Below are 56,584 nucleotides of genomic sequence, written 5' to 3'. Positions count from 1 at the left end.
CCGGGGCCAGCAGCAGGGCGACGAGGGTGACCAGCAGTCCGGCGAGGGCCCCCAGGCGGGCGGCCGGGCGACGGTCGGCGACGGCCACGGGGCGGCGGCGTACGGCAGCAGTCATGACCATCATGCTTCCCGAACCGTGCGGTGTCCGGCGACCCGGCCTCATCCGCGTCCCGGCGCCGGCGCCGCGGGCAGCCGGCGCTCCGCCTCCCCGTCCAGCCGCGCGGAGAGCGCCACCCGTACGTCGTCGCACGTCATGCCGGGGTAGTCGGCGGGCGGGCGGGAAAAGTTCCCGGCGTGGGCGGGACCACGCCACGGAATGGGCCGAAGGACCCTGTCCGGCACAGGTAGGCCGCGTAACCTCGTCTGTCGTGATCCCCGTCCCGCGCGACACCTTCGCCGGCCGCCCCGCGGCGGCGGCGCGCGAGGCTGCGCGGGACGCCGCGACCGACTGGGCCCTGGCCGCCCGGGACGGCGATCCGGTCGCCCAGGCCGCCTTCGTCCGGGCCACCCAGGCCGAGGTGTGGCGCTTCGCCGCCGCCCTGGTCGACCCGGACAGCGCGGACGACCTGACCCAGGAGACGTACCTGCGGGCGTTCCGGGCGCTCCCGGGCTTCGAGGGGCGGTCCACCGCCCGGACCTGGCTGCTCGGCATCGCCCGGCGGGCCTGCGCCGACCACCTGCGTACCGTGGTCCGCCGCCGGCGGCTGGACGAGCGGCTCGCCGCGCACGCGGCCACCGACCGGCCGTACCCGGACCCGGCCGGCCAGCTCGGCGCCAGCGACCTGGTCCGCCGGCTCCCCGCCGAACGGCGCTCCGCGTTCGTGCTCACCCAGCTGCTCGGCCTGTCGTACGCCGAGGCCGCCGCGGTGGAGGGGGTGCCGGTGGGCACCATCCGCTCCCGCGTCGCTCGGGCCCGCGACGAGCTGGTCGAGGCCGCCGGCGACGCGATGACCGGCTGACCGTGGAACTTTCCTCGGATCCGAGACGACAAATGACCGTGACCGCACCCCGCACCCGGGCCGCCCGCCGGTCCGCCGTCCGGCCCTGGCTCGGCATCGCGGCCCGCCTCGGCCTGGCCGCCGTCTGGTTGCTCGCCGGCGCCGCGAAGGTCGACGACCTGGCCGCCTCCGGCCGGGCGGTCAACGCCTACCAGGTGATGCCGTACGACCTCGCCACGGTGATCGGCGCCGCGCTGCCCTTCGTCGAGCTGGCGCTCGGCGTGCTCCTGCTCGTCGGGCTCGCCACCCGGCTGGCCGCCGGCGTCTCCGCGGCGCTGCTGGTGGTCTTCGTCACCGGCATCGCCTCGGCCTGGTCCCGCGGTCTGGCCATCGACTGCGGTTGCTTCGGCAGCGGCGGCCAGCTCGCCGCCGGCCAGGCCCCGAGCTACCTCCCGGAGATCCTCCGGGACCTGGGATTCCTGCTACTGGCCGGGTTCCTGCTGATCTGGCCCCGCACCCCGTTCTCGGTGGACGGCTGGCTGGCGGGCGACACCGTGGAGGTCGAGGATGAGTAGTCGCAAGGGGCGGAAGGACGCTGCCCAGGTGGTCCGCGCCCAGCTCGCCCGGGAGAAGCGGCGCACCCGCACGATCTGGACCTCCGTCGCCGCGGTGGCGGTGCTGCTGATCGCCGGGCTGATCGGCTGGTCGGTCTACCGCAGCCAGAAGTCGGAGACCTTCACCACCCCGCCCGGCGCCAATCCGCCCGGCACCGGCATCGTCCTCGGCGACGGGCCGGTCACGATCGACCTCTACGAGGACTACCTCTGCCCGGTCTGCAAGAACTTCCAGGAGACCAGCGGCCCGACCATCAACCAGTTGATCAGCGACGAGAAGGTCCGCGTGATCTTCCACCCGGTGGCCTTCCTCAACCGCTTCTCCACCACGGAATACTCCACCCGTTCCTCGGCCGCCGCCGGCTGCGCCGCCCAGGGCGGCAAGTTCAAGGAGTTCACCGACCAGCTCTTCGCCCGGCAGCCGGCCGAGGGCAGCGCCGGGCTCAGCGACGACGAGCTGATCGACATCGGCGCCGGCGTCGGGCTGAACCGGAATGACTTCGGCTCCTGCGTCAAGGACGGCAAGTACAAGGGGTGGACCGAGCACGTTACCGACGACGCCAGCAAGTCCGGCGTGACCGGCACCCCGACCATCCGGGTCAACGGCCAGAATGTCGAGGACCGCAGCCCGGAGGGGATCAGGGCGGCCGTGGAGGCGGCCGGCAAGTGATCCCCGCACCGCTGCGGCGGGCCGGGCTGGTGCTCACCGCCGCGCTCGCCGCCCTGCTCGCCCTCGCCACCCCGGCCGCCGCGCACGGCGCGGACGCCCCCGACGGCACCGACTACCGGGCCGAGGTCACCGGGGTCGCCCCGGACCGACCCGGGCTCACCGCACGGATGGTCGAGGCCGGCGCGCGGCTGGAGCTGACCAATCGCACCGGCGCCGACGTCGAGGTGCTCGGCTACTCCGGGGAGCCGTACCTGCGGATCGGGCCCGGCGGGGTGTACGAGAACAGCCGCTCCCCCGCCACCTACCTGAACCGCACCCTCGCCGGGGACACCCAGCTCCCGCCGGAGGCCGACCCGGCGGCCGCGCCGGTGTGGCGGCGGATCTCCGACGGGCCGACGGCCCGCTGGCACGACCAGCGCACGCTCTGGCTGGAGTCGGCCCCGCCGGCGCAGGTGGCCGCCGATCCGGGCCGCGAGCAGCGGGTCCGCGGCTGGGTGGTGCCGCTGCGCGCCGGCACCGGAACGGTCGAGGTGCGCGGCACCCTCGACTGGGTGCCGCCGCCGGACGCGTACCCGTGGTGGGTGGCGGCCACCCTCGGTTTCCTGCTGATCGGCGCGGCCGGGCTGGTCCCGGCCGGCACCGCCACCGGCGTCCGCGCGCTGCGCGGGGTGGGCGCGCTGCTCGCCCTGGGCGGGGCGGCGACCGTGGCGTTGACCGTGGGCAAGGCCCTGGACACCGGCGCCGCCGGAGCCGGCGGGGTGCTGCTCGAACTGCTCACCGGGCAGATGTGGACGCTGCTCACCGGGCTCGGCGCGCTCGCCGCCGGCGGGTACGCGCTGGCCCGCCGCCCGGCCGCCGACTTCGCGCTGGCCCTGGCCGGCGCGTGCCTGACCCTGTTCGCCGGCGTGTCGAACCTGGCCGTCCTGTCCCGCTCGGTGGCCCCGGTCGCCGGGCCGCCCATCCTCGCCCGGGTCCTGGTCACGCTGGCCCTCGCCACCGGAGCCGGCGCCGTCGCCGCGGGGCTGCTCCGCCTGCGCACCGCCGCCCACGCCGCCCACGCCGCCCGCCCCACCCCGGCCGCCCCGCGCTCGCCGATCTTGTAGTTGTGGCCCCCGATCCGCGGCTGTCGTCCCGGTCCACGAGGGCCGGAAGTGCAGGATCGCGGGGTCAGGAGCGGCGGGGGGCGAAGCCGTAGGGAAGTTCGAGGCGGTGTCGGGCCAGCAGTGCCTCGTCGGAGAGCAGGTCCAGGGTGGGGGCGTCGGCGGCGATGCGGCCGGCGTCCAGGATCACCGCCCGGTCGCAGAGCTCCACCGCGTACGGCAGGTCGTGGGTGACCATGAGCAGGGTCACCGGGAGGCCCCGCAGGATCTCCGCCAGCTCCCGGCGGGCGGCCGGGTCGAGGTTGGACGACGGCTCGTCCAGCACCAGGATCTCCGGACGCATGGCGAGCACGGTGGCCACCGCCACCCGGCGGCGCTGCCCGAAGGAGAGGTGGTGCGGCGCCCGGTCCCGGTGCTCGCTCATCCCCACCGCGGCGAGCGCCTCGTCCACCCGGGCGGCCAGTTCCGCCCCGCGCAGCCCCAGGTTGGCCGGCCCGAACGCGACGTCCTCGGCGACCGTGGGCAGGAAGAGCTGGTCGTCCGGGTCCTGGAAGACGATGCCCACCCGGCGGCGGATCTCGGCGAGGGTGTCCCGGTCCCGGCTCACCGTCAGGCCGCCCACGCTCACCGTGCCCTCGGTGGGGGTGAGGATGCCGTTGAGGTGCAGCACCAGGGTGGTCTTGCCGGCGCCGTTCGGCCCGAGCAGCGCCACCCGGTCGCCGCGCGGCACGGTCAGGTCCACCCCGTGCAGGGCGACGTGACCGTCCGGGTACGCGTACCGGACGCCGCGGACGTCCAGGGAGGGCGGCTGCTGCACGTACCCGATCATGTCAGCACGAGCGCGACGGCGGCGATGGTGGCCGCGATCGCCGGCACGGTGGCGGCGGCCGCCCACTGGCCGGCGGTGGCCGCGCCCGCGCCCTGCCAGACCGCCGGCATCCGGCCGGTGTAGCCGCGGGAGACCATGGCCAGGTAGACCCGCTCGCCACGCTCGAAGGCGCGCAAAAAGAGCGCGCCGACCCCGGCGGCGAAACCGCGGAGCTGCCAGAGGAAGCGCGGGTCGTCGCCCCGGGACACCCGGGCCACCCGCATCCGCCGGGCCTCCCCCACCAGCACGTCCAGGTAGCGCAGCATGAAAGTGGCGATCTGGGTGAGGACCTGCGGGCAGCGCAGCCGGTCCAGGCCGACGATCAGGTCACGCGTCGTCGTGGTCGCCGCCAGCAGGAGCGACGCGAGTACGCCGAGCGTGCCCTTCGCCAGGATGTTCCACGCGCCGTGCAGCCCGTCGACGGAGAGGCTCAGCCCGGCCACCTCGACCCGCTCCCCCGCGCCGAGGAACGGCAGCGCGACCGCGAACAGCACGAACGGCAACTCGATCAGCGCCCGGGCGAGCAGCCAGCGCGGCCCCACCCGGGCCAGCCCCGCCACGGCGGCGACCAGCAGGGCGTACCCGCCGAAGGCCCAGTAGGCCTCCCGGGGCGTGGCGACCACCGCGAGGGTGAACAGCACCATCGCGGCGATCTTCACCTCCGGGGGGAGGCGATGCACCGGCGAGGACGACTCGCGGTACAGCACGTGCGCGTGGCCGGCGCCCATCCGCGGCTCAGCGGTTTCCGGCGGCGCGCGCCGCGCGCTCGTCGGCGGTCGGGTCACCCGTGGAGCCGGCCGGGCCGGCTGCCCGGTCGGTCGCCGGACCGCGGCGACGGGCCAGCCAGAACAGGCCGCCGCCGAGGGCGAAGGTGAGCAGCACGCCCAGCACGCCGGACAGGCCGGTGGAGAGGAAGCCGTTGCTCACCCCCCGGACGCCGTAGTCGGCGAGCGGGCTGTCGGCCAGCTCGTGGTCCTTCGCCTGCTGGGCCGGGCAGCTGCCGCCGGTGATCTCGTCATCGGCGTTCACCGTGCAGCCCTTGAGCAGCGACGAGTCGAGCCCGTCCGGGTGGGCCGAGGCGTAGTTGCTGACCACGCCGGCCAGCAGCAGGGCGACCAGCAGACCGCCGAGGACGAACGGCCAGGGACGCTTGCTCATCGGGCACCTCCGGCGACCGGGACGGCGGGAGCCGGCACGGCCGGCTTCAGGGCGCGCAGGGCGTACACCAGGTCGGGGCGGACCTTGGCGACGGTGACCACGGTGGTCGCGGTGATCAGGCCCTCGCCGATGCCGATCAGCAGGTGGACGCCGGCCATCGTGCCGGCCAGCCCGGTGAGGTTGCCGCCCAGGTCGGTGGTGCCGCCCAGCCAGTACTGGAGCACGAAGCCCTGGGACGCCACCACGACGCTGACCAGCGCGGACATGAAGGCGGTCACGGCGAGCCCGGTCGGGGTGCGCGGCAGCACCCGCAGCAGCAGCGCGATCAGCAGGTACGCCGCGGCGGTGCCCAGGAGCGCCATGTTGGTGATGTTGAGGCCGAGCATGGCCACCCCGCCGTCGCCGAAGACCAGCGCCTGCACGACCAGCACGACGGCAACGCAGAGCGCGCCGACCCACGGGCCGACCAGCATCGCGGCGAGGGCGCCACCGAGCAGGTGGCCGCTCACCCCGGCCGTGAAGATCGGGAAGTTGAGCATCTGCACGGCGAAGATGAACGCGGCCACCAGGCCGGCCATCGGGGCCAGCCGGTCGTCGAGGTCACGGCGGCCGCGCAGCACGCAGAAGGTGAGCACGGCCAGCGCGAGGGCCGCGAACACCGCCGCGACGGGACCGTCGATGATCCCGTTCGAGATGTGCATCGCCAGGGTTTCCACGGGCCGAGCCTATTTGCGTGAGGCCGTTGTTGCCAATCCCTTGCAACAAGCCATGGTGATCATCACCCGACGGCGCGTCGCCACCCGCGCCGAACCGGACGGCGGCGGTATCGTCAGCGCCATGACCGACCGCCTGAACCCCGGCGACCCCGCCCCCGAATTCACCCTTCCCACCGACACCGGCGGGACCCTGTCCCTGGCCGACCTGCGCGGCCGCAAGGTCATCCTGTACGCGTACCCGGCCGCCATGACGCCCGGCTGCACCAAGCAGGCGTGCGACTTCCGCGACTCGCTCGCCTCGCTCCAGGCCGCCGGCTTCGAGGTGGTCGGCATCTCCCCGGACAAGCCGGAGAAGCTGGCCAAGTTCCGCGACCGGGACGCCATCACCTTCCCGCTGGTGGGCGACACCGACAAGGCCGTGCTGACCGCGTACGGCGCGTTCGGCGAGAAGCAGATGTACGGCCGGACCGTCACCGGGGTGATCCGCTCGACCTTCGTCATCGACGAGGACGGGAAGATCGAACGGGCGCTCTACAACGTCAAGGCCACCGGCCACGTCGCCAAGCTGCGCCGCGACCTCGGCCTCGACTGACCTGTCGTAGGCCGCCGTTACCGTCGGCGCGTGCCTCGCTACAAATACTCGCCGGAGCGGCTGGCGGCAGCGGCGGCGCAGGCGCGCAGCGTCACCGAGGTGATGCGGCTGCTCGGGGTACGGGTGAGCGGCGGGTCGCACGCCCACATCAGCCGGCAGCTCAAGCGCTTCGGCGTCGACACCTCCCACTTCACCCGCACCGCGCACAACAAGGGGCAGCGCGATGTGCGGCGCACCACCTCATCGCAACTGCTGGTGCAACTGCCCGCCGGTTCGCGGCGCACTCCCGGCACCCGGCTGAAGTGGGCCCTTGGCGACATCGGCGTGCCCGAGCAGTGCGAGGAGTGTCGCGTCGGCCCGGTCTGGCGCGACCGGCCGCTGACCCTGCACGTCGACCACGTCAACGGCGACTTCCTCGACAAGCGGCCACCGAACCTGCGGATACTCTGCCCGAACTGCCACAGCCAGACCGACACCTTCGCCGGGCGCAACAAGAGCGGCGCCGGGCTCCCTCCCCCACCTGCACCGGACCCGGCAGCACCGGCTGCGGGGAAACGACTGGCGATGGACCGCTGAAGGGCCTGCTCCGCCAGGCGGAAACGGGAAGCCATCCGGCTGGCATCCGACGGCGGGTGGGCGATCAGCCACGGCACGGTGTCGAACATTTCTGCGGCGGGCCGGAGTGCAGACCGTCTCGGCGGGACGCTCTAGACTCAGCGGGTCGGCGGGAGTGGCGGAACGGCAGACGCGCAGGCCTTAGGAGCCTGTGTCCGAGAGGACGTGGGGGTTCGAAACCCCCCTCCCGCACCAGCAGCAGTGTCACATGGATCACGAACCCGGGCCCATGCCGTGGCGTCTCGCGCAGGATGGCTGGCGTGAACCTGCGCTTCGTCCTGGACCCCGACCTCACTCCTGAGCTGCGCGAGCAGATTATCGCCCTCTGGGTGGACGTGACCAACGCCGGCGGCGCGGTCGGCTTCGTCGCCCCGGTGACCGAGGCCGAGGTGCGACCCATGGCCGTGGCGACCTTCGCCGCGATCAGCGACGGGCCGGACCGGCTGCTGGTCGGCTACGAGGGGGACCGCCTCGTCGGCGTCCTGATCATCGCGGACAACCGGTTCCACCTGAAGACGCACTGGCGGGTGCTGAAGCGGGTCATGGTGCACCCGGACACGCAGGGGCGCGGCTACGGCGCGGCGCTGATGCGCGAGGCCGAGCGGATCGGCCGGGAACTGGGCGTGGCGGCGCTGCACGTGACCGTCCGGGACGGGCTGGGCCTGGGCGGGTTCTACGAGCGCCTCGGGTACCGCGAGGTCGGGCGCCTGCCCGGCGCGCTGCGGCTCGCCCCAGGCGACGACCGGGACGAGGTCTTCATGTGGCTCGACCTGGACCCCGCCACTGACTGACCCCCATCCCGCACGGGCCGCTCAGACTGCGAGCGGTCAGCCGCAGCCGGCGGGGGCCGGGGCGAGGGTGGCCGGCGGGGCGGCGGCCGCGTCCACCACGGCGGGCGTCCCGGGCGGCGCGGTGACCGTCGGCGTGGCCGAGGCGCTCGGCCGGGGGCTGGGCCGGGCGGACGGCGAGCGGCTGGGCGTGGCCGACCGGGCCGCGGTGTCGCCGTACATCCGGACCGTGCTGCGCTGGACCTGGCCGGGGAGCAGCCGGATGCCGGTGGCGGTGGCGCGGTGGCCGTACACGTCGGTGACCCGAATGGTGTACGGCCCGGGGCCGGCGCCGGAGTCGATGAGCCAGTAGTTGTAGTCCTGGCGGGCGGCGGCGCGCCACGATCCGCCCTGCCGCACCTCGACGGCGCGCAGCGGGTTGCCGTGGTCGCCGACCAGGACGGCGAACCACCACTGCGACGCGCCCTCCTTGACGCGGAAGGTGAGCGGGCCGGGTAACGGTGGGTTCACCACCGCCCGGTAGCTGACCTTCACCACCCCCTGCACCGGGTCGGCGATCCGGGCGAAGGCCTCGGCGGAGAGGTCGAGGTGGCCGGGTTCGCACTCCGGGCACCGATCCATGACGAGGACCCGGACGGTGCCCTTGGGGCCGGTGACATCGAGGTGGCCGCCGCAGGACGCGTCGGCCGCGTACTCGTCGGGGCCGAGGGCGACGTAGAGGCGGTTGGCGGGTGCGGTGGGCCGCGAGCAGTTTCCGCCGGCCCCCTTCGAGTCGTAGAAGGTCGCCCTTCCGGTGTGGACGGTGCCGCCGAGCGGCGGTGCGGCGAGCGCCCCGGCGGGCAGGGCGCGGGGCGGCGGGGCGGCGCAGGCGGGTGCGGCGCCGCCGCGTACCGCGAGGGTCACCCCGACCACGGCGGCGAGCGCGGCGAGGCCGCCGGCGGCGAGCCAGCGGCGCGGGCCGGTGGGGGCACGGCGGTGGCCGGCCCGGGTGGGCGTGTGTTCGCCCCCGGCGGGGGTCGGGCGGCTGGGGGCGCTGCCGTCGGTCACGGCGGTCGATGCTGCCGGACCGGCGGGGCACCGGACAAGCCGGCTAAGCGAAAGCTAAGACCGGCTCCCGATCCGGCGGCAGGACCCTCACCAGGCGACGCCGATGCCGTCGCCCGGGTACCAGTGCCGGGCCGGGGTCTCGCGGTAGGCGAGGAACCGGCGGCCGGTTCGTTCGGCGTGCTCGGCGAGGACGTTGGTGGCGGTGACGTTGTCGGTGAGCAGCATGGCGCCGGGGGCGAGCTTCGCCTCGACGGCCTCGAACTCGCTGCGCTCGTGCACCCGGCTGTGGTCGCTGTCGTGCAGGAAGAGGTCGATCGGCCGCTCCAGCGCGCGGATCGAGGCGACCGAGTCGCCGATGACGAGGTCGACCACGTCGGCCCACGGGGTGGCCCGGGCGAGGTAGCCGGCCTCCGGGTTGATGTCGAGGGAGGTGAGCCGGCCGGGGTGGCCCTCGGCGGCGTTCCGCAGCAGGGCGGCGGCCAGGACGCAGCTGCCGAGGCCCTTGTCGACACCGGTCTCCACGACGTGGGCGGGCTTGCGGGCGCGAACGATGGCGTACCAGCCGATGCGGCGGGCGTAGCGGACCTGCCGGTCGGCCAGGCCGCGGCGGGACGCGGCGGCGGTGGCGGTCTCGATGTGCCCGCGCAGCTTGTCGTCGCCCTCGATCTCGGCGAACCAGCGGCGCACCTGCCCGACCGGGACGTCGCAGACCACGCTGACGAACCAGGCCAGGTGGTGCCGGCTGAGCTTGGTCAGCTCGTAGGTGTAGTTGTGGTGCTCCCGGGAGGTGAGCAGCCATCGCGCGGAGGTGCGCAGCACCCGGGCGTCGTGCCGGGCCACCCGGGCCAGGCGCTTGGGGAAGGCGGCGACCGGCGCCAGCCGGGTCCGGGCGATGGCCCGGCGGAGCTTCGTTGCATCCACCTGTGCGGTTGTACCAGGTCGGGGACACCGACGGCGAGAGAAGTTTCGATTCGCCGACCGGGTGGTCGGGGCTGACCGGCCGGACGAGGGTCCCCGCACCGAAAGGTGAGTCAGTAGCATCGCGACCATGTCAGATCGTCACCGGCTCGCCGACCCGCACACCCGCTTCCCCGCGTTCGAAGTGGAGCAGGGCGGAGCGGATGAGAACGTCACACCGCCTCGGCGACGTCGCCGCGGGCGGCGTATCGCCCTGATCGTGCTGCTGGTGGTGGTCGTGCTCGCCGGCGGCGGCATGCTGGCCGGTGGCCTGTACTACCGTTCGGTCAACAACTCCATCGACCGGGTCGACGCCTTCACGGGGGTGCCCGAGGAGTCCAGGCCGCAGGTCGTGGCCAAGGGCGCCATGAACATCATGATCCTGGGCAGCGACTCCCGCGACCCGGAGAACAGCGGGGGTTCCCGGAGCGACACGATCATCCTGGCGCACCTGCCGAAGGACCGCTCGAGCGCGCAGCTCATCTCGATCCCGCGGGACACCTGGACGGCCGTCCCTAAGTCCGCGGAGGGCCGGGGCGGCCGGGACGCCAAGATCAACGCCGCCTACGCCTGGGGCGGCGTGCCGCTGATGGTGCAGACCGTGGAGAAGTTCACCGGCGTGCGCGTCGACCACGTCGCGATGGTCGACTTCGCCGGTTTCAAGGAGATCGTCGACGCCCTGGGTGGTGTCGAGATCAACGTGGAGAAGGGCTTCACCACGAAGTACTCCCTGAGCGGCAGCCGGACGTTCGCCACGGGTCCGCAGACCATGGACGGCGCCGCCGCGCTCGACTACGCGCGCGAGCGGCATGCCTTCGCCGACGGCGACTTCGCCCGGATCCGGCACCAGCAGCAGGTGATCAAGGCGATTCTGGACAAGGCGGCCTCCGGCGGCGTGCTGGCCAACCCCGGCAAGCTGAACTCGTTCGTGCGGGCCACGTCGAGCGCGGTGTCGGTGGACAAGTCGTTGTCCATCCTGGACCTGGCGATGGAGATGCGTGGCCTGCGGAGTGGCAACCTCGGCTTCTTTACCTGCCCGGTCAAGGGGACGGGCCGGGTCGGCACCGAGAGCGTCGTGTTCGCGAACACGGCGAAGGCCAAGACCCTCTTCGACGCGGTCCGCAGCGACTCGGTCCCCGACATCCTGGCTGCCGGAAAGTAGGACGTCGAACTACCGTGCCGGCTCTGGCGGCGCGGGTGACCCGCTCGTATCCTTCGATCGCCTCGGCGTTTCCCATCTGCGCAGGGGGCTTCACGGGGGAAGGAAACGACCATGTCACGCCCAACGGCGTTTGGTCATCCTGCTGCGTCCGCGCCGACACTCAACGGAGCGTCCCAGCAGCCGGTGACAACGCAGGATGACTCGCCGGGCGGTGCGGGGATCACCGTGGTGATCCCACCCGTCCGGTCGGCGAAGGAGCCGCCGGCCGTGGCGGAGACCCGCCCCGGTCTGGACACGACCACGGTGCTGCCGTATGCCGGCTCCCGGACGTCGAGGCGCACGCGCTGGCTCCGGGCCTGGATGATGACGGCACCCATCGACGTCGTCGCACTGCTGGCCCCGCTGCTGCTGACCCATCACTACTGGCGCGGGACCCTGGTCAACGCCGGCCTCACGGTGGTCTTCTTCGCCGCGGGCGGGCTCTACCGGCCCCGCCGGCACATCAGCATCCTGGACGAACTGCCGATCCTCGGCGGGCGACTTCTCGCCTCCGGCGCGGTGGTGGCCATCATCGCGGCCGAGCGCCACGACTCGGTGCCGTACGTCAGTGGGTTCATGCAGGGCGTCGCGCTCTCCGCCGGCCTGGTGATCGTCGGTCGCGCGGTCAACCGCAAGTTCATGCTCGTCGCGCGTAAGCGGCGGTGGGTGGAGCACAACGCGATCATCATCGGTGGCGGTCCGGTCGGCGTCGAGCTCGCCCGGCTGCTCCGCCGCTACCCGCAGTACGGCCTCCGGTTCGTCGGCTGTGTCGATGCCCCGTCCCGGCAGCGCGTCGGGTCGGTTCCGCTGATCGGCACCCTCGACGACATCGAGAAGCTCACCACGATGCTGGAGTGCGAGGTCCTGGTCATCGCCGACCCGGACTGCTCGGAGTCCACCCTGATGGAGACCCTGCTCCAGCCGGCCAGCTCGCGCTGCGACCTCTGGGCGGTGCCCCGCCTCTGGGGCTCCCGGTCCCAGGGCGGATACCCCGACCACATCGGGGCCATCCCGATCGTCAAGATCGGGGATACCACGCTCACCGGTCCACGGTGGAAGATCAAGCGGGCGTCCGACGTGGTCTTCGCCGCGCTGGCGCTGATCGTGCTGAGCCCGGTGCTCCTGCTCTGCGCGATCGCGACGTTCCTCGACGGTGGCCGCGGCATCTTCTTCTACCAGGAGCGGATCGGCCGGTACGGCGAGCCGTTCAAGGTCATCAAGTTCCGCTCGATGCGGCCGGTCGACGAGCACGAGTCGCAGACGAACTGGTCCATCGCGAACGACCGGCGGGTCGGGCCGATCGGGCGGTTCATGCGCCGTACGTCGCTGGACGAACTGCCCCAGCTCTGGAACATCCTGCGCGGTGAGATGAGCGTGGTGGGGCCCCGGCCGGAGCGGCCGTACTTCGTCGAGAAGTTCTCGGTCGAATACCCCGACTACGCGATGCGGCACCGGGTCCCCGTCGGGCTCACCGGGCTCGCGCAGGTCAGCGGCCTGCGGGGCGACACCCCGATCTCCGACCGGGCGCGGTTCGACAACTACTACGTCGAGAACTGGTCGCTCTGGCTCGACATCAAGATCGTGCTGCGTACCGTCGCGGAGGTCTTCCGCGGTGGCGGGCGTTGAGCCCGGCCGGCCGTACATAGCTACCCGACCCCCTGTCGACCGTCCGCCGGTCGGCAGGGGGGTCGCCGCTAGCGGGCCTCGCCGGCCAGGGCCTCGGCCAGGCTCGACCGCCAGTCCGCCAGCGGCTGGAGCTTCGCGGCGGCCCAGCGGTCGTGGGCCAGCACGCTGTAGCTCGGACGGGCCGCCGGTCGGGGGAAACGGTCGCTGGTCGTCGGCCGGATGCGCTCGGGGTCGAGGCCGCGCAGGACGAACACGGCGCGGGCCAGGTGGTACCAGGTGGTCTCGCCCGACGCGGTGCCGTGGTAGACGCCGGGGGCGGCATGGCCGGCCAGCGCCGCGTCGGTCAAGGCGACGAGCCGCTCCGCCAGCCGGTACGACCAGGTGGGTTGCCCCCGCTGGTCGTCCACCACGTCGAGCCGCTCGCGTTCCCCGGCGAGGCGCAGCATGGTCGCCACGAAGTTCGGGCCGTGTGCGCCGTAGAGCCAGGCGGTGCGCACCGTGTAGCCGCTCTCGGGAAGCAGCCGGGCCACGGCCAGTTCCCCGGCGAGCTTGCTGCGCCCGTACGCGTTGACCGGCGAGGTCGGGGCGTCCTCCGGGTACGGCTCGGTGGCGTCGCCGGGGAAGACGTAGTCGGTGGAGACGTGGATCATGCGCGCGCCGCTCGCGGCGCAGGCGCCGGCCAGGTTCGCGACCGCGTCCCCGTTGACGGCGGTGGCCGCCTGCTCGTGGGCCTCGGCGCCGTCCACGTCGGTCCAGGCGGCGGCGTTGATGACCACGTCGTGCCCGGCGACGGCGGCCCGCACCGCCTCCGGATCGGTGATGTCGAGGTCGGCGCGGGTGGTGGCGGTGACCGAGAGGTCCTCCCGGGATTCCAGGACGGCCAGCAGGTCCCGCCCCAGCATGCCGCCGGCGCCGGTGACGAGCAGCCGACTCATGCGGTGGCCGACTTCAGCGGCTCCCACCACGCCCGGTTCTCCCGGTACCACCGCACCGTCTGCGCCAGGCCGCGCTCGAGGTCGATGCTCGGGGCGTACCCCAGCTCGGCGCTGATCTTGCTGATGTCCAGCGAGTAGCGGCGGTCGTGGCCCTTGCGGTCGGTGACCGGCACGACCCGGTCCCATCCGGCGTCGCAGGCCTCCAGCAGCCGGGCGGTGAGCTCCTTGTTGGTCAGCTCGGTGCCGCCGCCGATGTTGTAGACCTCGCCGGCGCGGCCCTTCTCCTGGACCATCGCGATGCCCCGGCAGTGGTCGTGCACGTGCAGCCAGTCGCGGACGTTGCCGCCGTCGCCGTAGAGCGGGACGGTGCCACCGTCGAGCAGGTTGGTGACGAACAGCGGGACGACCTTCTCCGGGAACTGGTACGGCCCGTAGTTGTTGGAGCAGCGGGTGACCACCACGTCCACGCCGTGGGTGCGGTGGTAGGCCAGCGCCAGCAGGTCCGAGCCGGCCTTGGACGCCGAGTACGGGGAGTTCGGCGACAGCGGCCAGGTCTCCGTCCAGGAGCCCTCGTCGATGGAGCCGTACACCTCGTCGGTGGAGACGTGCACGAACCGGTGCGTACCGTGCCGCAGCGCGGCGTCGAGCAGGGTCTGGGTGCCGAGCACGTTCGTGGTGACGAACGGGGCGGCACCGGCGATCGAGCGGTCCACATGAGATTCCGCCGCGAAATGGACGATCACGTCGTGACCGGCCACGACCTCGTCGACGAGCGCCGGGTCGCAGATGTCGCCCGGCACGAAGCGCAGACGCGGGTCCTCTCGTACCGGGGCGAGATTGTTCAGGTTGCCCGAGTAGGTGAGCTTGTCCAGCACGGTCACCGCGGCGGGTTCGACGGCCGGCACGCCGGCAGCGTCGCCGCCGGGCATGCCCAGCAGCATCCGCACGTACTCCGACCCGATGAATCCGGCTCCGCCGGTGACGAGGATCCTCACGGGTCGGGGAGTCTACGCGAATGTGCAGGACAGCCGGGGGGCGGCGACCGGGGCCTCGGGTCTCCCCCCGGTGCAGGTAGCCTGCGCGGGTGCGTGGAATCCTTCTCGCTGGTGGCACCGGCTCCCGGCTCTGGCCGGTCACCCGTGCGGTCTCCAAGCAACTCATGCCGGTGTTCGACAAGCCGATGGTCTACTACCCGCTCTCCACGCTCGTCATGGCCGGCGTGCGGGAGATCCTGATCATCACGACGCCGGAGGACCAGGACCAGTTCCAGCGGCTGCTCGGTGACGGCAGCCAGTGGGGCCTGCGCCTGGCGTACGTCACGCAGCCCCGTCCGGAGGGCATCGCACAGTCGTTCCTGCTGGGCGCGGACTTCATCGGCGACGAGTCGGTCGCGCTGATCCTCGGCGACAACATCTTCCACGGCGTCGGCCTCGGCCGGCAGCTCGCCGGCCACGGCGACCCGGTCGGTGGCCGGGTCTTCGCGTACCCGGTGGCGAACCCGGCGGAGTACGGCGTGGTCGACTTCGACGCGGCCGGGCGGGTGCTGTCGATCGAGGAGAAGCCGGCGCAGCCGAAGTCCCGCTACGCCGTACCCGGCCTCTACTTCTACGACAACCGGGTGGTGGACATCGCCCGCAAGCTCACCCCCAGCGCCCGGGGCGAACTCGAGATCACGGCGGTCAACGAGACCTACCGCGAGTGGGGCGAGCTCTCCGTGACGGTGCTGGACCGGGGCACCGCCTGGCTGGACACCGGCACCTTCACCTCGATGATGCAGGCCGCCGAGTTCGTCCGGGTCATCGAGGAACGCCAGGGCATGAAGATCGGCTGCATCGAGGAGGTCGCTTGGCGGGCCGGCCTCGTCGACGACGAGCAGCTGCGCACGCTGGCCCATCCGCTGACCAAGAGCGGCTATGGCGGCTACCTGCTCGGCCTGCTCGCCGAGCAGGCGCACGGCGGGGACGACCGATGAAGATCCGACCCCTGAGCATCGAAGGGGCCTGGGAGATCACTCCGCAGCAGCACGGCGACCCTCGCGGCCTGTTCATGGAGTGGTACCGCTTCGACCGGCTCGCCGAGGCGGTCGGTCACCCGCTGCGGCTCGCCCAGGGCAACCTCTCGGTCTCCGCGCGGGGGGTGGTCCGCGGCATCCACTTCGCCGACGTCCCGCCCGGCCAGGCCAAGTACGTGACCTGCGTACGCGGAGCCGTGCTCGACATGATCGTGGACATCCGGGTCGGCTCGCCGACGTTCGGTCAGTGGGAGGCCGTCCGCCTCGACGAGGTCGACCGACGCGCCGTCTATCTCGGCGAGGGGCTGGGACACGGCTTCTGCGCCCTGACCGACGACGCGACGCTGAGCTACCTCTGTTCCGCCACCTACAACCCGACGGGCGAGCACACCGTGCACCCGCTCGACCCGCAGCTGGCGATCGACTGGCCGGTGGAGACGCCGCTGCTGTCGGCCCGGGACGAGGCCGCGCCGAGCCTGCATGAGGCCCGCGCGTCGGGCCTGCTGCCCGACTACGACGCCTGCCGGTCCTTCTCGGTCGGCATGAACACGCGCACGACACCCTGAGCCGGCGGGTACGAGCCTTCCGGCCCCGGAGTGGCCGGCCGCTTGCGCAGGGCCGCCCAGACGGTCTTCACGTCGGCGCTGATCGGTGTGCCGGCCTGGCTGTGACCACGGAGCACGGCGATGCCGAGTCCGATGGCGAGTCCGCCGAGTGCGCCGCTGGTCGCGTGCAGTGGCCAGGACACACGTTCGGGTCGTGCGGGGGCGGACGCGGCGTGGAGCACGGCGACCTGAGCCTTCAGGCCGAGCCCGGCGGGCGCCGCGTCCCGTCCCGCGATTCGCTGCAGTTCGGCGGCGAGCCCGTTGGCGATCGCCGCGGCGATCCCCCCGTCACGGTCCGCGACGGCGACGTCGATCGCCAGGGTGTTCACCGTCGATGACGCGACGATGCGGTCGGCCAGCTGAGCGGGCGTGTAGGGCAGCTGGAGCGAGTTGATCACCGGGCGGGTCAGCCGGGGGGTGTTCATCATGCTGGCGTACGTCTTCACCCGCCGCTGCATCAGCTTGCCGGCGTCGGGACCCGGAACCTCCGGCTGGTCCTGTGCGCCGGGCTGTTCCTTCGCGAACGTGACCAGCATCTGCACCTCGGCCCGATAGGTCGGTTCCTGGCGTGCGGCCAGGAAGCCGGCCCCGACACCGCCCAGCAGTGCCAGCACCACCAGGACCGTCCACCGTCTTCCGATTGCGCCAAGATAGCGGGCGAGGTACATGCGGCTCCACCTCGAAAGGCCGGTTCAGAAGCGCCAGGCTACCTCCTTCGCCACCCGGGCCCGTCGGCCGGCCGCACTGGGGCGGTCAGGCGATTGCGGAGCGGAGCTTGATTCGGGTAGAAAGTGCCAGCGACGTGGAACTCGTCGTACCCGCAACACATCTGCCACATCTTTTGGGGGAAGACGAGTGGATGACGTGTCGCCGATCAACGCTGCGCCGTGCGCGGCCGTTGGTCGGGAACCCGCCCGGGGCACCGGGTGCTAGGTCTGGTACGACGGCTCGTCTCCCCCGAACGTCTCTATGTCGCCGCCCTCGGCCTGACCGGCCTCGCGGCGCTGGTGTCGGTGACCCTGCCGGCGGCGGAGCGCGGCGAACTCGCCGCGAACATGGTGAGCGCCACCATGGGGGCCGCCCTGGGCGGCTTCTCCATGGACACGTTCCTGCTGTCCCGTCCGGCCGGCTGGATCATGTCCCGGGGCCGGCACTGGGTCCTCGCCATCCTCGGGGTGTCGCTGGGGCTCACCGCCCTGGCCGCGGCGCTGCTGACCACGGTGGCCGGTATCGGTAGCTACGCGGTGGCCATGGGTGCCGCCTGCGGTCTCACCGTCTTCAACACGGCCGGCTCCCTGGGCCTGCGGCTCAAGAAGTTCTGGTTCGTGTATTCCATGCGGGCCGCGGGCGGGGCCGTCCTGGTGGCGGGCTACGCGATCCTCTACCTGCGCGGGCAGCTCGACGGCGGCCTCTGGAGCATGCTGTGGCTCGTCGTGCAGGTCGCGGTCGCCGCCGTCCTGGGTGTGGCGGTCCTGACCTGGGCCGGACGGTTCCGGCCGATCCCGGCCGCGACCGCGGGTCGGCCCGAGTACCGGGCGGACCTCGTCGCCGTGGGGCGGCTGCACATCGGGGTCTGCGCTCAGATGCTGACGTACCGGTTGAGTCAGGTCCTGGTCGCCCGGTTCGCCGGAGCCGGGCCGCTCGGCGTCTACGCCCTGGCCGTGGCGGCCCTGGAGTTCGCGCAGTCCGGCGCGGTGGTCAGGTCCCAGCGGATCCTCGCCGAACGCGATCCCGACGCGATCCAGGACCACGGCCGGGAGGTCGTGAAGGGGGCGGTCCCCGTGGCCGCGCTGGCCGTTCTCGGGCTCGCCGGCCTGGGCGTGCTCGCGCCCGACTACCGCCATGCCTGGCTCTACGGCCTGCTCCTGCTGCCGGGGACGTTGGCTCTGTCCGCCGGCAAGACCTGGAGTGCCGCCCTGCTCAAGCGGAGCGGCGAGCAGGCGACGACCACCGTGGCCCTCATCACGATGTCCGTGTCGGTCGTGCTGTACTTTCTCCTCATCCCGTGGGCCGGCGCGTTCGGCGCCGCCCTGGCCTCGTCGGTCGCCTACGGCGTGTACGCGTTCCGGACGCGCCAGAGCCTGCAGCGGGGTTCGCATCTCCTCCTCAATCGGATGGCATAGCGGTGGACGTCTCAATCGTCGTTTTGACCTGGGAAGACTTCGAGCGCACGAACGGATGCGTCAGATCGCTGCCCGCCGGCGCCGAGGTCATCGTCGTGGACAACGGCAGCGCTGCCGACATCAGTTCGGCGCTGCGCGCGATGTGCGACGAGACCGGGGCCAGGTACGTCCGGTCGGACGTGAACCTCGGCTACGCCAAGGGCATGAACCTCGGCGTGCGGCACAGCACCCGGTCGCGCGTGATCCTGTCGAACAACGACATCGTCGTCCAGCCGGGCGCCATCGAGCGGTTGCTGGCGCCTCTCGACGACCCGGCCGTGGGCGCCACCTTCCCGAAGGTGCTCGACGCCACCGGCAAGGACCAGACCGCCGCGGGCCGGTTCCTGACGGTCGGCGCCGGCATGGCGCACGCCACCGGGCTGAGCCTGGTGTTCCCCGGGCTCCGGATCGTCTCCACGCCCGAGCAGGGTGACTGGCTCTCCGGGCCGTTCGTCGTGATCCGCCGGGAGACGCTCGACAAGATCGGCGGCGTCGACGAGTCGTCCTTCTTCTACTCCGAGGACCTGCGGCTGTGCTGGGCGGTCCGGCAGCTGGGCCTGCGCCTCGCCTACGTGCCGGAAGCCGTCGTGATGCACGAGGACGACGCGAGCGCCAAGCGCCGGTGGCCGGTGGAGGAGATCTCGCGCCGGCAGACCCGGGAGTTCATCCGGGCCAGCCGCGAACTCGCCGGTTGGCGCGGCACCATCGCCTGTTCCGCGTACACGCTCGGGGTGCTGCTGCGGGCGGCGGTGGGTGGCGGCGCCGCCCGGCGGGCGGTGGCCAGGGGTGCCCTCGAAGGATTGAGTGCGCGATGAGGATCCTGTTCGTCTGCACGACCGGGGGATCGGGCCGACGACAGCTCGGCGGCGCCGAGCGCTTCCTCATCGAGATGCTTCCGGCGCTGGCCCGGCAGGGCGTGGAGGTGGTCGCCGCCACGCCGGACGACGAGGTCGCGGCGTCGCTTCGTGAGTCTGGAATCCAGTGGCTTCCGCTCGGTGCGACGCGGCGGATCGATCTCGGTTACGCGCGGGAGATCCGGCGGATCGTCGACGAGTTGAGGCCGGACGTGGTGAGCGCCCACCTGCTGTCCGCGGCGATGCACGCGCGGGTGGGGCTGGGCGTGCAGGGCCGCCGCACCCCGCTGGTCGTGGCCCTGCACAACAGCCTGTGGCAGTACCGCGACGCGGCGGAGTCGCTGCGGGAGAAGGCGGCGGTGCAGGCCAACATCACCACCGACCTGATCTTCCGTCGGCTCCGGCCGCACGCGACCGTGGCGGTTTCCACCTTCGAGGGGGAAGAGCTGCAGGAACGCGGACACGTCCGCAATGTTCATGTCATCCCGAACCCACTTCCCGCGGTCTGGCCCGACGTGGACGACACCCCGAGTCTCGCGCCGACGGCTCCGGTCCGGGTCGGCTTCCTCGGGCGGCTCGAACGGGAAAAGGGCGCCGACCTGCTGTCGGACATCGCGGCCGGCCTGCCCGAGATCGAGTTCCTGATCGCCGGCGCCGGCGCCACGCCCATCGCGCCGCTCCCGAACATCAAGCTGGTCGGGCGGGTGGATGCGGCGTCCTTCCTGCAGAAGGTGAACTGCCTGCTCGTGCCGTCCCGGGTGGAGGCCTTCGGACGCAGCGCCCTGGAGGCGATGTCCCTCGGCGTTCCGGTCGTGCATTCCGGTGTCGGCGGGCTGACCGAGGTCACCCGGCGCGGCGCCGGCGTCCTGGCGTACCGGGCGGACATGACGGCAGACGCGATGGTGGCGGCCATCCGGGCGGCGACCCGGCCGGGCGCCTACAACGAGCAGCGCCGCGAGCTGGCGCGGGAGTACGCGACGCAGTACTCCTTCGCGAGCTGCGTGGAGCGTTGGCTCAGTCTCTACCGAGCAGTCGCCGATGACCCTCGCTGAACGGCGACTCTGGTCGGTCGGCATCCCCCTCGTTCTCGGTGTGCTCCTGCTCCTGGCGACGCAGTCGGCGGGGACCGCGGTCACGGTCGGACTGGCGGTGGGAGCCCTGTTGGCTGCTCGGTGCCGCATGTGGGCCCTGGCCGCGTGCACGGCCATCTGGAGCGCCGCCCTCCTCGCCGTGCGCGTGTTGCCCGGACCCTACGACTCCTGGGCCGGCCGGACGGTGCTGCCGGTCCTCGCCGGATACGTCACCGTCTTCCTGATCATGTGGGCCGTCGGGAGACGGGTGATCAGCCGGCCGGCCGACGAGGCCAGACCGCCTCGGCCGGAGCTTTCCTGGCCGTCCGACCGGCGGCTGTTGACGTACCTCCTGGTGCTACTCGGCGTCGCGGCCCTGACCGCGGCGATCCGGTTCCGGGGCGTCGTGCCACCGCTCCTCGCCGACAACCCGGACGCGGCACGGCAGGTGCTGCGGCAGCAGTCGAACATCGTCATCGGGCTGCTGTCCGAGGCGTGGACCCTGGGCATGGCCATCTCCCTGCTGCGTGCCCTGTCCGGCAGCCGGCACCGGGCGCTCGTCTACTACGTTCTCACCGGGGTCTTCACGGTCGGCGCGGCCCTCGGGGCGAGCAAGAATTCGGTGCTCGTCGGTATCGCACCCGCTCTCATCGCCGCCCTCTCGGTGCGGCGCCCACGGCGGCGTGCGTCGACGTCCTTCCCGAGGACGGCGGTCGTGCTCCTCATCGGCGCCGTGGCTCTCGGCGCGGCGGTCTATCTCGGCGGGCAGCGCACGATGGCGGGCAGCGGCGCATTCGAGACCGAGTTCCGGTCGCGGTACGGCACCAACGCGGTGACCAGCAGCGCCGGCTCGCTCGATCTGTCGCTGAGTTCCTCCACGGAGACGTTCGGCCGGCTCTGGTCCCAGCGGGAGCACCTGGAGCCGACGTACGGCGCCTATTCGCTGGCCTTCCTGGGGTCGCGCGTCGAACCGCTGGTCGGCAAGGCGGACCTGTACGGGGTGACGTCCCAACTCAGTCAGCCGTACCTGATGAACACCGCGACCTTCGTGGCCATCCCGCTGCTCGACTACGGTCCGATCGGAGCGGTGTTCTTCCTCGCCGCCCTGGGCCTGGCGGTCGGCGCGACCGAGCGGTGGTTCGAGTTCGCGGCGGCACCCGCCCAGCAGCTGGGGCGCGCGTTCATCGTCTACTTCGCCCTGTTCGGCATCTACGAGATGTATCCGCTGATCTATCCGACCTGGCTGAGCCTGGTGCCTGGGCTCTGGGCCCTGCACCGGCTGGGGAGAACCGCGAAGTGAACGAGACGGGCTTTACCGGGCTCACGGTTGTCACCGTGCTCTACCGGTCCGGTGACATGCTGACCGAGACGCTACCGACCTGGACACGCAGCGCCGGCGGGCTTCCGGTCCGGTTCATCTTCGCCGACAACTGGCCGGAGGACGGCTGCGAGAAGGTCATCGCCGGCTGCCTGGCCGACGACCGGTACGTGTACCTGCCCGACTCGTCGAACCCGGGCTTCGCGGCCGGCTGCAACCGGGCCGTCGCGGCCGCGACGACGAGTCACGTCCTGCTGCTGAATCCGGACGTCTGGCTGCCCGACGACGCGCTGGCCCGGATCTGCGCCGCCGTGGCGGAGGAACCCGGCACGCCCGTCGCGGTCGGCCTGGCCATGCACGGCGGCGAGTACGTGGGCATCGACGTGAACCCGATCTCGCTGTTCATCGACCGGTCGGCGACGGCGTCACGGGCGCCCCTCGGTCCGTCGGGTGGCGCGGCGGTTTTCTCCACCGCGCTGTACCGCAGGTTCGGTGGCTTCTACGAGCACCTGTTCGCCTGGGGTGAGGACGCCGACCTCGCCTTCCGGCTCTACGCCTCGGGCCTGCGTACCCGAGGGCTGGATCTCGTGCTCCCGCACGCCGGCGGTCACAGCGTCGAGGGCGACGACAAACTCCAGGGCTTCCGAGCCTTTCTCCTGGCCCGCAACCGGCTCCTGGTCGCGGCTCGGACCTTCACCTGGCCGCTGATGCTCGTGGCGCTGCCGATCCTCGCGCTGGCGCACGTCGCGCTGGCCGCCCGACGGGTACGGCAGGGCCTGCTGCGACCGTTCCTGCGGGGCGTGGGACGCGGCCTGGCGGAGGCGCCGGCCGCCCGCCGGCAGTGGAAGGGCAAGCGGTTCGGCTTCGCTTCCCTGTTCAGCTACCTGACAGTTCGGAGAGCCTGATGGCAGGACACCGCTGGAGTGTCGTAACGGTCACCTACAACTCGGCGGACACGCTCCGCAAGTGCTGGCGGGGTGCCACCAAGCCGTACGAGTGGATCGTGGTGGACAACTGCTCGGCCGACGACTCGGTCGCGGTCGCGGAGGAGTTGGGCGCCCGGGTGATCCGGCTGCCGGAGAACGTCGGCTTCTCGAAGGCCAACAACATCGGGGTACGCCAGGCGGCGGGTGAGTACGTCCTGTTCGCCAACCCGGACCTCGAGGTCGGCTCGGACGGCCTCGACGTGCTGGCGCGGCACCTCGACGCGCACGGCGGCCTGGTCGCTCCGCAACTCCTCTCCTCGGACGGGGTCCCACAGGCGAACGGACGTGGTTTCCCCTACGCCACCGCCAAACTGGGCAACCGGAAGGTCTGGCCCCTGTCCCGCCTGCACGCCTCCTACCGGGTGGTCGCGCAACCCGGCCAGGCGATCTACGTGGCCTGGGTCATGGGCGCGGCGGTCGCCGGCCGCACCGCGGAGATCGTCGAGCTGGGTGGGTGGAACGAGCGGTTCTTCCTCTACTACGAGGACCACGAGTTCGGGTTGCGCGCCTGGCGGCACGGCCTTCCCGTCGCGCTGCTGGGCGACGTCCGGTGGACCCACCACTGGGCCCGCGCGACGAACTCCTTCCGCTGGTCCCCGGCGCACAATTTCGAGTTGCAGAGCGCGAAGACGTTCTTCGGCATGTTTCCCGAGTTCCTGGTCGGGCTGCCGCCGGCCGCCCGGCGGCACCGGCAGGCCGCGCGCCTGATGGGTTCGCCGGTGCCACCCACCCCGGCCACCGGCACGGACGGGCCGGAGCCCACGCCGGCCCGGCAGGCGGCCAACTGACGTGCGGCGACCGCACCACGCGGCCGTGGGGAGGGCTCAGTGGGCACCCGTGCCGCCGCCGGCGCTTTGATAGCGTCGCGCCGTGTCTGAGACCCGCCCGGTCCCGGCCTTCTCCCCGTCCGTCACGTCCGCGCCGGCCACCCCCGTACCCCGGGCCGGCGAGGCACCGGGGTACGCGTCGTTCGCGCCGGCGGTGTGGGGTCGGCTGACCAGGTCTCCATACTGGCCGGTCGCCGGCCTGATCATCGCGCTCGGCGCCGGGCTACGGATCCGCCAGTGGGCGTTCGGGCGCGGCTTCTGGAGCGACGAGCTGTACGTGGCGCACAACCTGCGCGCCCGGGACTGTCTCGACCTGCTGAAGCCCCTGGCGTTCAGCCAGTCGGCGCCGCCCGGCTGGCTGTGCCTGGAACGGCTCTCGCTCGAGCACTTCGGCGCCACGGAACGGTCGCTGCGGCTCGTACCGTTGCTGTTCGGGCTGGCGTTGCTGCCGCTGATGGCCTACCTCGGGCGGCGGCTCCTGCCGCCGATGGCGGCGCTCGCGGCGCTGTTGCTCGTCGCGGTCGCGCCTTTCCTGATCGGCTACTCGAACGAGCTCAAGCAGTACAGCGCGGAGACGTTCTGCGCCACACTGCTCGTCGGGCTTGCCCTCCTGCTGCTTCGTGACGCGCCGACGTGGCGCAGCGGTGCCGTTTTCTGGGCCGTGTCGCTGGTCGCGTCGGTGCTCAGTACCCTGGCCATTCCGGTCGCCGGCGCCCTCGGGGTGCTGATCGGGATGCGGGCGCTGGCCAGGTCGGGACGCACGTGGGCGCAGCGGTGGCGGGAGTTCGCGCGGTTCGCCGCGCCTGTGCCGGCCTGGGCGGTCACCGTGCTGGTGGTGTATGTCTTCACCCTGGCGCCGCGGCTGGGCGATCCTCAGCTGAGTGCCTACTGGCTCGGCAAGTCGATCTACCCGAGCCAGCCGCTGACCGACCTGCCGGCCACCCTGGCCTGGTTCGCCGCGACGTACCGGACCCTGGCCGCGGTGCCGTTCGTCGCCTGGTCGGCCTGGGTCGTCGTGCCGTTGCTGGTCATCGGTGCGGTCGTCTGCTGGCGCCGCCTGCACGCCGTCGCCGTGCTCGTCCTGCTCACTCCGTTGGCGGCCGGACTCGCCGGTGCGGCCGTGTCGGTCTATCCCTTCAACGGCCGGCTGGCGCTCTACGCGGTGCCGGCCTGCCTGATGCTCACCGGTCTGGCGGTCGCGCCACCGCGTGGCGGGCACGTGGTGCTCCGCCGGGTCCGCTGGGCGGCCGCGTTGGGGCTGCTCGTCGCGTTGGTGGTGCCGCAACTGGCCATGGACGTGGTCGTCACCGCACACCCGCAGCGGGCCTTCGCGCAGGGTGGTGGCGCCAACGTGGCCGACTACCGAACCGCGCTGCGGTACCTCGACGCCGAGCGGCGCCCCGGGGACGTCGTCCTCGCCACCACCGTGTCCTGGAACGCGCAGTCCTACTACGGCCCACCGGCGGACGGCTACGTCGTCCCGGCCGGACCCGGCGGCTGCCCGAAGAAGCCCGTGTCGACGCTGCTGCCGGGGCGCTCCCGGGTCTGGCTGTTCCAGGCCACCGACTGGGCGGAGACCGAGAACAGGGACCTCATCGTCCGGCTCGGCAGCGGTGGCGCAGCGGTCACGGAGCGGACGTTCACCGGTGCGCGTGTGGTGCGGTTCGACCTGACCGGCACCGCCTCCACAGGGGACGATGTGTGCCTGGTGCCCCCGCCCAACGGGGCGGGGATCCGCTAGCTGTTCCGGTGCCAGAGGTCGCGCAGCGCGTCCCAGTTGCCGCCGAGGCCCGCCGTGCACGGGGTCTCGAGGTAGAGCGCGGTCGTGCTGTTGTCCCGGCTCCACCAGATTCCGCACACCGGGCGTCCGTCCTGGCCGTTGCCGGCGTACTCGACGTAGCTGCCGGGGGCCCCACTGGCTCCGCCGGTGCTCTGCGCCGCCTCGCGCATCCCCGGGGCGAGCGCGCGGCCGATGACGCCCATCTGCTGTCGGAAGGCGCGCGCGGCCTCCTTCTTGGCGTCGGACTCGTAGACGGCGAAGTGCACGGACACGCCGAGGTACCGGCAGAAGACGTGCCGCTTCTCGCCCTCCGGCAGCTTGGGGCCGCCGACCTCCGTGTCGATAGCGCACCCGCCGACCCCGGGCAGCCAGGGCTCGGCGAGTGGCATGAGGTCGGCGTCGAACTTCGCCTTGTTCAACGAGTACTGGGTCGCCTCGTAGAGCGCGGGAGAGGCGCTGGCCGAGGGGTTCCCCGGCTCGGTGCCCCCGCCGAGCGCCTTGCCGGCGAGGAGTCCGGCCCCGCCGGCCAGCACCGCGGCCATGACGACGCCGCCGATCCACAGGCCGGTCCGGTTGTTCGACGGCCGCGCGACCGGGGCGATCCGTGGACCGCCGGACGAGTCGAGCGGGTCCGGGGCGGCGGCCGTCGCGGGGGCGGCCACCCGCTGCACCGGCACGCCGGGCGACACGGGCGCTCCCGATGACACCGGCACACCCGAGATCGGCTGGGTCGCCATCGCCCAGGGCTGGGGCGCCCACGGCAGTTGAGGCGGGGCGGAGACGGGGGCGGCGACCGGCGGCGGTGGGAGCATCTCGGCGGTCGGCGTGCGCTGGTAGTCCATCCCGAGGCTCTGGAACAGTCGCGCGGCCGCTCCCTCCTCTTCGGACGGGTACGCCACCCACGGCTGAGCGACGCTGAAGTCGGCGTTGACGAAGCGGTGACCCCCGGGCGTCTGCGCCAGCACGTTCGCCGCGTTGCTGAACGCCTCCCGCCACCGTTGGTCGCCGGCCGCGGCGCCCTCGAGCACGGCCACGGTCACCGGCCGATCCTGCCCGTCGAGAGCCGCCCAGGCCCTGCCGACCTGGCATTCACCCAGTACCTCGGTGAACCTGTACGGACCTTCCGGCTGCATGCCCCACTCCTCTGCTCACCCGCCGTGCGGATAGTACAGAGAGCACGCCCGTAGGTCCGCCCGCCGGTCCGCGGAATGGACTGACCTGGGATCGGCGTGCGCGGGACGCCGCCGCTGCTCACAGTGGTCCGTTTCGCCGTGCGGCCGGGCACGACCTCGGCCCGGGTGGCGCCGATCACCCCGGACCCTGCCAGAACCGTCCGACCGCCCCGCGCCGTTCTGACCGGGCGGTGGCGCCCGGCCGCCGATCGGCCCACCCCGGGCGTCGCGTCACCACCTTGCGCTCTGAAAGTTTTCATGCATAGAGTCACCTCGTGAATGAAAGCGGTGCGGCACCCACCGACCGCCTGCTCGACCTCTTCCACGGCGTCCGGCTCACCCCGACGCAGCGCCGCATCGCGCACTGCCTGGTCCAGCAGGCGGGCGCGGCGGCGTACCTGTCCGCGGCGGAGGTGGCCGAGCTGGCCGGGGTCAGCCAGCCGTCGGTGACCCGGTTCGCCATGGCGCTCGGGCACGACGGCTACCCCGCGCTGCGCCGCCGCCTACGCGAGCTGACCGCCACCGGTACGGCCGACCCGGCCGAGGCCGGCAACGCCCTCCAGCGGGCGGTGCACGCCGAGATGGGCAACCTCGACCGGCTCGCCGGGCAACTCGCCGACGCCGGCCGGATCGCCGAGGTGGGCAAGCTGCTCGCGGCCAGCCGCCCGCTGCCGGTGCTCGGGCTGCGCGCCGCCGCGCCCCTCGCGGCGTACTTCGCCTACTTCGCCGCCAAGGTGCACCCGGACGTGCGGGTCCTCGACGACGGCGGCAGCCTCCTGGCCGACCGGCTCGAACAGGCCGCCGCGGCCGGGGCCGGCGCGCTGCTCGCCTTCGTGCTGCCCCGCTACCCCCGGGAGACCCTGGATGCGCTGCGCGAGGCCCGGGACGCCGGGCTGACCGTCGTGGCCATCACCGACTCCCCGGTGAGCCCGGCCACCGACCACGCCGAGGTGGTGCTCCCCGCCGCCGTCGGCACCGACCTGGTCTTCGACCTGCACACCGCCCCCATGACCCTGGCCATGGTGGTGCTCCAGGCGATCTGCGACGCCACCCCCACCGAGACCCAGGCCCGGCTCGAGGCGTTCGAGTCGTCCGCCACCCGTCGTCAGTTATTCCTCGGCTGAGAGGAGGAGTGACTAGTTTGTTGGCTTTTTCTTCACATCTGTCTACGGTTGCAGGACCTGCTGACGACCGTGCACGCCTTCTCGTGTCGGTTGAATGGGCTGCGACGCTTAGAGAAGGAACTCCACGGAGTGGACCTGACTGCGGAGGGCGGCCGGTGAAGGTCACCCGGATTGCCTACTCGACGGTCCTGAACCCCGGCAAGTACGCCGCCCTGGCGGAGCAGGCCCACCGGTTGGGTCGGGTTCGCAGCGAGGTGTGGCAGCGGTACGGGTCGATCGCCGGGGTCGGGGCCGGACTGCGGGACCGGCAGGTGCGGGACCGGTGGTTGGCCGACGGCATGCATGTCCCGTTCGGTGTGCTGGCGAATGCGTGGAAGGAAACCGTCCGCGACGCGACGGCCGACATCGCGGCGAACCTGGAGGCGGCCAAGGTGCAGGTCCGGCGGGCGATCAGCCGGCGCACCGACGATCCGGCCGAGCGCAAGCGGATGTTCACTGCGTTGAAGGCCGACCGGTGGGCTGAGGATCCGTTCCTGGCTCGGCAGATGCGCAAGCATTGGAAGCGCGGTCGTAACCGCACTCATGATCAGATCGTGGTGCGCGCCGACGCGTACAACGCTGTCGTCGATGGGCGAGGCCGGTTGTGGCTGGCGGTTCCCGGTCTGCGACGCCGCCAGATGGTCAGGATCCCCTTGTCCACGACCGTGGCCCCGTCGGGCACCCTGCGGCTGATCCTGCGCGGCGGGCGGGTCGAGGTGCACTACCAGATCGACGCGTCGCGGATGCGGTCGTCGCAGCGGCCCTGCGGGCAGCGGACGCTCGGCGTGGACAAGGGCTACACCGAAGTTTTGACCGACTCCGACGGCGGCCACCACGGCACCAGCCTCGGCCGACTGTTGACCAGCGAGTCGGATCGGTTGAAGGAAGGAAACCGCCGTCGGGCGAAGCTACGCTCGATCGCGAACACCGCCGCCCTGCGTGGGGACCACGCGAAAGCGCACCGGATCAGGTCCCACAACCTCGGCGCTGTGAAACGGGACCGGCAGGCGGCTCGCCACCGCGCGCGGGTACGCACGGAGATCTTCACTGCCGTGCACCGGATCGTGGACAAGGCCGCGGCCGTGGTTGCCGAAGACCTCACCAAACGCTTCGCCGGGCGCAAGACGCTCGGCAAGAACGTGAATCGACGCCTCGCCGCGTGGACCAAAGGAGTCACCGCGGAGGCGCTAGCAAACGTGTCGGAGCGCAGAGGTTCTGCGCTCGTTCACGTCAACGCCGCCTACACCTCACAAGCCTGTCACCGCTGCGGCCGGCTCTGCCGACGCAGCGGGGACCGGCTTCACTGCACCTCGTGCGGGGTGGTGTGGCAGGCCGACGTGAACGCCGCGATCAACATCCTGCACCGAGCCGGCGACCCCGACATCGCCCTGCACACCCCTTGCCACGAGGTGAAGCAGATCCTGCAGGACCGGACCGATCGCCACCGGACCAGACTGCCGGTCCAGGACTCCAGCCCGGCCACAGCCGGGCGGAGAGCGAACTATCCGAACCGCTCAGCAATGAGCAACGAGTAGGAAGCAGTACGAGATGCACCAGCCCGTCCGTGCCGCCCGCGGCACCGCACGCACCGCCAAGGGGTGGCCCCAGGAGGCCGCGCTGCGGATGCTGATGAACAACCTCGACCCGGAGGTGGCCGAGCGCCCCGAGGACCTGGTGGTCTACGGCGGCACCGGCAAGGCGGCCCGGGACTGGCCGTCGTACCACGCGCTGGTGCGGACGCTGACCGAGCTGCGCGACGACGAGACCATGCTGGTGCAGTCCGGCCGCCCGGTCGGCGTGATGCGCACCCACGAGTGGGCGCCCCGGGTGCTGCTGGCCAACTCGAACCTGGTCGGCGACTGGGCCACCTGGCCGGAGTTCCGCCGCCTCGAGGCGCTCGGCCTGACCATGTACGGGCAGATGACCGCCGGGTCCTGGATCTACATCGGCACCCAGGGCATTCTCCAGGGCACCTACGAGACGTTCTCGGCGGTGGCCGAGAAGCGGTTCGGGGGCAGCCTGGCCGGCACGCTGACGCTGACCGCCGGCTGCGGCGGAATGGGCGGGGCTCAGCCGCTGGCGGTCACCATGAACGGCGGCGCCTGCCTGATCGTCGACGTGGACCGCAGCCGGCTGGAGCGCCGGGCGCACGACCGCTACCTGGACGAGATCGCCGACTCGCTGGACGACGCGGTCGAGCGGGTGCTCGCCGCCCGACGGGACCGCCGGGCGCTCAGCGTCGGAGTGGTCGGCAACGCCGCCACGGTCTTCCCGGAGCTGCTGCGCCGGGGCGTCGCCATCGACATCGTCACCGACCAGACCAGCGCGCACGACCCGCTGTCGTACCTGCCCGAGGGGGTGGAGCTGGCCGACGCCCGCGACTACGCGGCGACGAAGCCGGCCGAGTTCACCGACCGGGCCCGGGCCTCGATGGCCAAGCACGTCGAGGCGATGGTCGGCTTCCTCGACGCCGGCGCCGAGGTCTTCGACTACGGCAACTCGATCCGGGGCGAGGCGAAGCTCGGCGGCTACGAGCGGGCCTTCGACTTCCCCGGCTTCGTGCCGGCGTACATCCGGCCGCTGTTCTGCGAGGGCAAGGGCCCGTTCCGCTGGGCCGCGCTCTCCGGCGACCCGAAGGACATCGCCGCCACCGACCGGGCCATCCTCGACCTGTTCCCGGAGAACGAGTCCCTGGCCCGGTGGATCCGGATGGCCGGCGAGCGGGTCGCCTTCCAGGGCCTGCCGGCCCGGATCTGCTGGCTCGGCTACGGCGAGCGGGACAAGGCCGGGGTCCGGTTCAACGAGATGGTCGCCTCGGGCGAGCTGAGCGCGCCCGTGGTGATCGGCCGGGACCACCTGGACTGCGGCAGCGTGGCCAGCCCCTACCGGGAGACCGAGGCGATGGCCGACGGCTCCGACGCGATCGCCGACTGGCCGCTGCTGAACGCGCTGGTCAACACCGCCAGCGGGGCGTCCTGGGTGTCGATCCACCACGGCGGCGGGGTCGGCATCGGCCGGTCCATCCACGCCGGGCAGGTCTGCGTGGCCGACGGCAGCGCGCTCGCCGGGCAGAAGATCGAGCGGGTGCTCACCAACGACCCGGCCATGGGCGTCATCCGGCACGTCGACGCCGGCTACGACGACGCGCGCGAGGTCGCCGAGCGCACCGGCGTCCGGGTGCCGATGGCGGAGGGCCCGGCGTGAGCGCGAGGAGTGCGGCGCAGCGGAGCCCCGCAGTCGCGAACAACCGAGGTGCCGCGTGAGCGATCTCGCCGCCCGGTTCCGCACGCTCTGGGACGAGATCGCGCCGGTCGGGCGGGACGCCGGCAGCGGCGGCTACCTGCGCTACGCGCTCACCGAGCCGGAGCTCGCGCTGCGGGCCTGGTTCCGGGAGCAGGCGGAGCAGCGCGGGATGCCGGTGACCGAGGACGGCAACGGCAACCTCTTCGCCTGGTGGGGTGACCCGTCGGCCGGGGACGCGGTGCTCACCGGCAGCCACTTCGACTCGGTGCCGCACGGCGGGGCGTACGACGGGCCGCTCGGCATCGTCAGCGCGTTCCTGGCCGTGGACGAACTGCGCGCCGCCGGGGTGGCCCCGGTCCGGCCGGTGGCGGTGGCCGCGTTCGTCGAGGAGGAGGGCGGCCGGTTCGGCGTACCCTGCCTGGGGTCGCGGCTGCTCACCGGGGAGATCGCGGTGGAACGCGCGGCCGGGCTGCGCGACGCGGCGGGGGTGAGCTTCGCCGAGGCGCTGGGCGACCGGCCGGCGGGCGCCGACCCGGGCCTGCTCGGCCGCTTCGCGGCCTTCGTGGAGCTGCACGTCGAGCAGGGCCGGGCGCTGGTCGACCTCGGCGCGCCGGTCGCGGTGGCCAGCGCCATCTGGCCGCACGGCCGCTGGCGCCTCGACTTCGCCGGCGAGGGCAACCACGCGGGTACGACCCGGATGGCCGACCGCCGCGACCCGATGCTCACCTTCGCGTTCACCGTGCTCGCGGCCAACAAGGAGGCCCGGCTGCGCGACGCGCACGCCACCGTGGGCCGGGTGGCCGTCGAGCCGAACGCCACCAACGCCATCCCGTCCCGGGTGACCGGCTGGCTGGACGCCCGGGCGGCCGAGCCGGAGACGCTGCACGGCCTGGTCGAGGCGGTCCAGGCCAAGGCTGCCGAGCGGGCGCGGCGGGACGGCACCGAGCTGACCTGCACCGAGGAGTCGGCCACCCCGCTGGTGGCGTTCGACGGCGGGCTGGCCGGCCGGCTGGCCGCGCTGCTCGACGCGCCGGTGCTGCCCACCGGCGCCGGGCACGACGCCGGGGTGCTGGCCGCGCACCTGCCGACCGCGATGCTCTTCGTGCGGAACCCGACCGGGGTGTCGCACTCCCCCGCCGAGTCCGCCACGGACGCCGACTGCGCGGCCGGGGTGACCGCCCTGGCCGGGGTGCTGGAGGAGCTGGCATGCCGCTGACCCGCTGGCTGGCCGAGTACGCCTGGCTGCCCGACCACGCCGAGCCCACCCCGGACGTGCTGATCGAGGCCGAGGGCGGCCGGATCACCGCGGTCACCCCGCTGGTCGGCGGCGGCGCACCCGCCGCCGGGGTCGAGGTGCTGGGCGACGCGGTACGCCTGCCCGGGCTCACCCTGTCCGGCCTGGCCAACGCCCACTCGCACGCCTTCCACCGGGCGCTGCGCGGGCGCACCCACGGCGGGCGCGGCGACTTCTGGAGCTGGCGGGACGTGATGTACGACGTCGCCGCCCGGCTCGACCCCGACTCCTACCTGGCCCTGGCCCGGGCCGCCTACGCCGAGATGGCCCTGACGGGTATCACCTGCGTCGGCGAGTTCCACTACCTGCACCACGGCCCGGAGGGCAAGCCGTACGCCGACCCGAACGCCATGTCGGCCGCGCTGGTCGAGGCCGCCGCGCACGCCGGGATCCGGCTCACCCTGCTGGACACCGCGTACCTGACGTCGAGCGTGGACGGCGCGGAACTGGTCGGGACGCAGCGCCGGTTCGGCGACACCAACGCGCTGCGCTGGGCGGAGCGGGTCGACGCGTTCCGTCCCGAGAACGACCACGCGCGGGTCGGCGCGGCGATCCACTCGGTTCGCGCGGTGCCGGCCGAGCAGCTCGCCACGGTGGCCGGCTGGGCCGACCGCAACGGCGTGCCGCTGCACGTGCACCTCTCCGAGCAGCCGGCCGAGAACGACGCCTGCCGGGCCGTGCACGGCTGCACCCCGACCCGGCTGCTGGCCGACCACGGGGTGCTCGGCCGGCACACGACGGCGGTGCACGCCACCCACCCGACCAGCGCCGACGTCGCGCTGCTCGGGGAGAGCCGGACGGGGGTCTGCCTCTGCCCCACCACCGAGCGGGACTTGGCCGACGGGATCGGGCCGGCCCGGCGGATGGCCGAGGCGGGCAGCCCGCTCAGCCTGGGCAGCGACAGCCACGCCGTGGTCGACCTCTTCGAGGAGGCCCGCGCCGTGGAGCTGGACGAACGGCTGCGCACCCGCCGGCGGGGGCACTTCGCCGCCGCCGAGTTGGTCGCTGCGGCCACCGTCGCCGGGCACGCCGCGCTCGGCTGGGGCGACGCCGGCCGGCTGTCGGTGGGTGACCGGGCCGACCTGGTGACGGTACGGCTGGACAGCGCCCGGACCGCCGGGGTGCCGCCGGTCGGCGCGTTCTTCGCGGCCACCGCCGCTGACGTGACGCACGTGGTGGTCGACGGGCGGACGGTGGTGGCCGACGGCCGGCACCTGACCGTGGACGTGCCCGCCGAGCTGCACGAGGCCATTGCGGCGGTGACGTCGTGAGCGGCTTCCCGGTGCGCCCCGAGGGCCCGGCGCGGCCGGCCGTGCGCGGCAGCGGCAGTCTGCTGGTGGACAACATCGGCGAACTGGTCACCAACAGTTTCGGCGAGGGCGAGGGCGGGCCGCTGGGCATCCGTCGGGACGCCGCCCTGCTGGTCGAGGATGGGGAGGTGGCCTGGGTCGGGCCGGCGCGGGACGCCCCGGCCGCCGACCGGCGGATCGACGCCGACGGGGCCGCCCTGCTGCCCGGTTTCGTGGACAGCCACGCCCACCTGGTCTTCGCCGGCGACCGGGCCGCCGAGTTCGCGGCCCGGATGGCCGGGCAGCCGTACACCGGGGGCGGCATCCGGACCACCGTGGGCGCCACCCGGGCGGCCTCCGACGACGAGCTGCGGGCCACCGTGGCCCGGCTGCGCGGCGAGGCGATGCGGCAGGGCACCACCACCATCGAGATCAAGAGCGGGTACGGCCTCACCGTCGCCGACGAGGCCCGCTCGCTGCGGATCGCCGCCGAGTTCACCGAGGACACCACGTTCCTGGGCGCGCACGTCGTCCCGGCCGAGTACGCCGACCGCCCGGACGACTACGTGGGCATGGTCTGCGGGCCGATGCTGGCCGCCGCCGCGCCGTACGCCCGGTGGATCGACGTGTTCTGCGAGCGGGATGCCTTCGACGTGGACCACGCCCGGGCGATCCTCGCCTGCGGCCAGGCCGTCGGCCTGGGCGTGCGGGTGCACGCCAACCAGCTCGGGCCCGGGCCGGGCGTCCAGCTCGGGGTGGAACTCGGCGCGGCCAGCGTCGACCACTGCACCCACCTGTCCGACGCCGACGTCGACGCGCTCGCCGCTCAGCGGGTCGACTGCATGTGCGCCGAGGGCGGGCACACCGCCACGGTGGCCACCCTGCTGCCCGGGGCGGAGTTCTCCACCCGGTCGCCCTACCCGGACGCGCGCCGGCTGCTCGACGCCGGCGTCACCGTGGCCCTGGCCACCGACTGCAACCCCGGGTCGTCGTACACCTCTTCGATGCCGTTCTGCATCGCCCTCGCCGTACGCGAGATGCGGATGACCCCGGCGGAGGCGGTCTGGGCCGCGACCGCCGGCGGCGCGCAGGCGCTGCGCCGCACCGACGTCGGGGCGCTGCGGCCCGGCGCGCGGGCCGACCTCATGATCCTCGACGCCCCCTCGTACCTGCACCTGGCCTACCGGCCGGGTGTTCCACTGATCCGCCAGGTTCTGCACAACGGAGTGCCGCAATGTCGACCGTAGTCATCCAGCCCACCGGGATCTCCCCCGCCGACGTGCTCGCCGTGGCCCGCGGCACCGCCAAGGTCGTCCTCGACCCCGCCACGGTGGAGGCGATGGCGACCAGCCGCTCCATCGTGGACGGCATCGAGGCCGCCGGCCGGCCCGTGTACGGCGTCTCCACCGGGTTCGGGGCGCTCGCCAACACCTTCGTCGCGCCCGAGCGGCGGGCCGAGCTGCAGCACGCGCTGATCCGCTCGCACGCCGCCGGGGTGGGCGCGCCGATGCCCCGCGAGGTGGTGCGGGCCATGATGCTGCTGCGGGTGCGCTCACTCGCCCTCGGCCGCTCCGGGGTCCGGCCGCTGGTCGCCGAGGCCCTGGTGGACCTGCTCAACCGCGAGGTGACCCCGTGGGTGCCCGAGCACGGCTCGCTCGGCGCCTCCGGCGACCTGGCGCCGCTGGCGCACTGCGCGCTGGTGCTGCTCGGCGAGGGCTGGGTGCTCGGCCCAACCGGCGACCAGCTGCCGGCCGGCGAGGCGCTGCGCCGGGTCGGTCTGGAGCCGGTCGAGCTGGCCGCCAAGGAGGGGCTGGCGCTGATCAACGGCACCGACGGCATGCTCGGCATGCTGCTGCTGGCCATCCACGACGCCCGGCACCTGTTCGCCATGGCGGACGTGACCGCCGCGCTGGCCATCGAGGCGATGCTCGGCTCGGAGCGGCCGTTCCTGCCCGAGCTGCACGCCATCCGGCCGCACCCCGGCCAGGCCGCCTCGGCCGCGAACATCCACAAGCTGCTGCAGAACTCGGCGGTGATGGACTCGCACCGCGACGACCTGGCGCACGCGGTGCAGGACGCCTACTCGATGCGCTGCGCGCCGCAGGTGGCCGGGGCGGCCCGGGACACCCTCGGCTTCGTCGAGGTGGTGGCCGGGCGGGAGCTGGTGTCGGTGGTGGACAACCCTGTGGTGCTGCCGGACGGGCGGGTCGAGTCGACCGGCAACTTCCACGGCGCGCCGCTCGGCTTCGCCGCCGACTACCTGGCCATCGCCGCGTCCGAGGTGGGCGCGATCGCCGAGCGCCGGGTGGACCGCCTGCTCGACGTCACCCGCTCCCGGGAGCTGCCGGCGTTCCTCTCCCCCGACGCCGGGGTCAACTCCGGCCTGATGATCGCGCAGTACACGGCGGCCGGGATCGTCGCGGAGAACCGCCGGCTGGCCGCCCCCGCCTCGGTCGACTCGCTGCCCACCAGCGGCATGCAGGAGGACCACGTCTCGATGGGCTGGGCGGCGACCAAGAAGCTGCGCACGGTGCTGGACAACCTGACCAGCGTGCTCGCGGTGGAGCTGCTGGCCGCCGTACGCGGGCTCCAGCTGCGGGCCCCGCTGACCCCGTCCCCGGCCGGCCGGGCCGCGGTGGCCGCGCTCGGCGAGGCGATCGGCGAGCCGGGCCCGGACGTGTTCCTCGCCCCGCTCATGGAGGCCGCCCGGGAGGTGGTGCGCGGCCCCGAGCTGCGCGCCGCGATCGAGCGCGAGGTCGGTCCGCTGAGCTGACCGGTGACGCTGTCGCCCCGGCTGCTAGCGTTCGCGGCCGTGACCCACGACGACGCCGCGCCGTCGGCTGACGCCCCGGCCGAGGACGACCTTCGCGCCGAGATTCGGACCTTCGTACGCCGGCAGGTGGCGCTGGCCGAGCTGCCCGCAGCCGCCATCGTCACCGAGACGGTGGAGTATCTCGACGGCGAGGCCGAGGAGGACCGGGTCGCGGAGCTGGCCTGGGCGGTGGTGGCCGAGGAGCTGACGGCGCACCTGGCCGACCAGCGGAGCTGGCCCGAGGTGACCGACAACGATCGGCTCACCGCCGCTTTCCGGGCGCTCACCGCGGCCGGTGTGGTGGCCCGGGAGAACTTCACCTGCTGCCAGAACTGCGGGGTCGCCGAGATCGGCGACGACATGCCGCGCGGGATGACCCCGCGCGGCTACACCTTCTATCACCGGCAGGACGCCGAGCACGGCGTCGGGGGGACGGGGGTGCACCTCGCGTACGGGCCGCGGGAGTCCGCCGCGGAGATCGGCGCGGAGGTGGTGGCGGCGCTCCGGGCCGAGGGGCTGACTGTGCACTGGGACGGTGAGACCGGCCGACGGATCCACGTGCCGCTGGTTTGGCGGCGGCGCCGGGTCGGCCGGCTCGCCGCCGTACCGGCGATGGTGGACGACGACGTCGAGGTCGACGTGGAGCTGCTCGGGACCTGGACCGCGGCTCACCGCCCCGGGGACGGGCCGATGGCCGGCGGCCGGCTCACCGCCCTGCACCTGCCGTGGCTGCCGGCCGCCGTGCGGGTCCGCCTGACCTGGGCGGGCCGGTCGGTCGAGGTCCGGCGCGAGGGCGACTCCCTGGTCGGCACGTTTGTGGACCCGGGCGTGCCGGAGCTGACCGTCGGCAGGTACGACGGGCTCGTCCTGGTCCGCCGGCTGCGCGGCCTGCCCACGACCGGCGAGCCGGCGCCCACCCCGGTCGGCTTTCTGGTGGTGACCGGCGACCACGCCGACGGGTCGGACCGCGACGTGCCGATGGAGCTGGCGGAGTCGCTGGCCCTGCTGCGGACGATGCGCCCGCTCAGCGGCGACTTCCTCACCTGCTTCGGCCGCTCCGGCGGCTGTGTGCAGACCACCTGGGAGCCGGACGGGCTCTGGGTCGAGGAGCTGGACACCGAGGCGGGTGTCGTGGTGGGCCGGTACGCGACCCTGACCGAGGTGGAGCGGGTGCTCACCGTGCTGGCCGTGGAGGACCGGGTCGCCGTGCGGGAGCTGGGCGACCTGACCACCCTGCACCTCCGCTGATGGTCCCTCGCGGCCGGCGGCCGCTCAGGCGGCCGGCGGGAGCACCTTCGCGACCAGCTTGGCAAGCTCGCGCAGCGCCTTGCCGCGGTGGCTGACCGCGTCCTTCTCCTCCGGGGTCAGCTCCGCGTTCGTCCGCTCCTGCCCGTCGCCGAGGAAGATCGGGTCGTAGCCGAAGCCACCGTCGCCGCGCGGGGCGCGCAGCAGCCGGCCGGGCTGCCGGCCGTCGACCAGGTGCTCCTTGCCGCCGGGCAGCACCAGCGCCACCGTGCAGACGAAGGCGGCGCCCCGGTGCTCGTCCGGCAGGTCGGCGATCTGGTCCAGCACGAGCTGGAAGTTGGCCCGGTCGTCGCCGTGCCGGCCGGCCCAGCGGGCGCTGAACACGCCCGGCATCCCGTTGAGCGCGTCCACCGCCAGCCCGGAGTCGTCGGCGATGGTCGGCAGGCCGGTCCGCCGGCAGCCCTCCCGGGCCTTGATCAGCGCGTTCTCGCCGAAGGTCAGGCCGGACTCGGGCAGCTCCGGGTATTCCTCGACGTCGTCGAGGCCGAGCAGGGCGATCCGGTGGGCGCCGAGCGCGCCGTCGAGGATCCGCTGAAGCTCGACGAGCTTCTTCCGGTTGCGGGTGGCCAGGAGCACCGTGTTCATGTTCAACGCCTTCCGCTGCGCGTCAGCCAGTTCATCAGTTCAGCGCCTTCCGCTGCGCGTCGGCCAGTTCCAGGCAGCCCGCCACGCCCAGGTCCAGCAGGGCGTCCAACTGCTCCCGGGCGAAGATGCCCGCCTCGCCCGTCCCCTGCACCTCGACGAAGTCACCCGTCCCGGTGCAGACCACGTTCATGTCGACCTCGGCCGCCACGTCCTCCTCGTAGCAGAGGTCCAGTCGGGGCTCACCGGCGATGATGCCGACGCTGACCGCCGCCACCGACCGGTGCATCACCTTCTCCACCTTGCCCGCCAGGGCCTTTCGCTCGGCGAGCCAGGTCACGGCGTCGTGCAGCGCCACGTACGCGCCCGTGATGGCGGCCGTCCGGGTGCCGCCGTCGGCCTGCAGCACGTCGCAGTCGAGCACCACCGAGTTCTCGCCGAGCGCCTTGAGGTCGACGCAGGCCCGCAGGCTGCGGCCGATGAGCCGGGAGATCTCGTGGGTCCGGCCGCCCACCCGGCCCTTGACGCTCTCCCGGTCCGAGCGGGTGTTGGTGGCCCGGGGCAGCATCGCGTACTCGGCGGTCACCCAGCCGAGCCCGGAGCCCTTGCGCCAGCGGGGAACGCCCTCGGTCACGCTGGCCGTGCAGAGCACCCGGGTCGCGCCGAACTCGACGAGCACCGAGCCCTCCGGGTGGGTGCTCCAGCCCCGGGTCAGGGTCACCGGTCGGAGTTGGTCGGGCTGCCGCCCGTCAGGTCGCGCCATGCCTGCACCTTATGCGGTGCCGTGATCGAACCGCCCCGGGGTGCCCCAACGATCGCTCGCGCCGGGCTGACGGCTTCGGATGGCTTCCCTCAGCTTGGGGGAATGCGGCAGTATGACCTTCACATCTGCGCAGCCGAATACCGGATAGGTCCATGAATATGCCCCTGTCGCGCCGCGTGATCATTTCAGCCGTTGTTGCCATGGTCGCCGTCGGTTCGGGGGTGGGCTTCGCCGTCTGGGCCAGCGGTGACGATCCCGCGTACCGTCCGCCGAGCGGCCACGTCGTGCAGCCGGGGGCGCCGGGTCAACCCGGCAGATCCCTGTCGGGTGACGACCTGACCCAGGTTTCGCCGCCCGGATTCAAGGCGGCCGACACCCTGTTCATCCAGGGCATGATCCCGCACCACGCGCAGGCACTGGACATGACCGCGCTGCTGTCGGGCCGCACCACCAACCCGGACGTGACGCTGCTGGCCAAGCGGATCGACGTGTCGCAGCGCGACGAGATCACTCGGATGCAGCGGTGGCTCGCGGAGCGGAACGTGCCGACCACGGGCCCGAACGCGGGCCATGCCGGGCACGAGCTCATGCCGGGGATGCTCACCGCCGAGCAGCTCGATCAGCTCAAGCAGGCCCGCAACGGCGACTTCGACCGGCTCTTCCTCACTTTCATGATCCGCCACCACCAGGGCGCGCTGACCATGGTGGAGGAGCTCTACGCTTCGGGTGGCGGCCTTGAGCCGGCGACCGACCAGTTCGCCCGTGAGGTGAACGCCGACCAGAGCATCGAGATCCAGCGAATGCAGGAGATGCTGGCCAAGATGGGCTGACACCCGGACCAAAGCCGAAGGGCACCTCGACTCGACGGATTCGAGCCGAGGTGCCCTTCGTTCAGGAACCGGTCAGAGCGATGCCTGCAGGTCCAGGATCGCCTGCTTCAGCTTCTGGTGCTCAGAAGCGGTCAGCTTGCCGGCGATCTCCTGCAGCTGGGACACCGCGGCGTCCCGCTGGCCGTTGGCGGAGAACCGCTCGGCGCGCTGCAGGAACTGGTCGACCTGGGACTTCAGCGGGTGGCCGATGGTGTTGGCGCGGACGAGCTGGTCGTAGTGCGCACGTGCCACCGCGAAGCTCGGCGTCCAGGTGATCTCCGGCTGGCCCTGGGCGTTGAACTGGCCGAGCTGCACCTCCTCGGCCGCCATGATCTCCGCCTTCGACAGGTGCTCACTGGGGGTCAGCTTGAACACGTCGAAGCCGCGGGCGATCTCGTTGCCGAAAAGGCTGCCGTTGTACCAGTACGCCGACCAGAATCCGCCGAGCACGAGCGAGTTCGCGTTGACCGCCCCGCGGTCGAAGAACGCGATCTCCTGCGGGTGGGCCGAGTCGGTGAAGTCGAACACCGAGATTCCGCCCTGGTACCAGGCCTGCATCATGATGTCGCGGCCGGGCACCGGGATCAGCGAACCGTTGTGCGCCACGCAGTTCTCCTGCAGCGTCTGCGGAACCGGCAGCTTGTAGTAACTGGCGAACTCCATCTTCCGGTCGACGATGTCGAAGATGGCGTTAGCGCCCCACTCCGGCTGGTCGGTGTCACGGCAGCGAGCACCGCTACCCCCGCCCCACTCGTCGGTGAAGATCACCTTGGTGCCGTCGTTGTTGAACGTCGCCGAGTGCCAGTACGCGAAGTTCGGGTCGGACACCTCGTCGATCCGGACCGGGTTGGCCGGATCCGAGATGTCGATCAGGATGCCGTTGCCCTGGCAGGCACCGGCGGCCAGCCCGATCTGCGGATAGGCGGTGATGTCGTGGCAGGCGTTGGTGTTCGGCGTGGGCGACCAGTTCGACCCGGACGGGTGCCGGGGCGTCTGCGGCCCGTTCTGCAGGCCGTCGATCCGGCCGGTCTCCGGGTCGGTGAACAGCCGCGGCTGGTTCACCACGGCGGCCTGCTCAGGGGCCGCCACCGGCACCTTGATGACGTCGATCCGCCACCGCGACGGGTCCTCGCCGTTCGCGGGGTTGTTGTTGCAACCGGCCATCGTCGTGGCCGGGCGCACCGAGGTGGTGCCGGAGACGTAGACGTAGACGTTGTTCGCGTCCTTGGGGTCGGTCACCACGGTGTGCGTGTGCGAGCCACGGCACAGCTGAACCGCCGCGACCTGCACCGGGTTGCGCACGTCGCTGATGTCGAAGACCCGAACGCCCTGGAACCGGGTGCCGACGCTGGGGTTCGTGCCGCAGTCGACCCGCCCGCGGGTCTCCTCGACCGACATGAAGAGCAGGTTGTCGTGGACCGAGATGTCACCCTGCCCACCCGGGCACACGACGCTCGTGACCAGCTGCGGGTCGCTGGGCTTGGAGACGTCGAAAATGTTGAACCCGTTGTAGTTGCCCGTGAACGCGTACGTGCCGCCGAAGGCGAAGTCCGAGTTGTAGAACCCGCCGTTGCCGGGGTTCGCCGGGTCGACCATGCCCGCGGGCTTGTCGCGGTGCGCGACCTGCTCGAGGTTGCTGATCGCCGACTGCGCGTCGAGCCAGCCAGCGCCGAGTCCGATTCGCGGATCGGGCTCCGCCGCCGAGGCCGTGCCCGGCAGCGCGCCGGCCAGGAGTACGCCGGCGGCGATGAGGCCGAGTGCTTGCCGGCCTCTACGTGACCTTGGACTGAGGTGGTGGGTCATGCGATGCCTTCCGCTCGAAGGACCTGACGCAACGTCCACATAGCAGGCACGGCGCGTCGTGTGAGTAAGGACCGTACCGACGCTCAGCCGCAGGTCAAGAAGCCGAAGCGTGATATGTACATATTTGCGAAGGCAAATTTTTCGCGTTTATCTTCTCGTGATCCGCAGGTCACGACATGCGTCGAACCTGGGGGGCCAATCTTTCGCCACTCGTCGGATGATCCGCCGATGAGCCGGCCCGTAGCGTCGATGCAATTCGCCCCGCACAGGCTTGACCACCGAACGTGACTGCCTGCGTCGGCGGATCGGCGCTTGACGCTGTCTTCTCCGACCGTCGAAAGGAGCAGCGGTGCCCCTGCCCTCACGCCCATCCCGTGGTCGCCGCAACGCCGCGTTGCTGCTGTCCACGACCCTGGTCGCGTCCATGACGACGTTGACCGCGCAGCCCGCCTCGGCGGAGCCCGACGAGGCCGCCCAGGCGAACCCGACCTTCCTCACCGGCCCCAACCAGGGCACACCGAACGAGATCGCCACGTCCTACCTGCGCGCGCATCCCGCCGACCACGGGGTACGCGTCACCGACCTGGCCGACCTCGCGGTGGCTTCCAGCTACACCAGCCGCCACAACGGCGTCACCCACGTCAACCTGGCCCAGCGCTACAAGGACCTCGAGGTCTTCGGAGCCACCGCCACCGTCAACATCGCCCGCGACGGCAGCGTCGTGTTCGTCGGCGACACCCTGGTCCCCGGGCTGGCCGACAACGCCTCCGGCACCGCCACGCTCGACGCGGTCGAGGCGGTGCACGCCGCCGCGGACGCCCTGGATCTGCCCGACCCGGCCAACCCGAAGGTGACGAGCCGCAGCAGCGGCGCCGCCCAGCGCACCATCGTCTCCGGCGCCGGCATCTCCGACCAGCCCATCCCCGCCAAGCTCGGCTGGCAGCCCACCGCCGACGGGCTTCGCCTGGCCTGGCAACTCGTCATCGACGACTCCACCGACACCCACCTGTGGAACGCGGCCGTCGACGCTCAGAGCGGCAAGCTGCTCAAAGCCGACGACTGGACGATCCACGAGGACGTCAAGGAGGTCGCCGACAACCTGGACCGCAGCGCGCCGGGACGCTCGACGACGCTGAACAGCGCGGCCTTCGGGTCGCGCAACCCCGTGCAGGACGGCTCGAGCTACCGGGTCTTCGCCGGCCCCGCCGAGAGCCCGAACGACGCGCCGCGGACCCTGGTGACCAACCCGGCCGACGGGACCGCCTCGCCGAACGGCTGGCACGACGTCGACGGCGCCGCGGGGGCCGAGCACACCACCACCCAGGGCAACAACGTCCACGCCTACCACGACGAGGACGACAACAACGCTCCCGACTTCGGCAGCAGCCCGGACGGCGGCGCGAGCCTGACCTTCGACCACCCGCTCGACCTCGGCGAGCACGCCCAGAACTACCGGGACGCCGCGACCGACAACCTGTTCTACTGGAACAACATCATCCACGACGTCAGCTACCAGTACGGCTTCGACGAGGCGTCGGGGAACTTCCAGTCGAACAACTACGGCCGGTTCGGCGCGGGCGGCGACTACGTCCGGGCGGAGGCAGCCGACGGCCGCGGCACCAACAACGCCAACTTCTCCACCCCGGCGGTGGACGGCGTCGGTGCGCCGCGCATGCAGATGTACCTGTGGCCGGGCACCCAGTTCGGTAGCCCGAACCAGGTCGTCGTGGACGGCGTCGGCTCGTTCGACGCGTCCTGGTCGCGGTTCACGCCGGCCCCGACCGTGGCCGGCCTGCCCGGACACCGCTTCGAGTACGGTGGCACCGGCTGCACCACCGCGACCTACCCCGCCACCCTCCCGTCGGGCGGGTGGATCAGCGTGGTCGACGGCGGCACCGCGGCCTGCACCTACCTGCAGCGGGCCCAGGTCGCCCAGTCGCTCGGCGCCAGGGCGCTGGTGGTCGCCCACAACGCCACCAGTAGCGCCCCGGTGCTGACCGGCCTCATGACGTCCGCGCCGGTCACCATCCCGGCCGTCGCCGTGACCCAGGCCGACGGCAACGCCATCAAGGCCGCCATCGCAGCGGGCGATGCCACCGGGTCGGTACGCAAGCACCCGAACCACCCGGGCATCCGCGACGGTGACCTCGACGCCGGAGTCATCATCCACGAGTACACGCACGGCATCTCCAACCGGCTCACCGGCGGCCCGACGGTCAACTGCCTGACCGGCAACGAGCAGATGGGCGAGGGCTGGAGTGACTTCATGGCGGTCACCACGCTGCTCGACCCGACGTTCGACACGGCCGACGGTCAGCGCGGCATGGGCCCGTACGTGCTGTTCCAGGACGACCGGCACGGCGGCGGCATCCGGCCGCGGCCGTACTCCCGGAACATGGAGATCCAGCCCTTCACCTACGACGGGATCAAGACCGGCGGCTGGTTCAACGGGACGTCCCTGGCGTTGCCGCACGGCATCGGGCACGCGTGGGCGTCGGTCCTGTGGGACATGACCTGGAACCTGATCGACCGGCACGGGTTCAACCCAAACGTCTACGACCCGTGGAACACCGGCGGCAACAACCTGGCCCTCCAGCTCGTCACCGACGGGCTCAAGATGCAGGGCTGCGGCCCCGGCTTCGTCACCGGCCGCAACGCCATCATCGCCGCCGACGCGGCGCTGACCGGCGGTGAGAACGCCTGCATCATCTGGGGTTCGTTCGCCCGCCGGGGTCTCGGCTACAGCGCGGTGCAGGGCACCACGGCCCGCGACGACAACACCGAGGCGTTCGACACCCACCCGTCCTGCCGGGGCGACTTCGTCGGCCGCTCGGCCCAGCCGTCCCTCAACACGGTCGTCGCCGGTGACGCCGCGCCGATGAAGTTCCAGCTCGCCAGCAACCGCGGTCTGAACATCCTCGCCAGCGGCTCGCCGTACTCCCGGCTGGTCGACTGCGACACCCTCAGGACCGTCGGCCCCGACGGCGCGATCACCCCGCGACCCACCCCGGTCGCGGCACGCAACCCCGGCGGTTCAAGCCTGTCGGCCAACGCCAACGGCCAGTACAACTACCCGTGGAAGACCGACCCGGCCTGGGCCGGCACCTGCCGCGAATTCGTGCTGACCCTGGACAACGGATTTCAGTACCGCACCTACATCAAGTTCATCGCCGAGTCGTAGCACCGCCACCACCCGGGGGGGCGTCCCGGCCAGGGACGCTCCCTCCGGCGTGCTCCGGACAGGTCCGCACGCGGCTGGAAACGTCCCGGCAGACAACGCGGCGAGGCGGCTGCCGCCGTCGTGGTCAGACCTCGTAGGAGGCGCCGGCGCGGACCACCTCGAGCGGCCCGGCGTACGCCCCGGCCGCCGACTCCACGGTGTGCGACTCGCTGCCCCAGGCGGGGACGAGGTGGGTGAGCAGCAGCCGACCCACCCCCGCCTTGGTGGCCGCCTCGCCGGCCTCCCGGCCGGTCAGATGCAGGTCCGGGGGGTTCTCCACCCCGTCGAGGTAGCTGGCCTCGCAGAGGAACAGGTCGGCGCCCTGGGCCAGCCGAAGCAGCGCGTCGCACGGCGCGGTGTCGGCGGAGTAGCAGAACACCCGGTCGCCGTGCTCCAGCCGCACCCCGTACGTCTCGACCGGGTGGTTCATCCGGTCGACGGTGACGGTGAACGGCCCGATCGGAAAGGTGCCCGGCTGGAGGCCGTAGAACTGGTAGACGTCCTCGACCGTGCTCTCCTCCTGCCCGTAGGCGGTGGCCAGCCGGTCCGGCGCGCCGGAGGGGGCGTACATCGGCAGGGGCGGGTACGGGCCGTCCGGGGCGTACCGGCGCACGACCACGTAGGACACCGCGTCGAGCATGTGGTCGCAGTGCAGGTGGGTGAGGAGGATGGCGTCGGGGGCGTGCAGCCCGACGTAGCGCTGGAGGGTGGAGAGCGATCCCGAGCCGAAGTCGATCAGCAGCCGGAACCCGTCGGCCTCCAGGAGGTAGGCGGAGCAGGGAGACTCGGGCCCGGGAAAACTGCCCGCGCAGCCGAGGACGGTCAGTCGCATCCGGTCGCCTCGATCTCACGTTCGGTAGTCGAGACGCCGGCGGTCGCTCCGCCGATGATCTCTACCGACGCGGTCGCCACGCTGCGCAGCCTACGCGTCGGCCCGGTCGGGCAAGAATCATCTGCCGGAAGTTGTCATCAACGTGACACCCGCACGCGTCCGGCCCCGGACGGTTACGGTCGGTTCGGTCCGCGCCCGGCGCGGACCGAACCGACCAGCCAGCCGTCAGGCCCAGAGCTGCCCCTCGAGGGCGTCCTCGGCGTCCGCCAGGGTGCCGCCGTACGCCCCGGTCGACAGGTACTTCCAGCCGCCGTCGCAGACCACGAAGGCGACGTCGGCGCGGCGGCCGTCGCGGACCGCCTCGTGCGCCACGGCGAGGGCGGCGTGCAGGATCGCACCGGTGGAGAAGCCGGCGAAGATGCCCTCCACCTCGACGAGCTGCCGGGTCCGCAGCACCGCGTCCCGGGTGCCCACCGAGAAGCGCCGGGAGAGCACGGTGGCGTCGTACAACTCGGGCACGTAGCCCTCGTCGATGTTGCGCAGGCCGTAGACCAGCTCGCCGTAGCGGGGCTCGGCGGCGACGACCTGGATGCCGTCGACCTTCTCCCGCAGATAGCGCCCGGTGCCCATCAAGGTGCCGGTGGTGCCCAGGCCGGCCACGAAGTGCGTGATGGTCGGCAGGTCGTGCAGCAGCTCCGGCCCGGTCGTCTCGTAGTGCGCCCGGGCGTTCGCCTCGTTGCCGTACTGGAAGAGCATCACCCAGTCCGGGTGCTCGGCGGCGATCTGCTTGGCGGTGGCGACGGCCTGGTTCGAGCCGCCCGCGGCCGGCGAGAAGATGATCTCCGCGCCGTACATCCGGAGCAGCTGGACCCGCTCGGTGGAGACGTTCTCCGGCATCACGCAGACCAGCCGGTAGCCGCGCAGCTTGGCCACCATGGCCAGCGAGATGCCGGTGTTGCCGCTGGTCGGCTCCAGGATGGTGTCACCGGGGCGGAGCCGGCCGGACTCCTCGGCCGCGCGGACCATGAACAGGGCCGCCCGGTCCTTGATGCTGCCGGTCGGGTTCCGGTCCTCCAGCTTCGCCCAGAGCCGCACCGGCGGCGCCCCGTCGGGCACCGTCGGCGAGAGCCGGGGCAGGCCGACCAGGGGCGTGCCGCCGCAGGCGTCGAGCAGGCTGTCGTACCGTGCCATGCCGCCGACCGCCCTCAGCGGGCGGCGACGGCCGCGCGGTGACCGGCGAGCGCGGCCGTCGCCGCGCTGTGCTGCGCGATCGCGGCTGCCGCGGCGAAGCCGAAGGCGCCACCGGCCACGGCCGGCAGGATGGTGACGCTGTCGCCGTCGTTGAGCTTGGCGTCGAGCGCGCCGAGGAAGCGGACGTCCTCGTCGTTGACGTAGACGTTGACGAACCGGTGCAGCGCGCCGGCGTCGGTGACCAGCCGGGCCCGCAGGCCGGCGTGCCGGGAGTCCAGGTCGGCGAGCAGGTCGCCCAGGGTGTCGCCGCTGCCCTCGACGACCTTCGCGCCGCCGGTGTAGCTGCGCAGGATGGTGGGGATGCGAACCTCGATGGCCATGATATCTCGTGCTCCTTGTTCGGGTGGTGTGCCAGGTGACGGGAGGAAGAAAGGGTGTGCCGGCGCTGGAAGGTCAGCGGCCGGAACACTCGTAGTCGACCGTCGCCGGGCTCTGCCCGAACATGTAGGACTGGACGGCGTGCGGGTCCACGGCGGCCACGATCTCGACCGGCTCCTCGGTGACCACGCCGTCGACGATCCGGAAGGAGCGGATCTCTTCGGTGTCGGGCTCACGGGTCGAGACGAGCAGGTAGTGCGCTCCCGGCTCACCGGCGAAGGACACGTCCGTGCGGGACGGGTAGGCCTCCGTCGCGGTGTGCGAGTGGTAGATGACGACCGGCTCCTCGTCGCGGTCGTCCATCTCCCGCCACACCCGCAACTGCTCCATCGAGTCGAACTCGTAGAAGGTCATGGAGCGGGCGGCGTTGTCCATCGGGATGTGCCGGGTCGGGGTGTCGCTGCCGGCGGGACCGGCGACCACGCCGCACGCCTCGTCCGGGTGGTCCCGACGCGCGTGGGCGACGATCGCGTCGATGATCGACCGGTCGATGCTCAGCACGCCGCCCAGCCTAGCGCCTGGCCGTCCCGGGCCGCGAGGTGGCGACCGTCACGACTCAGTCGATCAGGGCGTTGAGCAGGGATTCCTGGAGATAGCCCAGGTACGCGTAGACCGACAGTTGGAACGCCCGCGACGAGGTGGGGTCCTCGGCGACCGCGTCGTCCAGCTCCTCGCCCAGGTCGGTGCCGTCCTTGATCTCCAGCCGGACGCCCATGGCGAGCCGGGCGTCGTTCAAGGCGCGCAGCCACGCCTCGGCCGCCTCCGCGTCCAGCCGCACCTCGCCGCCGGCCTCGCCGTCGGGCAGCGCGGCCAGGATCGCCCCGGCCTGGTCGATCTTGGCGGTCTTGAGGTCGCCCTCGGTGTAGCGGCGGAACTCCGCGCTGCCAGCCACGTCATCCGGGTAGACCTCGGGGAAGAGCCGGCCGACCACCGGATCGCCATGGTCGAAGCCGTCGGTGAGCAGCCCGACCACCTCGGAGGCGACCTTGCGCAGCACCCGGACCTCGTCCACCGCGAAGGTGGCCACGTAGCGGTCGCCGTGGCGACGGAACATGCTCATGACCGGTCCACCGTCGCCCAGAGGCCGTACGCGTGCAGCTGCGACGCGTCGTGCTCCATCCGCTCGCGGGCGCCGCTGGAGACGACCGCCTTGCCCTTGTGGTGCACGTCCAGCATGAGCTGCTCGGCCTTCTCCCGGCTGTATCCGAAGAGCTTCTGGAACACCCAGGTCACATACGTCATGAGGTTGACCGGATCGTCCCAGACGATGGTCACCCATGGCCGGTCGGAGACCGGCACCTCTTCGGTGTCCGGCGTCTCGACCGGCGCAACCTGTGGAGCCGCCATGCCCCCCATCGTGCCACCGGATCCGGGGAACCGAGGAACCGGAACGGCGCGGCGGTCGGCATCACCCGCCCGGGCCGCGTACGTCGGCCCGGGCGGCCGTGCGGCGGCCCCGACCTCAGGCGAGCAGGATGCCGTGGTCGACAGCATCGGTGAGGACCGCGCCCAGCGAGAGACGGATCACCTCGAAGCGACGGGACACCTGGCGGGACAGCTCCAGCTCCACCTCGCGCAGCGCCCGCTGCGCCCAGGAGCGCGCGACGTTCGGGTCGGCGTTGCCTGGGGCCCGCCAGTGCTGCCAGCACCCGCCGTTGAGCGCCACCCCGACGGGCGGGAGCGCCTCGTCGCGCTCCGCGCCCGGATAGCCGGCCAGCGCGTCGAGCGCGCCGGCGCCGGCCAGCCCGGCCACTCCGGCCGTGCTGGTGACCAGGAGCACCCGGTCCACCTCACGGCCGTCCGGGTGGTCGGCCAGGCCCCAGCGGACGGCATGCATGATCCGGCGGCGCACCCCCTCGGCGAGCGGCGCGCCGAAGACCCGGGCGGCCGCGTCGTCGACGATGCCCCGGACCGCCTCGTCGCACTGCGCGGTGGCGAGCAGCGACAGCGCCTCCATCTCGCGGTCGAGCAGCTGCGGCAGGCCGGCGCAGCCGACCCCGAAGACGATCTCCTGCACCACCCGGAGGTGGATGTTGGCCAGCTCCAGGGCGAGGTGCTGACGGATCCGCTGGGCGCAGGAGCGGGCCTGGCGGTCGATCCGCTCGGTGACGTCGGCCGGCTCGGAGCCGGCCACCACGGGCACCCGGCCGTGCGCGCCCGGCGGCTCCGGCGGCCGGGAGCTGGCCCGGCGCAGCCCTTCGTCGGCGGCCCAGCCGACCAGCGCTCGGCGCAGCACCGAGTGCTCGCCCTGGCGGACCGGGAACCAGCGGGCCGGGGCGAGCGCGGGCACCGCGGCCAGCAGCGCGGCCCGGTGCGCGGCGACCGAGACCTCCACCGGGTCGTACCGGCGGGCGGCGGGGCCGGGCGGGCCGGATCGGCCGGCCGACGACCCGGACGCCCCCGTGTCCTCCGTCGTCGTGCCGTCCGCCGGCGCCGCCCAGCCGGCCACGCCGGGGGTGACGGCGAAGAACACCTCCACCCTGGTGCGCGCCACCTCGGCCAGCAGGTGCAGCTCGGCCGCGCTGAACGCCTGGTCGGCGGAGATGACGAAGAGCAGGGCACCCGCCCGGCCCGCCGCATCGAGCAGCACCCGGCCGCCGGCCACCCCGAGGGTGCCGGTGTCCGGCGTGTCGAGCACGGCGAAGTGCCGCAGCAGCGGGTCCGGGAGGCTCAGCTCCACCCGGCGCGGCGGGCGGGCCAGCGCCGGACCGGCGGCGAGCGGGTCGGCGCCGTAGGAGTGCGGCTGGCGGTAGCCCGGCACGTAGGCGGCCCGGGTGGGCACCTTGGCGTGGTGGACGAGGAGGTGACTCCCGGCGGGCACGGCGAGCATCCCGGGATCCACCTCGAGCAGGCCGGCGAGCACCTCCCGGCGGCCGGCGCCGGCCGGGCCGGTGACCACGACGCCCAGCGGCTCGTCCGGCCCCGGCTCGGTCACGCCGAGCCGGGTGGGCAGCGGGGCGCAGCGGGGCGGCTCGGCCAGCCCGCCCGGTTCGGGCACGTCGACCGAGGGGAGTGGACCTGGGTCCAACAGGCGGCCTCCCGGTGAGGCGACCGGGTTGCGGTCCGGTCGCATGGAAATCCCTGTTCGCAGGGGGATGTCGGAAGCGTACGACTGTCGCGGATCCGACATCGAACACATCCAGTACTCACGAGTAATCGACAGATTACTCAACTTCGCTGAGTGACGGTGTACACGCGGACGGAACACCATCGATATGCTGCACCGATGAGTCGGTGGGACTTCGTCGGCCGAACGGATGAGCTCAACCGTCTGTTGTCGGCGGTCGGCGGTCCGGAGGGACGCGGGCTGCTCTTCAGCGGCAGCGCCGGAGTGGGCAAGAGTCGCCTGCTGCGCGAGGGGGTGGCCGCCCTCTCCACCGACCGCTACGCGATCTGGTCGGTGGCGGCCAGCGCCACCACCGCCGCGCTGCCGTTCGGCGGTCTGGTCCAGGTGCTCCCGGCCGCCCAGCCGCAGGGCCTCTCCCCCGCCGGCGTCCTGCGCTGGGCGGTCGACGTGCTCCAGGAGCAGGCCGCGGGCCGGCCGATCGTGCTGGCGATCGACGACGCGCACCTGCTCGACCCGCCGTCGGCGGCGCTGGTGCACCTCATCGCCCGCTCGGAGAACGCGACGGTGCTCGGCACCCTGCGCAACGGCGAGCAGATCCCCCTGCCGATCCGGGCCCTGTGGACCGACGACCTGGTCGACCTCGTCGAGCTGGGGCCGCTCGGCCCGAGCGAGACCAGCGGGCTGCTCGCCGCGATCCTCGGCGGGCCGGTCGACGCCGGCTCCTCCGAGCGGCTGTTCCGGCTCTCCGCCGGCAACCCGCTGCTGCTGCGCGAACTGGTGCTGGCCGCCTCCGGCGGCGACGAGCTGAGCCGGACGTACGGCATCTGGAAGTGGACCGGCCGGCTGGAGCTGGCGCCCAGCCTCACCGACCTGATCGACACCCGGATCGGCCAACTCACGCCCGGCGTACGGGCGGTGGTCGAGCTGGTGGCGTTCGGCGAGCCGCTCGGCCTGCACCTGCTGGAGCAGGCGGTCGACCCGGCCGACGTGGAGGTCGCCGAGGAGCGCGGCCTGATCTCCATGGTGCGCGACGACCGGCGGCTGAACGTCCGCCTCGCCCACCCGCTCTACGGCGAGGTGATGCGCCGGCAGTGCCCGGTCAGCCGCACCCGCCGGCTTCAGGCCACCCTGGCCGGGCTGCTGGAACGGGTCGGCAAGCGACGCCGCGACGACCTGCTGCGGGTCGCGGTGTGGCGGCTCGACTCGGGTACGGCGCAGGATCCCGCCCTGCTGCTCGACGCGGCCGCCCAGGCCTTCGGCCGCTACGACGTGCCGCTGGCCACCCGGCTGGCCCGGGCCGCGCTGGAGGGTGAGGGCGGCCCGGACGCGGCGGAACTGCTCGCCACCATCCTCATGTTCGGCGACCGGCCGGAGGAGGCGATCGCGGTCCTTGACCAGGTGGCCGGGGCGATCGAGGACGACCGGCGGCGCGGCCGTTGGCTGACGGCCCGCGGCATGGTCAGCTACTGGGGGCTCAGCCGCGAGTCCACGGTGGAGGAGATCGCCGCGCGCGGCGCCGAGCTGACCGACGCCGCCGACCGGGCCCGGGTCCGCGCCTTCGAGGCGATCATGCGGCTGCACCGGCTGGACACCGACACGGCGGTCCGGCTGGCCCAGGCGGTGCTGGACCGGCCGGCCGCCCCGATGGCCGCGCGCGAGCTGGCCCGCTGCACCCTCGCGCATCTCCAGGCCGCCCAGGGCCAGTACCGGCGCAGCGCCACTGCCATCGCCCGGGTGCAGGCCGAGGCGGCGTGGTGGCGGGCCGACATGCCCTACCTCCAGCTCGCCATGGAGCTGGCCCGGGGCACCCGGCTGGCCCTCTCCGGCGATCTGACCGGCATCGACGCGATCGTCGCCGACGAGTTCGCCGACCTGGCCGGCGCCGGTGATTTCCGGCTCGGCACCGGCTACCTGGCCATCCTCCAGGCGTACGCGGCGCGGCTGCGCGGCCGCGGCGACGAGGCGCTGAAGACCAGCCTGGGCGCTTGCGCCGTACTCGCCACCAGCCGGGTCTACGCCGGGCTGGCGCACGCCGAGCGGGCGCAGGCGGCGGCGCTGCGCGGCGACGCGACGCACGCGGCGGAGGCGATGGCCGAGGCGGACCGGACCCACGCGCCCGGGATGGCGGTGCTCTATCCCTGGCTGGAGCAGGCCCGGGGCGCGGTGCACGCGGCCGCGGGCGACCTGCCGGCGGCCACCAAGCACCTCTGCGCGCTCGCCGACCGGCTGCGCGAGGACGGCCTGGCCGGGCACGAGCTGCTCGTGCTGCTCGACCTGGTCCGGTTCGACCAGGCCGCCTCGGCGATCGGGCCGACCTGCGGCGATGGCGGCCGGCGGACCGTGGCGCAGCGCCTGGCCGAGCTCTCCGAGCAGGTCGACGGGGTGCTGCCGCCGCTGGTCGCCCGATACGCCCGCGCGAGCGTCGACGACAGCCCCGACGAGCTGCTGGCCGTGGCCGACGGCTTCGCCGCCCGGGAGCTGATCGTCTACGCCGCCGAGGCGACCGCGATGGCGCTGCACCGGATGGGTCGCAGCCGGGCCGGCGCCACCGGCCCCGCCCGGGAGCGCCTCGCCGACCTGCTCCGCCGGTGCGACGAGGTGTCCACGCCGGCGCTGCGGCTGCTCCGCCCGACGCTGAGCGAACGCGAGTGGGAGATCGCCCGGCTCGCCGCCGACGGGGTTACCAGCCGCACCATTGCCGAGCGGCTCTTCCTCTCCACCCGCACGGTGGAGAACCACCTCCAGCGGGTCTACAGCAAGCTCGGAGTGGCCGGCCGGACGGAGCTGCGGGCCGCGTTGCGGTCGATGCCGGGCCACGACGGCACGGATCCGGCCTGAACTCTAGGCTGGGGCGGTGAGCACCCTTCGCCCCGCGTTGCTGACCGACCACTACGAGCTGACCATGGTCAGCGCCGCGCTGCGGGACGGCACGGCCGACCGTCGCTGCGTCTTCGAGGTGTTCAGCCGGCGGCTGCCGGCGGGCCGCCGCTACGGCGTGGTCGCCGGGACGGCCCGGCTGGTCGAGCTGATCCGCGACTTCCGGTTCGACCCCGACGAGGTCGAGTTCCTGCGCCGCACCGGCGTGGTGGACGACCGGGCCGCCCAGTGGCTGGCCGACTACCGCTTCACCGGCGACGTCGACGGGTACGCCGAGGGCGAGCTGTTCTTCCCCGGCTCCCCGATCCTCACCGTCTCCGGCACCTTCGCCGAGTGCGTGGTGCTGGAGACGCTGGCGCTGTCGGTGCTCAACCACGACTGCGCGGTGGCCGCCGCGGCGGCCCGGATGGTCACCGCCGCCCGCGGCCGGGCGCTGATCGAGATGGGCTCCCGCCGGGCGCACGAGGGGGCCGCGGTGGCCGCCGCCCGGGCCGCGTACCTGGCCGGGTTCCGGTTCACCTCCAACCTGGCGGCCGGCCAGCGCTACGGCATTCCCACCGCCGGCACCGCCGCGCACGCCTTCACCCTGCTGCACGACGACGAGCAGGCGGCGTTCGCCTCGCAGGTCGCCACGCTGGGCAAGGACACCACGCTGCTGGTCGACACCTACGACATCAGCCAGGGCATCCGCAATGCCATCGCGGTGGCCGGGCCGGAGCTGCGCGCGGTCCGGATCGACTCGGGCGACCTCGCGGTGATCGCCCAGCAGTCCCGCGAACTGCTCGACTCGCTCGGGGCCACCGAGACGAAGATCATCGTCTCCGGCGACCTCGACGAGTACGCCATCGCCTCGCTCGCCGCCGAGCCGGTCGACATGTACGGCGCGGGCACCGCCGTGGTGACCGGCTCGGGCGCCCCCACCGCCGGCCTGGTCTACAAGCTGGTCGAGGTGGACGGGCGCCCGGTGGTCAAGCGCTCCGAGCACAAGGCCACCATCGGCGGCCGGAAGGTGGCCGTCCGCCGGCACAAGCCGACCGGCACCGCCACCGAGGAGATCATCGTGCCGCAGGGCGTGCCGGACCGGCAGCCCAACGACCGGCTGCTCCAGCGCTCGTTCATCGTCGAGGGCGAGCCGGTCGCACTGCCCACCCTCGACGAGTCCCGGGAGCACCTGCGGCAGTGCCTGATCTCCATCCCCTGGGAGGGGCTCAAGCTCTCCGGCGGCGACCCGGCCGTCCCGGTGACCGTCGTACCCGCGAGCTGAGAGGACCGATCCGATGGCCAACGCCTTGATCATCGTGGACGTGCAGAACGACTTCTGCGAGGGCGGCTCCCTCGCGGTGAACGGCGGGGCGGGCGTCGCCGCCGGCATCTCCCGGCTGCTCGCCAGCGAGCCGGAGCGCTGGGACCACGTGGTCGCGACGAAGGACTACCACATCGACCCGGGCGCGCACTTCGGCGATCCGCCGGACTACGTCGACTCCTGGCCCCGGCACTGCGTGGTGGGCACCCCCGGTTCCGAGTTCCACCCCGACCTCGAGACCGGCCGGGTGGAGGCGATCTTCCACAAGGGCGAGCACGCGGCCGCGTACTCCGGTTTCGAGGGGCACGCGGACGACGGCGAGTGCCTGGCCGACTGGCTGCGCCGGCGCGACGTCGACCGGGTCGACGTGGTCGGCATCGCCACCGACCACTGCGTCCGGGCCACCGCGCTGGACGCCGTCCGGGAGGGCTTCCGCACCACCGTGCTGCTGGACCTGACCGCCGCCGTCGCGCCCGACACGCTGGACATGGCGCTGCGGGCGTTGGACGGCGCCGGGGTCGGCATGGTCGGCGAACCTGTGATCAGGGCCGCTTGAGCAGGTAATCGGTTGCGACTGTCGTACCCCCGGCCCAGGATTGCGCCGGAGGTACGGACCGTCGTGAACCTGAAGCCTTACCGGGAGGCACTCGCCCTGCCCGGTCTCCGATCGTTGCTGCTGATCTCGGTGCTGGCGCGCATCCCGCTCACCGCGACCGGCGTGACGCTCACCTTCCACGTCGTGCTCGACCTCGGTCGCGGCTACGGCGCCGCCGGGCTGGTCGGCGCCGCGTCCACCATCGGCGCCGCGCTCGGCTCCCCGCTGCTGGGCCGGCTGGTCGACCGGCGCGGGCTGCGCCCGGTGCTGCTGATCACCACGGTCGCCGAGGGCGTCTTCTGGGCCAGCGCGCCGACCCTGTCGTACCCCGTGCTGCTGCCCACCGCGTTCCTGGCCGGCCTGTTCGCCCTGCCGGTCTTCTCGGTGGTCCGCCAGTCGGTCGCCGCGCTGGTGCCGGCCGAGCGGCGCCGCCCCGCGTACGCCCTCGACTCGATGTCGGTGGAGCTGTCGTTCATGGTCGGCCCCGCGCTGGCCGTGGCCATGGCCGCCGCCGTGTCGCCCCGGCTCACCATGTGGGCGGTCGGCGCCGGGATCGTCGCCTCGGGCATCTGCTTCTGGCTGCTCGACCCGCCCACCCGCGCCGCCGACGAGCCGGCGGGTCCGGCCCGCAAGGTGCCCCGCCGCGAGTGGCTGACCCCCCGGCTGCTCGCCGTGCTGGCGGTCAGCCTGGCCGCCACCCTGGTGCTCGGCGGCACCGACGTCGCGGTGGTCGCCGTGCTGCGCGAGGGCGGCGAGGTCGGCTGGACCGGCGCCGTCCTGGCCGCGTGGGCGGTCGCCTCGCTGGTGGGTGGCTTCGCGTACGGGGCGGTCACCCGCTCGCTCTCCCCGCTGGCCCTCGTGGCGGCGCTGAGCGTGACCACCATTCCGGTCGGGCTGGGCGGGGCGCACTGGTGGCTGCTCTGCCTGGCGCTCGTCCCGGCCGGCGCCCTCTGCGCGCCCTCCATCGCCTCGACCTCGGACGCGGTGAGCCGGCTCGCCCCGGCCGGCGTACGCGGCGAGGCCATGGGCCTGCACGGCTCGGCCGTCACCGTCGGCATCGCGCTCGGCGCGCCGCTGGCCGGCGCGGTGATCGACGCCTCGGCGCCGGCCTGGGGGTTCGCGGTCACCGGCGCGATCGGGGTGCTGGTCGCCCTGGCCGTCCTGCCGATCGAACTCCGCCACCGCCGCGAACCGACCCCGACCCCGCAACCCGAACTGGCCCCCGCCACCCCCTGACCCGCACCGCCGGGCCGCCGCGCCGACCCGCCGCCGGGTCGGCGGCGCGCTCGATCCTCGCCGGCACCGAGGGCTGCCGCTCGGTGCGGATG

53 protein-coding genes and 1 tRNA gene (1 of these 54 cut by a window edge) are annotated in these 56,584 nt (G+C 72.9%); 33 read left to right on the top strand and 21 right to left on the bottom strand.

Annotated features, from left to right (window positions below; genetic code table 11):
- Positions 1 to 115: the beginning of a copper resistance protein CopC gene (locus tag AB0F68_RS30905; RefSeq protein WP_357344624.1), read on the bottom strand. The gene continues 1,568 nt to the left of window position 1, outside the view; 115 of the gene's 1,683 nt are visible here — the first part of the coding sequence; its start codon is at positions 113 to 115; the stop codon falls past the left edge of the window.
- Positions 116 to 368: 253 nt separating this feature from the next.
- On the opposite strand from AB0F68_RS30905, the gene AB0F68_RS30900 reads away from it, so the two are divergent.
- The 4 genes from AB0F68_RS30900 to AB0F68_RS30885 are packed head-to-tail and all read left to right on the top strand — an operon-like array spanning position 369 to position 3,325.
- Positions 369 to 959: a sigma-70 family RNA polymerase sigma factor gene (locus AB0F68_RS30900; RefSeq protein ID WP_357344622.1), complete on the top strand. Its 591-nt coding sequence runs from the start codon at positions 369 to 371 to the stop codon at positions 957 to 959.
- A 32-nt stretch (positions 960 to 991) separates the two neighbouring features.
- Positions 992 to 1,513: a MauE/DoxX family redox-associated membrane protein gene (locus AB0F68_RS30895; RefSeq protein ID WP_357344620.1), complete on the top strand. Its 522-nt coding sequence runs from the start codon at positions 992 to 994 to the stop codon at positions 1,511 to 1,513.
- Positions 1,506 to 2,222 (top strand): thioredoxin domain-containing protein, encoded by a 717-nt coding sequence (locus AB0F68_RS30890; RefSeq protein ID WP_357344618.1) that lies wholly within the window; start codon positions 1,506 to 1,508, stop codon positions 2,220 to 2,222. The genes AB0F68_RS30895 and AB0F68_RS30890 overlap by 8 nt, the downstream gene beginning before the upstream one ends.
- On the top strand, positions 2,219 to 3,325 hold the full coding sequence (locus AB0F68_RS30885; protein WP_357344616.1) for a hypothetical protein: 1,107 nt from the start codon (positions 2,219 to 2,221) through the stop codon (positions 3,323 to 3,325). Before AB0F68_RS30890 ends, AB0F68_RS30885 begins: the two co-directional genes overlap by 4 nt.
- 64 nt (positions 3,326 to 3,389) lie before the next feature.
- Here the strand turns inward: AB0F68_RS30885 and AB0F68_RS30880 are convergent, their stop codons facing one another.
- From AB0F68_RS30880 to AB0F68_RS30865, 4 genes are read right to left on the bottom strand one after another with little or no spacing between them, the layout of a single operon-like run.
- On the bottom strand, positions 3,390 to 4,151 hold the full coding sequence (locus AB0F68_RS30880; RefSeq protein WP_357344614.1) for an ABC transporter ATP-binding protein: 762 nt from the start codon (positions 4,149 to 4,151) through the stop codon (positions 3,390 to 3,392).
- Positions 4,148 to 4,918 (bottom strand): cobalt ECF transporter T component CbiQ, encoded by a 771-nt coding sequence (gene cbiQ, locus AB0F68_RS30875; protein ID WP_357344612.1) that lies wholly within the window; start codon positions 4,916 to 4,918, stop codon positions 4,148 to 4,150. The genes AB0F68_RS30880 and cbiQ overlap by 4 nt, the downstream gene beginning before the upstream one ends.
- Positions 4,919 to 4,925: 7 nt before the next feature.
- Positions 4,926 to 5,348 carry a PDGLE domain-containing protein gene (locus AB0F68_RS30870; protein WP_357344610.1) on the bottom strand — a complete coding sequence of 141 codons (423 nt, stop codon included), beginning with the start codon at positions 5,346 to 5,348 and terminating at the stop codon, positions 4,926 to 4,928.
- Positions 5,345 to 6,064, bottom strand: coding sequence for an energy-coupling factor ABC transporter permease (locus tag AB0F68_RS30865; protein WP_357344608.1), 720 nt, complete (start codon positions 6,062 to 6,064; stop codon positions 5,345 to 5,347). Before AB0F68_RS30865 ends, AB0F68_RS30870 begins: the two co-directional genes overlap by 4 nt.
- Before the next feature lie 121 nt (positions 6,065 to 6,185).
- On the opposite strand from AB0F68_RS30865, the gene bcp reads away from it, so the two are divergent.
- The 4 genes from bcp (at position 6,186) to AB0F68_RS30845 (ending at position 8,062) form a co-directional block, all read left to right on the top strand.
- Positions 6,186 to 6,656, top strand: coding sequence for a thioredoxin-dependent thiol peroxidase (bcp, locus tag AB0F68_RS30860; RefSeq protein WP_357344606.1), 471 nt, complete (start codon positions 6,186 to 6,188; stop codon positions 6,654 to 6,656).
- Between the two features lie 30 nt (positions 6,657 to 6,686).
- The gene (locus AB0F68_RS30855) at positions 6,687 to 7,232 is read left to right on the top strand and encodes a hypothetical protein (RefSeq protein WP_357344604.1); all 546 of its coding nucleotides are present in this window, start codon (positions 6,687 to 6,689) and stop codon (positions 7,230 to 7,232) included.
- A gap of 148 nt (positions 7,233 to 7,380) precedes the next feature.
- Positions 7,381 to 7,466: transfer RNA gene (locus AB0F68_RS30850), tRNA-Leu, on the top strand.
- 56 nt (positions 7,467 to 7,522) lie between these two features.
- Entirely contained in the window at positions 7,523 to 8,062 is a 540-nt protein-coding gene (locus AB0F68_RS30845) for a GNAT family N-acetyltransferase (RefSeq protein ID WP_357344602.1), read from the top strand.
- 36 nt (positions 8,063 to 8,098) lie between these two features.
- Here the strand turns inward: AB0F68_RS30845 and AB0F68_RS30840 are convergent, their stop codons facing one another.
- Both AB0F68_RS30840 and AB0F68_RS30835 read right to left on the bottom strand, forming a co-directional pair.
- Complete coding sequence (locus AB0F68_RS30840; protein WP_357344600.1) at positions 8,099 to 9,106, bottom strand: expansin EXLX1 family cellulose-binding protein; 1,008 nt, start codon at positions 9,104 to 9,106, stop codon at positions 8,099 to 8,101.
- Positions 9,107 to 9,193: 87 nt separating this feature from the next.
- Entirely contained in the window at positions 9,194 to 10,027 is an 834-nt protein-coding gene (locus tag AB0F68_RS30835; RefSeq protein WP_357344598.1) for a class I SAM-dependent methyltransferase, read from the bottom strand.
- 127 nt (positions 10,028 to 10,154) lie between these two features.
- Here AB0F68_RS30835 and AB0F68_RS30830 point away from each other — a divergent pair, with 127 nt between their 5' ends.
- Together AB0F68_RS30830 and AB0F68_RS30825 are read left to right on the top strand one after the other, a co-directional pair.
- Positions 10,155 to 11,225 (top strand): LCP family protein, encoded by a 1,071-nt coding sequence (locus tag AB0F68_RS30830; protein ID WP_357344595.1) that lies wholly within the window; start codon positions 10,155 to 10,157, stop codon positions 11,223 to 11,225.
- 363 nt (positions 11,226 to 11,588) lie between these two features.
- Positions 11,589 to 12,890: a sugar transferase gene (locus AB0F68_RS30825; RefSeq protein ID WP_357344636.1), complete on the top strand. Its 1,302-nt coding sequence runs from the start codon at positions 11,589 to 11,591 to the stop codon at positions 12,888 to 12,890.
- A gap of 68 nt (positions 12,891 to 12,958) precedes the next feature.
- Here AB0F68_RS30825 and rfbD read toward each other — a convergent pair whose 3' ends face one another.
- A complete protein-coding gene (gene rfbD / locus AB0F68_RS30820) occupies positions 12,959 to 13,825 on the bottom strand; it encodes a dTDP-4-dehydrorhamnose reductase (protein WP_357344593.1) in 867 nt (288 codons plus the stop codon).
- Entirely contained in the window at positions 13,822 to 14,820 is a 999-nt protein-coding gene (gene rfbB / locus AB0F68_RS30815; protein ID WP_357344591.1) for a dTDP-glucose 4,6-dehydratase, read from the bottom strand. Before rfbB ends, rfbD begins: the two co-directional genes overlap by 4 nt.
- An 89-nt stretch (positions 14,821 to 14,909) precedes the next feature.
- On the opposite strand from rfbB, the gene rfbA reads away from it, so the two are divergent.
- Complete coding sequence (gene rfbA / locus AB0F68_RS30810; protein ID WP_357344590.1) at positions 14,910 to 15,797, top strand: glucose-1-phosphate thymidylyltransferase RfbA; 888 nt, start codon at positions 14,910 to 14,912, stop codon at positions 15,795 to 15,797.
- Entirely contained in the window at positions 15,794 to 16,402 is a 609-nt protein-coding gene (rfbC, locus tag AB0F68_RS30805; RefSeq protein ID WP_357344589.1) for a dTDP-4-dehydrorhamnose 3,5-epimerase, read from the top strand. The genes rfbA and rfbC overlap by 4 nt, the downstream gene beginning before the upstream one ends.
- On the opposite strand, the gene AB0F68_RS30800 is transcribed toward rfbC, so the two are convergent.
- On the bottom strand, positions 16,348 to 17,055 hold the full coding sequence (locus tag AB0F68_RS30800) for a lipopolysaccharide biosynthesis protein (protein WP_357344587.1): 708 nt from the start codon (positions 17,053 to 17,055) through the stop codon (positions 16,348 to 16,350). The genes rfbC and AB0F68_RS30800 overlap by 55 nt on opposite strands.
- Positions 17,056 to 17,367: 312 nt before the next feature.
- On the opposite strand from AB0F68_RS30800, the gene AB0F68_RS30795 reads away from it, so the two are divergent.
- From AB0F68_RS30795 to AB0F68_RS30765, 7 genes are all read left to right on the top strand, one after another.
- Positions 17,368 to 18,564, top strand: a complete 1,197-nt coding sequence (locus tag AB0F68_RS30795) for a hypothetical protein (protein WP_357344585.1) — start codon at positions 17,368 to 17,370, stop codon at positions 18,562 to 18,564.
- Positions 18,565 to 18,566: 2 nt separating this feature from the next.
- The gene (locus tag AB0F68_RS30790; protein ID WP_357344583.1) at positions 18,567 to 19,418 is read left to right on the top strand and encodes a glycosyltransferase family 2 protein; all 852 of its coding nucleotides are present in this window, start codon (positions 18,567 to 18,569) and stop codon (positions 19,416 to 19,418) included.
- Positions 19,415 to 20,509, top strand: coding sequence for a glycosyltransferase family 4 protein (locus AB0F68_RS30785; protein WP_357344581.1), 1,095 nt, complete (start codon positions 19,415 to 19,417; stop codon positions 20,507 to 20,509). Before AB0F68_RS30790 ends, AB0F68_RS30785 begins: the two co-directional genes overlap by 4 nt.
- Positions 20,496 to 21,827, top strand: coding sequence for a hypothetical protein (locus AB0F68_RS30780; protein ID WP_357344579.1), 1,332 nt, complete (start codon positions 20,496 to 20,498; stop codon positions 21,825 to 21,827). The genes AB0F68_RS30785 and AB0F68_RS30780 overlap by 14 nt, the downstream gene beginning before the upstream one ends.
- Entirely contained in the window at positions 21,824 to 22,750 is a 927-nt protein-coding gene (locus AB0F68_RS30775; RefSeq protein WP_357344577.1) for a glycosyltransferase, read from the top strand. The genes AB0F68_RS30780 and AB0F68_RS30775 overlap by 4 nt, the downstream gene beginning before the upstream one ends.
- Positions 22,750 to 23,619, top strand: a complete 870-nt coding sequence (locus tag AB0F68_RS30770; protein ID WP_357344575.1) for a glycosyltransferase family 2 protein — start codon at positions 22,750 to 22,752, stop codon at positions 23,617 to 23,619. The genes AB0F68_RS30775 and AB0F68_RS30770 overlap by 1 nt, the downstream gene beginning before the upstream one ends.
- Positions 23,620 to 23,701: 82 nt before the next feature.
- A complete protein-coding gene (locus AB0F68_RS30765; protein WP_357344573.1) occupies positions 23,702 to 25,399 on the top strand; it encodes a glycosyltransferase family 39 protein in 1,698 nt (565 codons plus the stop codon).
- Here the strand turns inward: AB0F68_RS30765 and AB0F68_RS30760 are convergent.
- Complete coding sequence (locus AB0F68_RS30760; protein ID WP_357344572.1) at positions 25,396 to 26,571, bottom strand: hypothetical protein; 1,176 nt, start codon at positions 26,569 to 26,571, stop codon at positions 25,396 to 25,398. The genes AB0F68_RS30765 and AB0F68_RS30760 overlap by 4 nt on opposite strands.
- A 314-nt stretch (positions 26,572 to 26,885) precedes the next feature.
- Between AB0F68_RS30760 and AB0F68_RS30755 the strand changes: the two genes are divergently transcribed.
- The 8 genes from AB0F68_RS30755 (at position 26,886) to AB0F68_RS30720 (ending at position 37,659) form a co-directional block, all read left to right on the top strand.
- Positions 26,886 to 27,734 (top strand): MurR/RpiR family transcriptional regulator, encoded by an 849-nt coding sequence (locus tag AB0F68_RS30755; RefSeq protein WP_357344570.1) that lies wholly within the window; start codon positions 26,886 to 26,888, stop codon positions 27,732 to 27,734.
- Positions 27,735 to 27,889: 155 nt separating this feature from the next.
- Positions 27,890 to 29,308, top strand: a complete 1,419-nt coding sequence (locus AB0F68_RS30750; protein ID WP_357344568.1) for a transposase — start codon at positions 27,890 to 27,892, stop codon at positions 29,306 to 29,308.
- Between the two features lie 13 nt (positions 29,309 to 29,321).
- Positions 29,322 to 30,977: a urocanate hydratase gene (gene hutU, locus AB0F68_RS30745; protein WP_357344566.1), complete on the top strand. Its 1,656-nt coding sequence runs from the start codon at positions 29,322 to 29,324 to the stop codon at positions 30,975 to 30,977.
- A gap of 55 nt (positions 30,978 to 31,032) precedes the next feature.
- Complete coding sequence (locus AB0F68_RS30740; protein ID WP_357344564.1) at positions 31,033 to 32,232, top strand: allantoate amidohydrolase; 1,200 nt, start codon at positions 31,033 to 31,035, stop codon at positions 32,230 to 32,232.
- Positions 32,229 to 33,581 carry a formimidoylglutamate deiminase gene (locus AB0F68_RS30735; protein ID WP_357344634.1) on the top strand — a complete coding sequence of 451 codons (1,353 nt, stop codon included), beginning with the start codon at positions 32,229 to 32,231 and terminating at the stop codon, positions 33,579 to 33,581. Before AB0F68_RS30740 ends, AB0F68_RS30735 begins: the two co-directional genes overlap by 4 nt.
- Positions 33,582 to 33,622: 41 nt before the next feature.
- Positions 33,623 to 34,846, top strand: coding sequence for an imidazolonepropionase (gene hutI / locus AB0F68_RS30730; RefSeq protein WP_357344632.1), 1,224 nt, complete (start codon positions 33,623 to 33,625; stop codon positions 34,844 to 34,846).
- Positions 34,834 to 36,372: a histidine ammonia-lyase gene (hutH, locus tag AB0F68_RS30725; RefSeq protein ID WP_357344562.1), complete on the top strand. Its 1,539-nt coding sequence runs from the start codon at positions 34,834 to 34,836 to the stop codon at positions 36,370 to 36,372. Before hutI ends, hutH begins: the two co-directional genes overlap by 13 nt.
- Before the next feature lie 39 nt (positions 36,373 to 36,411).
- Positions 36,412 to 37,659, top strand: coding sequence for a hypothetical protein (locus tag AB0F68_RS30720; RefSeq protein ID WP_357344560.1), 1,248 nt, complete (start codon positions 36,412 to 36,414; stop codon positions 37,657 to 37,659).
- Positions 37,660 to 37,683: 24 nt separating this feature from the next.
- On the opposite strand, the gene rdgB is transcribed toward AB0F68_RS30720, so the two are convergent.
- Both rdgB and rph read right to left on the bottom strand, forming a co-directional pair.
- Positions 37,684 to 38,301 (bottom strand): RdgB/HAM1 family non-canonical purine NTP pyrophosphatase, encoded by a 618-nt coding sequence (gene rdgB / locus AB0F68_RS30715; protein WP_357344558.1) that lies wholly within the window; start codon positions 38,299 to 38,301, stop codon positions 37,684 to 37,686.
- 34 nt (positions 38,302 to 38,335) lie between these two features.
- Positions 38,336 to 39,061, bottom strand: a complete 726-nt coding sequence (gene rph, locus AB0F68_RS30710) for a ribonuclease PH (RefSeq protein ID WP_357344556.1) — start codon at positions 39,059 to 39,061, stop codon at positions 38,336 to 38,338.
- 152 nt (positions 39,062 to 39,213) lie between these two features.
- Between rph and AB0F68_RS30705 the strand changes: the two genes are divergently transcribed.
- Positions 39,214 to 39,891 (top strand): DUF305 domain-containing protein, encoded by a 678-nt coding sequence (locus tag AB0F68_RS30705; RefSeq protein ID WP_357344554.1) that lies wholly within the window; start codon positions 39,214 to 39,216, stop codon positions 39,889 to 39,891.
- Between the two features lie 72 nt (positions 39,892 to 39,963).
- Here AB0F68_RS30705 and AB0F68_RS30700 read toward each other — a convergent pair whose 3' ends face one another.
- Positions 39,964 to 41,733 carry a hypothetical protein gene (locus AB0F68_RS30700; protein ID WP_357344552.1) on the bottom strand — a complete coding sequence of 590 codons (1,770 nt, stop codon included), beginning with the start codon at positions 41,731 to 41,733 and terminating at the stop codon, positions 39,964 to 39,966.
- 349 nt (positions 41,734 to 42,082) lie between these two features.
- On the opposite strand from AB0F68_RS30700, the gene AB0F68_RS30695 reads away from it, so the two are divergent.
- Positions 42,083 to 44,914, top strand: a complete 2,832-nt coding sequence (locus AB0F68_RS30695; RefSeq protein WP_357344550.1) for a M36 family metallopeptidase — start codon at positions 42,083 to 42,085, stop codon at positions 44,912 to 44,914.
- Between the two features lie 124 nt (positions 44,915 to 45,038).
- Here the strand turns inward: AB0F68_RS30695 and AB0F68_RS30690 are convergent, their stop codons facing one another.
- The 7 genes from AB0F68_RS30690 to AB0F68_RS30660 form a co-directional block, all read right to left on the bottom strand.
- Positions 45,039 to 45,785: an MBL fold metallo-hydrolase gene (locus tag AB0F68_RS30690; protein WP_357344548.1), complete on the bottom strand. Its 747-nt coding sequence runs from the start codon at positions 45,783 to 45,785 to the stop codon at positions 45,039 to 45,041.
- A 225-nt stretch (positions 45,786 to 46,010) separates the two neighbouring features.
- Entirely contained in the window at positions 46,011 to 46,976 is a 966-nt protein-coding gene (locus tag AB0F68_RS30685) for a pyridoxal-phosphate dependent enzyme (RefSeq protein ID WP_357344547.1), read from the bottom strand.
- 14 nt (positions 46,977 to 46,990) lie between these two features.
- Positions 46,991 to 47,356 carry a MoaD family protein gene (locus tag AB0F68_RS30680; protein WP_357344545.1) on the bottom strand — a complete coding sequence of 122 codons (366 nt, stop codon included), beginning with the start codon at positions 47,354 to 47,356 and terminating at the stop codon, positions 46,991 to 46,993.
- 73 nt (positions 47,357 to 47,429) lie between these two features.
- Positions 47,430 to 47,915: a M67 family metallopeptidase gene (locus AB0F68_RS30675; RefSeq protein WP_357344542.1), complete on the bottom strand. Its 486-nt coding sequence runs from the start codon at positions 47,913 to 47,915 to the stop codon at positions 47,430 to 47,432.
- 55 nt (positions 47,916 to 47,970) lie between these two features.
- Positions 47,971 to 48,474 (bottom strand): DUF2017 domain-containing protein, encoded by a 504-nt coding sequence (locus AB0F68_RS30670; protein ID WP_357344540.1) that lies wholly within the window; start codon positions 48,472 to 48,474, stop codon positions 47,971 to 47,973.
- A complete protein-coding gene (gene clpS / locus AB0F68_RS30665) occupies positions 48,471 to 48,761 on the bottom strand; it encodes an ATP-dependent Clp protease adapter ClpS (protein WP_091269570.1) in 291 nt (96 codons plus the stop codon). The genes AB0F68_RS30670 and clpS overlap by 4 nt, the downstream gene beginning before the upstream one ends.
- A 115-nt stretch (positions 48,762 to 48,876) precedes the next feature.
- Positions 48,877 to 50,412: a hypothetical protein gene (locus AB0F68_RS30660; protein WP_357344538.1), complete on the bottom strand. Its 1,536-nt coding sequence runs from the start codon at positions 50,410 to 50,412 to the stop codon at positions 48,877 to 48,879.
- A gap of 228 nt (positions 50,413 to 50,640) precedes the next feature.
- Here AB0F68_RS30660 and AB0F68_RS30655 point away from each other — a divergent pair, with 228 nt between their 5' ends.
- Genes AB0F68_RS30655 through AB0F68_RS30640 form a run of 4 tightly spaced genes read left to right on the top strand, consistent with a single transcriptional unit; the run spans position 50,641 to position 56,492 of the window.
- Complete coding sequence (locus AB0F68_RS30655) at positions 50,641 to 53,319, top strand: LuxR C-terminal-related transcriptional regulator (protein ID WP_357344536.1); 2,679 nt, start codon at positions 50,641 to 50,643, stop codon at positions 53,317 to 53,319.
- Positions 53,320 to 53,335: 16 nt separating this feature from the next.
- Entirely contained in the window at positions 53,336 to 54,622 is a 1,287-nt protein-coding gene (locus AB0F68_RS30650) for a nicotinate phosphoribosyltransferase (RefSeq protein ID WP_357344534.1), read from the top strand.
- A gap of 13 nt (positions 54,623 to 54,635) precedes the next feature.
- On the top strand, positions 54,636 to 55,217 hold the full coding sequence (locus AB0F68_RS30645) for an isochorismatase family protein (RefSeq protein WP_357344532.1): 582 nt from the start codon (positions 54,636 to 54,638) through the stop codon (positions 55,215 to 55,217).
- A 39-nt stretch (positions 55,218 to 55,256) separates the two neighbouring features.
- Positions 55,257 to 56,492 carry an MFS transporter gene (locus tag AB0F68_RS30640; RefSeq protein ID WP_357344630.1) on the top strand — a complete coding sequence of 412 codons (1,236 nt, stop codon included), beginning with the start codon at positions 55,257 to 55,259 and terminating at the stop codon, positions 56,490 to 56,492.
- Positions 56,493 to 56,584: the final 92 nt, after the last annotated feature.

This window comes from Micromonospora sp. NPDC023966 (genome assembly GCF_040639095.1).
Taxonomy (GTDB): domain Bacteria; phylum Actinomycetota; class Actinomycetes; order Mycobacteriales; family Micromonosporaceae; genus Micromonospora.
Note: the sequence above shows the minus strand (reverse complement) of the source record. Positions and strands in the feature narration are given on the sequence as shown.

Excerpts from the sequence above, each read along its gene's own strand:
- AB0F68_RS30890 (WP_357344618.1), top strand. The coding sequence starts at position 1,506 with ATGAGTAGTCGCAAGGGGCGGAAGGACGCTGCCCAGGTGGTCCGCGCC.
- rdgB (WP_357344558.1), bottom strand. The coding sequence starts at position 38,301 with ATGAACACGGTGCTCCTGGCCACCCGCAACCGGAAGAAGCTCGTCGAG.
- rfbD (WP_357344593.1), bottom strand. The coding sequence starts at position 13,825 with ATGAGTCGGCTGCTCGTCACCGGCGCCGGCGGCATGCTGGGGCGGGAC.
- AB0F68_RS30700 (WP_357344552.1), bottom strand. The coding sequence starts at position 41,733 with ATGACCCACCACCTCAGTCCAAGGTCACGTAGAGGCCGGCAAGCACTC.
- AB0F68_RS30690 (WP_357344548.1), bottom strand. The coding sequence starts at position 45,785 with ATGCGACTGACCGTCCTCGGCTGCGCGGGCAGTTTTCCCGGGCCCGAG.
- AB0F68_RS30685 (WP_357344547.1), bottom strand. The coding sequence starts at position 46,976 with ATGGCACGGTACGACAGCCTGCTCGACGCCTGCGGCGGCACGCCCCTG.
- hutH (WP_357344562.1), top strand. The coding sequence starts at position 34,834 with ATGTCGACCGTAGTCATCCAGCCCACCGGGATCTCCCCCGCCGACGTG.
- AB0F68_RS30680 (WP_357344545.1), bottom strand. The coding sequence starts at position 47,356 with ATGGCCATCGAGGTTCGCATCCCCACCATCCTGCGCAGCTACACCGGC.
- bcp (WP_357344606.1), top strand. The coding sequence starts at position 6,186 with ATGACCGACCGCCTGAACCCCGGCGACCCCGCCCCCGAATTCACCCTT.
- AB0F68_RS30780 (WP_357344579.1), top strand. The coding sequence starts at position 20,496 with ATGACCCTCGCTGAACGGCGACTCTGGTCGGTCGGCATCCCCCTCGTT.
- rfbC (WP_357344589.1), top strand. The coding sequence starts at position 15,794 with ATGAAGATCCGACCCCTGAGCATCGAAGGGGCCTGGGAGATCACTCCG.
- AB0F68_RS30670 (WP_357344540.1), bottom strand. The coding sequence starts at position 48,474 with ATGAGCATGTTCCGTCGCCACGGCGACCGCTACGTGGCCACCTTCGCG.
- hutU (WP_357344566.1), top strand. The coding sequence starts at position 29,322 with ATGCACCAGCCCGTCCGTGCCGCCCGCGGCACCGCACGCACCGCCAAG.
- AB0F68_RS30830 (WP_357344595.1), top strand. The coding sequence starts at position 10,155 with ATGTCAGATCGTCACCGGCTCGCCGACCCGCACACCCGCTTCCCCGCG.
- AB0F68_RS30785 (WP_357344581.1), top strand. The coding sequence starts at position 19,415 with ATGAGGATCCTGTTCGTCTGCACGACCGGGGGATCGGGCCGACGACAG.
- AB0F68_RS30870 (WP_357344610.1), bottom strand. The coding sequence starts at position 5,348 with ATGAGCAAGCGTCCCTGGCCGTTCGTCCTCGGCGGTCTGCTGGTCGCC.
- clpS (WP_091269570.1), bottom strand. The coding sequence starts at position 48,761 with ATGGCGGCTCCACAGGTTGCGCCGGTCGAGACGCCGGACACCGAAGAG.
- AB0F68_RS30895 (WP_357344620.1), top strand. The coding sequence starts at position 992 with ATGACCGTGACCGCACCCCGCACCCGGGCCGCCCGCCGGTCCGCCGTC.
- AB0F68_RS30880 (WP_357344614.1), bottom strand. The coding sequence starts at position 4,151 with ATGATCGGGTACGTGCAGCAGCCGCCCTCCCTGGACGTCCGCGGCGTC.
- AB0F68_RS30645 (WP_357344532.1), top strand. The coding sequence starts at position 54,636 with ATGGCCAACGCCTTGATCATCGTGGACGTGCAGAACGACTTCTGCGAG.
- AB0F68_RS30760 (WP_357344572.1), bottom strand. The coding sequence starts at position 26,571 with ATGCAGCCGGAAGGTCCGTACAGGTTCACCGAGGTACTGGGTGAATGC.
- AB0F68_RS30825 (WP_357344636.1), top strand. The coding sequence starts at position 11,589 with ATGACGGCACCCATCGACGTCGTCGCACTGCTGGCCCCGCTGCTGCTG.
- AB0F68_RS30845 (WP_357344602.1), top strand. The coding sequence starts at position 7,523 with ATGGCTGGCGTGAACCTGCGCTTCGTCCTGGACCCCGACCTCACTCCT.
- cbiQ (WP_357344612.1), bottom strand. The coding sequence starts at position 4,918 with ATGGGCGCCGGCCACGCGCACGTGCTGTACCGCGAGTCGTCCTCGCCG.
- AB0F68_RS30655 (WP_357344536.1), top strand. The coding sequence starts at position 50,641 with ATGAGTCGGTGGGACTTCGTCGGCCGAACGGATGAGCTCAACCGTCTG.
- AB0F68_RS30770 (WP_357344575.1), top strand. The coding sequence starts at position 22,750 with ATGGCAGGACACCGCTGGAGTGTCGTAACGGTCACCTACAACTCGGCG.
- rph (WP_357344556.1), bottom strand. The coding sequence starts at position 39,061 with ATGGCGCGACCTGACGGGCGGCAGCCCGACCAACTCCGACCGGTGACC.
- AB0F68_RS30705 (WP_357344554.1), top strand. The coding sequence starts at position 39,214 with ATGAATATGCCCCTGTCGCGCCGCGTGATCATTTCAGCCGTTGTTGCC.